This is a genomic window from Sphingomonas caeni, from assembly GCF_026013415.1.
In the GTDB taxonomy this organism is placed as follows: domain Bacteria; phylum Pseudomonadota; class Alphaproteobacteria; order Sphingomonadales; family Sphingomonadaceae; genus Sphingomonas; species Sphingomonas caeni.
In genome coordinates, this window is the sequence record NZ_JAPDOK010000002.1 from 723,739 (window position 1) to 777,852 (window position 54,114).

Genomic DNA, 54,114 nt, shown 5'->3' on the forward strand with positions numbered 1-54,114 from the left:
GTCGATGAAACCGAGCAGTGCCCCGCCATGGACATGGCCGCGCAGGTTCGAATGGATTTGGGTGGGCGCGAAGCGGACGCGGGCGATGCCGTCTTCGAGCTTGACCGAGAGCGGGCCGAAGATCGAGTTGAACCGGGTGGGGTCGCTGATCGTCCAGCGGCTCCAGCCGGGGAGGTCGGGATCGGGGCCGAAGGTGAAACTCGGGGCCGGCGCGTCGCTCATGCGGCGCAGTACTTGTTGAGCTTTCCGCTGCGGAGCAGTTCGCCATAATAATAGGCGTAGCCGGCGAAATCGGCGACTTCCTTCTCGCTCAGCCAGTGCCGCGCCGCCGCGAGCCAGCCGCCCGCGCAGGTCTCCATCGGCCGCTCGCCCCCGCTGCAGATCAGGAAATCCTCGAAGCCGTTCTTCCACCAGCGGAAATCCTCGTGGGTCATCACCGGGCCGTGACCCGGGACAAGCGTTTCGAAATCGAGCTTGTCGATCGTTGCGAGCGCGTCGGCCCAGCCTTCGGGGCAGGCGGTGTCGAGAAAGGGGGCGGGGAGGGTGACGAGGTCGCCCGCGAGTAGGCGCTTGGAGGCGGGATCGTAGAGCCACAGATCGGCGGCAGTGGCCGCGTGTAGCGACACGCCGAGCATGAAGTTGCGGCCCGCGAGCTTGAGCGTCTGGACGCCGCCGAGCTGGATATCGGGGCGGAGTTCGTTGCCGCGATCGATCGTCAGCAGATCGGCGCGGACATCCTCGGCGATGCTGGGGGAGAGCTTGCCCGAGGCGAGCGCCTGGCGGCCCTGCGCCGCGCTCGTCTTGAGGAAGCCGGTGAGCGCCCCGTCGATCGCGCCGGTGCCATAGACGCGCAGGCCGGGGAAGAGCGGCCTGAGACGCAGGTTGCCGCTGACATGATCGAGGTGCCAATGGCTGTTGACGATCGCGACGATGCGGCGATCGCCCGTCGCGGCAAGGATCGCGTCGCTATGCGTCTTGTGGCGGCCAGTGTCGAACACGACCAGCCCGTCGGGTCCTTCGAGGAGGATGCTGTTGCCGTCGGGCTGCCGGCCGGGGGTGATGCCGCCGGGGACGAGGATGGTGTGATCGTCGAGCCGCTGTGCTTGCGCGGGAGCGGCGAAGGCGAGCGCCGCGGCGATCAGGGCCCCCGCCAGCTGCATCAGGCGACCCGCTCGGCCTCGAGCTTCTTGACCTCCGCGATCGCCTTGGCGGGGCTCAGGCCCTTGGGGCAGACATTCGCGCAGTTCATGATCGTGTGGCAGCGATACAAGGTGAAGGGATCCTCGAGCGCGTCGAGCCGCTCGGTATCCGCCTGGTCGCGGCTGTCGGCGAGCCAGCGATAGGCCTGGAGCAGGATGGCGGGGCCCAGGAACTTGTCCGAATTCCACCAATAGCTGGGGCAGCTGGTCGAGCAGCAGGCGCACAGGATGCACTCGTACAGCCCGTCCAACTCCTCGCGCTGCTTGGGGCTCTGGAGCCGTTCCTTGCCGTCGGCAGGGATATCGCCCGCTTCGAGCCACGGTTTGATCGACGCGTATTGCTGATAGAAATGGGTGAAATCGGGGACGAGGTCCTTGATCACGTCCATGTGCGGCAGGGGCGTGATGCGAATCTCGCCCTTGATGTCCTCGATCGCGGTGGTGCAGGCGAGGCCGTTGCGGCCGTCGAGGTTCATCGAGCAGGAGCCGCAAATCCCCTCGCGGCACGAGCGGCGGAAGGTGAGGCTCGGGTCCTGCTCCGACTTGATCTTGATCAGCGCGTCGAGGACCATCGGGCCGCACGCGTCGAGATCGACCTCGAAATTGTCGTAGCGCGGATTGGCGCCGCTATCGGGATCGTAGCGGTAGATCTTGAACTTCTTGACGCGCTTGCCCCCGGCGGCGGGGAAGGTCTTGCCCGGCTTGACGACGCTGTTCTTGGGCAGGCTGAATTCGGCCATCGTGCTTCCCGTGTGTGGCGGCTTGCAATTGTCTCGCGCGGGCTATGCCTTTCGCACCTGCGGCGCAACCCTATAGGTGACGCGGACGCCGCTGGCGGTGTTCAATCGGTGCGGTTGGCCAGCACTGTGGCGAGCAGGCCCGGGAAGCGCGCCTCAAAGGCGTCGCGGCGCAAATGGCTGATCATCTCGCGGCCCTCGGCGCGGGTTTCGACCAGCCCGGCGGCTCGCAGCACCTTGAAATGGTTCGAGAGCGTGCTCTTCGGGATCGGCTGTTCGGGGCAGGTGGCCGAGCAGTTGAGCGATCCGACCTCGGCCAGCTTCGCGATCATCGCGAGCCGCACCGGATCGGCGAGCGCATGGAGTGCGACCGGAAGGCCGACTTGCTTGAGATCGGGGTGCACGAAGCGCGACATGACTCACATATAGGAAAGCTTCGCCAGTTTAATAGTTCGGGAATATTGAACTATCCAGACGGCACCCCATCTCCCGCTCCGTCCCGGCTGCAGGCGGTCTTGCCGGCGGGGGACCGGAGTATCGAAATGAGCAGGAAACTGGCAGGCAAGCGCGCATTGGTGACCGGCGGGTCGCGCGGCATCGGCGCGGCGATCGCGAAGCGGCTGGCCGAGGACGGGGCGGACGTGATCATCACCTATGCCGGCAACCACGATGCAGCCAAGACGACCGTCGCGGCGATCGAGGCTGCGGGCGGCAAGGGCCGCGCGATCCAGGCCGATGCCGCGGATTCAGCGGCGGTGACCGATGCGGTCGATGCTGCTGCGGCCGAGCTGGGCGGGATCGATATCCTCGTCCACAATGCCGGGGTCAGCCATTTCGGCGGCGTGCATGAGGACAGCATCGAGGATTATCGCCGCGTGCTCGGCGTCAATGTCGATGGCGTGGTTGCTGGAACCCTCGCTGCGGTGCCCTATCTCGCCGACGGTGGACGCGTGCTGATCGTCGGCAGCGTGATGGGCGAGACATCGATGATGCCGGGCGCTGCGGCCTATAGCGCGAGCAAGTTCGCGGTGCAGGGGCTGGCGCGCGGCTGGGCGCGCGACCTGGCGCCGCGCGGCGTGCTGGTCAACGTCATCCAGCCGGGGCCGATCGATACCGACATGAACCCCGCGGACGGCGAACTGGCCGCTCAGCTCAAGTCGATCGTCCCGCTCGGCCGCTATGGCCGTGCCGACGAGGTGGCGGCGCTGGCGTCGTTCCTCGCGAGCGAGGATGCGTCGTACATTACCGGCACGACGATCAATATCGATGGGGGTACGCTGGCTTAGATCACGTCCGCGACGAGGCCGAGGGAGCGGGCTTCCTCGGCGTCGATATACCAGTCGTTGGGCGCGCGCTGGCGGAGTTCCTCGAACGTGACCCTGGAGCCCGCGACCAGATCGCGGAAGCTCTCCTCCTCGACCTTGAGCGCATGCTCGACCTCGCCCAGATGCGAGCGCATCGTCTCGGTCAGCGTGCGTAGCGAGCCGTTGAGACAAAAGCTCATGATCCGCTCATGGATCAGCAGCCGCGAGCCGCGCGTGAGATAGCGGCGGTCGGCGGGGAAGGCGGCCATCAGCACCGCGCCCGCCGAATAGACCGAGACCTTGCCGAGGAAGACCATGTCGCGCCGGTGATAATCGCGCAGCAGCCGGATCTCGTCGCCCATCAGCCGCGCAACCTCGGGATCGCCACCAAGGGTGGAGATCGCCACGACCAGAGGGCCTTCGGGCGGTGCGAGCGCGAGCTGGTGGCTGAAGCTGGCGTACATCGCCTGATCGACCTGACCCGACAGGCTGATGTGCGGGCGGCCGAGCATCGGATAGGCGAGGCCGGTATCGATCGGGACCGGCGCTGCGGCGGCGGGCGCGGCCTGCGGCGCGCGGGCGGCCGACTCGCGCTGCGGCGGCGCGATGGTCCGCGGGGCGGGCCGGGGGGCAAGCGCGCGCTGCTTCGCCTCGCGCGCCTCGAGCATCCGCTTGACCACGAAGGAGAGGCCGAAGGTAACGAGGATCCCCAGTCCCCATTGGATCAGCCGGTTGCGCAGGCCCCCGGGTAGCGCCTTCTGGATCACCGGCATGGCGGCGGGCAACGCGGCGGGAAGCACCGTGCCCGCCAGTTTCGACAGGTCGTTGGGGATGAGCTTTCCCAAGGGATTATCGGGCGAGCTCATCCGTTGCCCTTAGTGCCGGACCCGGTCGAGGATATCGGTCGCGGGACGGCCGGCGGGCTGGGTCGCGACCTTGGGGCTCCGCGCCTCGAGCGGGGTCAGCCAGGTGCCGACGCTCGCGCCGATGCTCACCTGCGGGTTCGAGGGGGTGACGCCGCCCTTGGTCTCCCACTGGGTGATCAGCCCGCGCGCTTCGTCCGACGCGGCCTTGAGCGTCTGCGGCTTGCGCAGCGCGTGATTGATCATCGCGTCGCCGAAAAACGTCCAGTCATTGTCCGACGCGCAGCCGAACGAGGTGCGGCTGTCCGACGCGGCGGTGAAGAGCGCGGTGGTGGGGCTGGCCAGTGCGGGGACGAACACGCCCGAATAGCAGGCCGACAGGATCAGCAGCCGGTTCCTGATGCCGAGATCGCCGAGCACCCCCGCGAGCCGCTTGGGGCTCAGCACGCCGAAGCCTTGGTCTGCGTCGTGATAGACGATCCCCAGCGGCGCGCCGTGGCTGGTTGAATAGAGGATCAGGACATCCTCCTTCGGATCCATCAGCTCGGAGATGCGCGCGAGCGCGAGGGTCAGGTTTGTGATGCTGCCATTGGGAAGCGCGCTGGGGCCGCTGCCGTCGGTGCCCGCGAGCGTGATGGTGCGCCCGGCGCCGCCGTAGCGCCACGAGAGGACCTTCCCCGCCTCGCGCGCCTCGCGCCCGAACACCGGATCGCTGTCGAGCCCGACCGAGACGATATAGACATCGACCACGCCCTTGCGCTGCGGCTGGAGGGCGGCGAGCGCCTTGTCCATGCGCCGGTAGTCGGCGAGCATCCAGCGCGGCGAACGCCCGCGGTCGAGCTCGGGGCCGAGATCGAGGCTCGCCGCCATCTCGCCCTGCGTCTCCCCGCTCGCCATGCCGGGAAAGCCCGAGACATGCTCGGGCGCCTTGTAGGGCACGACCTGCGCCGCGGCGGGCAGCGCCAGCACGCCCGCGAGGAAAGCGATCAGCGCACGCGGAACGAAGAAACGCATTTCGGGACAGCTCCCCGGATGACGAATTAACCATCGCCAGTGTCGCCGGGGCGCGCGCGGAGTCAAGGCGGCAGCGCGCCACTGCATCCGATTGCGGGACGCGGGGCGTAGCTGCGGCGACGGCTTTGGTCACGCCGAAAGCGACGACCGCCGGCAACAGAACAAGACATTGCGGAAAAAAGGAATAATCGATGCTGGGACGCCGCGAGTTTCTGGGAACGACGGGTCTTGCGATGCTTGCATTGCCCGCTTCTCGGCTAGCCGCGGCCTCGATCGTGGTGAGCCCCGCCGGCCTGATTTTCCTGACGATCGAGGCCAATGGCCGCAGCGCCAAGGCGCTGGTGGACACCGGCGCGATCCGCGGACTGCAGCTTGCCGAGGCATTCGCACGGACGCTCGGCCTCGCGCTTGCCGACACGGGGCAGCAGACGCAGCGATACCAGGGCGGCCCGCGAGCCGTGCTCGGTGCCAGCCTCGACACGCTCGCGTTCGGAGGCGCGACGTACCGCGGCGTCGAGGCTTTGGTGAGCCCGGGCGATATCGAGGCGATCGCCGCGCAGATCGGCGAGCCTTTCGACGCGATCCTCGGCTGGCCGATGCTTTCGAAGGCTGGTTTCGTGATCGATTATGCCGCGAAGGACCTGACCGTGCGCGACGGACCGGGGGCGGGGCTCGTCCTTCCGCTCGCGGCCACGCCCTTGCCGGTCACCGCCGGGACGCTCAACGGCGAAGCGGTCACCTTCCTGATCGATACCGGCGCACCTTGGTGCAACGTTGATGCCGCGCTCGCCGGCGGCGCCGCGGCGAACAGCCGACTCGAGCTGCCGTTCGAGATTGGCGGCAAGGCGTTCAGCACGCAGTTTCGCGTCAAGGATCTGACCGCGATGACTCGCGGCATCGGTGCGCGCGCCGTGATCGGGCACCGATTCCTCGAGCGGTTCAAGCTCATGTGGAACCCGGGCGAGCACATGATCCGGCTCGCATAGGGCTGATCGTCGCGGCTGGCAGAGCGGCTCTTCAGTACACCCGCTTCTTCGGCTCGATATACTGGACCTCGTCGGTCAGCGTATATTCGTGCACCGGGCGGTAATCGATCGCCGTCGTGCCGCCCTTGCCGCCCCAGCCCTCGAACGTCGCGATGGTGTGTTTCATCCATTCGTCGTCGTGGCGGTCGGGGAAGTCCTCGTGCATGTGGGCGCCGCGGCTTTCCTTGCGGTTGACCGCCGAACGGATCGTCACCAGCGCCTGCCCGAGCAGATTGTCGAGCTCGAGCGTCTCGACCAGATCGGTGTTCCAGATCAGCGAGCGGTCGGTGACGTTCACGTCCTGGAAGCCGGCATAGACCTGCTCCATATGGGTCACGCCCTCGCGCATCAGCTCGTCGGTGCGGAACACGGCGCAGTGGCGCTGCATCGTCTTCTGCATATCGGCGCGGATCTTCGCGGTCGGCGTGCTGCCATTGGCGTTGCGGAAATGATCGAGGCGGCCGAGCGACAGTTCCTCCGAACCCGCGGGGAGCGGGTTGTGCGGCGTGTTCGGCTTGATCGTCTCGGCGATGCGCATGCCGGTGGCGCGGCCGAACACGACGAGGTCGATCAGCGAGTTGGAGCCGAGACGGTTGGCGCCATGGACCGAGACGCACGCCGCTTCGCCGACCGCGTAGAGGCCGGGCACCACGGCGTCGGGATCGGCCTTCGCCTTGCCCTTGCCCTTCTTCAGATAGACGACCTCGCCGTGATAATTGGTCGGGATGCCGCCCATATTGTAATGGACCGTGGGTGCCACCGGCAGCGGCTGACGGGTCAGGTCGACGCCCGCAAAGACCTTGCCGGTCTCGGTGATGCCCGGGAGCCGCTCGTGCAGGATCTTGGGGTCGATATGGTTGAGGTGAAGGTAGATATGGTCCTTCTCCGCGCCCACGCCGCGGCCCTCGCGGATCTCCATCGCCATCGAGCGTGACACGACGTCGCGCGAGGCGAGATCCTTGGCCGAGGGGGCGTAGCGCTCCATGAAGCGCTCGCCCTCGGAATTGGTGAGGTAGCCGCCCTCGCCGCGCGCGCCCTCGGTGATCAGCACGCCAGGGCCGTAGATGCCGGTCGGGTGGAACTGGACGAATTCCATGTCCTGCAGCGGCAGCCCCGCGCGCAGCACCATCGCATTGCCGTCGCCGGTGCAGGTATGGGCCGAGGTCGCCACCTGATAGACGCGGCCATAGCCGCCGGTCGCGAGCACCACCGCATGGCTGCGGAAGCGGTGGATCGAGCCGTCTTCCATGCACAAGGCGATCACGCCGCGGCACACCGGGCCGCCCGGCGTATCCTCCATGATCAAGTCGAGCGCGAAATATTCGATGTAGAAGTCCGCGTCATACTTCAGGCTCTGCTGGTAGAGCGTGTGGAGCATGGCGTGGCCGGTGCGGTCCGCCGCGGCGCAGGTGCGCTGTGCGGGCGGGCCGGCGCCCATATTCTGCATCATGCCGCCGAAGGGGCGCTGATAGATGCGCCCATCCTCGCGCCGGCTGAACGGCATGCCGGCATGTTCGAGTTCGTAGACCGCCGCAGGCGCCTCGCGCACCAGATATTCGATCGCATCCTGGTCGCCCAGCCAGTCCGACCCCTTGACGGTGTCGTACATGTGCCAGGTCCAGTGATCCGCGCCCATATTGCCGAGCGACGCGGCGATGCCGCCCTGCGCCGCGACCGTGTGGCTGCGGGTCGGGAAGACCTTGGTGATGCACGCGGTCTTCAGGCCCGCGCCGGCAACGCCCATCGTGGCGCGGAGACCGGCGCCGCCGGCCCCCACGATCACGGCATCATAGGTGTGATCGATGATCTTGTACGCGGCGGGCATCCGGCCCTCTCCCTCAGGCTGCGGCGCCGAGCGCCAGCTTCAGGATCGAGAGGACCGCCCAGATCGCGACGGTGAAGGCGAAGAAGTTGAGCACCACCAGCCACACGGCACGGCCGGCGCCCTTGGCATAATCCTCGATCAGCACCTGAAGGCCGAGGCGGAAATGATAGACGGTCGCGCCGACCAGCAGGAGCAGCGGGATCACCACCATGGTCTGCGCGGCCCAGCCGGTCAGCGTCTTGGTGTCGAACCCGGCCTGGGTGCCGAGCAGCAGCATCGACAGGGCGAACCAGAGCAGCAAGAGCAGATTGGCGCCGGCGGTCAGGCGCTGGTGCCACCAATGCTGGGTGGCTTCGGGCGATGCGTCGGCGGGCAGGGCTTTAAACATGAGGTGTCTCCAGGAGCAGGGCCGTCCAGAAGGCCGCGGTTGCGACGATCGCAAATCCGAAGGTCAGCCAGGCGGTGGTCTTGTTGGCGCGGAGCTCGAAATTGTCGCCCGCGTCCATGAACAGGTGGCGCACGCCGCTCGCCATATGCTGGAAGAGCGTGAGGGTGAGCCCCACGCCGACGATCCAGCCGATCACGTTGAGCTTGCCCGATTGATAGGTAAAGACATCGAGGAACGCGGCATAGCCGGCGGGCCCGGAAGCGAGCGCGCCGAGCCACCAGCAGAAGAAGAGCATGCCGATGGTGAGGCCGGTGCCGGTCGCGCGGTGGACGATCGACACCGTCATCGCCGGACCCCATTTCCAGATACCGATATGCGGCGACAATGGTCGCGCTTTGTTCGGGGTCTCTGTCAACGGGCGGGTCCTTAGCGGTGGTGGGGCCTAATGACGCGCGGGCGGCGGGGATGCAAGCCGCAACGAATACGGTACCGCGCGAAGGCCTTGGCTAACCGGGAATTAACTCCTGAGGGAATAGGTCTGGGGACGGCCGAGCGCAGTTTCGCGCAAGGCCTGACCAGGGGATCCCATGTCTGCATCGACCGCGCCCACGGCGAACAACCTGCCCGAACCGGGCGCCATGGCTCGCAAGATCGACGTCCGCGCGCGGCTGCGCGTGTTCGACTTCGACGGTTCGCTGATGAGCTCGAGCCGCGAGGTCTGGGCCGCACTGGAACCGGAAATCACTTCGATCTCAGATGCTTACTGGCAGCAATGGCTGCGCTGCTTCGCTGATGAGCGCAACTGGGCGCTCCACGAATCGGAGAAGATCATCGAGGTCGGCGTCATCTTCCTGCGCAACCGTTTCCTCGATACCGCGGGCAGCGCGTGGATCGAATCGATCGAGCGTTCGGTCGCCGCCGCCTATGCCGCGGACGTGCCGCCGATGGCGCTGCTGTCGATGATCAGCGCGAGCGACCGCGCCGCGCTCGAGGTGCTGATTCGCCGCAGCGGGGTGGACAACGCCAAGCTTCCGATGCTGATCGACACGCTGATGCGGCTTTCCGCGCTCGAAGGCGACATCACCGTCGAGCTCTACAATCTCTATCGCGAATATGCCGCGCAGGCCGGCCGCGACAAGCTCGCCGCCGAATTCCGCGACTCGATCGGCGCGACCGTCGAGCGGGCGTCGCGCGAGGGCGATGCGCTGCGCATCCAGGCGGTGCACACCTCGTCTTCGGCGCGCGGCATGCTGGGCAAGGCCAGCGAAGTCGCCGCCGCGGCCGAACAGTCGGCGGTGGCGATGCGCGAGGCGGCGCAGACCGCTGCGGGCCTGATCCGCGCCATTGAAGACGCCCGCAACGAGGTCGAGGCTGCCGCGGACATCGCGACCAGGGCCTCGGGCCAGGCGGGCGCGGCGGTAGGGATGAGCGAGATGCTCTCCGATCACGCCAAGTCGATCGAATCGATCCTCGGCCTCATCCGCGACATTGCCGGCCAGACCAATTTGCTCGCGCTCAACGCCACCATCGAGGCCGCGCGTGCGGGCGATGCGGGCCGCGGCTTCGCGGTCGTCGCGCAGGAGGTGAAGAGCCTCGCCAACCAGACCGCGCGCGCGACCGACGACATCGCCGCCAAGATCGCCTCGATCCAGTCGGCGACCAAATCGACCGTCGAGACCAACGCCTCGATCCGCGAGACCGTCGCGGAGGTCCAGGAAAGCGCCAACCGCATCCGCGCCGCGATGGAAGTCCAGGCGCAGACCGTCACCGCGATCACCGCGGCGGTCGACGAGACCGCGCTCGCCGCCGATTCGATGTCGGCGACGATCGGCGCGATCCGCGAGGATACCGAAACCGTGGCTTCCGAGATCGACCGGGTCGGGCAGGGCTTTTCCGCGCTCGACGGTCAGCTCGGAAGCCTCAAGAACAGCGCCAGCGAGTTCGTGGCGAAAGTCGCGGCGTAGGAGAGAATGATGACGAAGAAGCGCGATTTGGGCCGGTGGAGCGGCGGCGGCCGTTCAGTTGCCCAGCATCTCGGCGAATATGACTGGGACGGCCAGATCGGGCCGGCCTGCGCAGAGATCCACGCGCTGATCGGTGGCCACTATCGAGAGATCGGCCAATCCTTCTGGGATCACTATTTCACGCTGCCCGAGACGCAGGGCGTCCGCGAATGGTTCGCCGATCCGGTGCGCTTCGAGGAGCAGCTCCGGCAGAGCGCGCACTACACCCAGGTCAAATATAGCAGCCCGCTCGACGAAGAGTGGGTGCAGATGGCGCTGCAGCATGCCGCGAACGTCGATGCCTCCAAGGTTCCGCTCACCGCGACCTTCGCCGCGCTTGCCTATGCACATTCGGTGACGATGCGGGTGATCGCAGAGAAGGTCGGCGACGACACGGCGCGCCTGCTGCGGCTGTGCGACATCGTCCAGCGGCTCTCGATGGTCGAGGCCGATCTGATGGCGACCCATCTCGGCGCGCGCGACGCCGCCGATGCGGGTGAGGAACGCCGCGAGCGCTCGATGCAGTTCCGCGCGAGCATCGCCGAATCGATCGAGGGCGCGACCATGCTTGGCAACCGCATCCGGATGCAGGCGGCGGGGGCCTCGACCTCGGCGCGGGGCATGCTCGGCAAGGCGAGTGAAGTCGCCGCGGCCGCCGAACAATCGGCGGTGGCGATGCGCGAGGCGGCGCAGACCGCCGCGGGGCTGATCCGCGCGATCGAGGATGCGCGCACCGAAGTCGAATCGGCGGCAGATATCGCCACCCGGGCCTCGGGCCAGGCGGGCGCGGCGGTCGGCATGTCCGAGACTTTGTCCGAACATGCCAAGTCGATCGAATCGATTCTCGGCCTGATCCGCGACATTGCCGGGCAGACCAATTTGCTCGCCCTGAACGCGACCATCGAAGCGGCCCGTGCGGGCGATGCGGGCCGTGGCTTCGCGGTCGTCGCGCAGGAAGTGAAATCGCTCGCCAACCAGACCGCGCGCGCGACCGACGACATCGCCTCGAAGATCGCGGCGATCCAGTCGGCCACCAAGAGCACCGTCGAGACCAATGCCTCGATCCGCTCGACCGTCAGCGAAGTCCAGGAATCGGCGCAGCGAATCCGCGCGGCGATGGAGGTCCAGGCGCAGACGGTGACCGCGATCACCGCCGCGGTCGACGAGACGGCGCTCGCCGCCGATTCGATGTCCGCGACGATCGGCGCGATCCGCGAGGACACCAAGACCGTCACCAGCGACATCGACACGCTCCAGCGCGACGTGGCCGAGGTCGACGACCGGCTCCACCAGCTGCGCGACGCGGCGGAGAATTTCTCCTCCTCGGTGGCGGCGTAAACGATCACCCGCTAGGGGAGGCCGATGGCCTCCCCTAATATCCTGCTCACCGGAAGCAGCCGCGGCATCGGCGCCGCGACCTTCGACGCGCTGAACGCGGCGGGTGCCCGCACGATCGGGCACGGCACGCAGAGCGGCATCCCCGCGGACTTCACCGATCCCGCAGCGCCGCGGGCCCTGTGGGACAAGGCGCTCGAGGCGCTCGACGGGCGGATCGATGCGCTCGTCAACAATGCCGGCATCTTCGAAGCCGCGCCGCTCGACCTGGACCATGACGATTGGGTCGCGGCGTGGGAGAAGACGATGCGGGTCAATCTGACCGCCAGCGCCGAGCTGTGCCGCCTCGCCATCCGCCATTGGCAGCAACGCGGTGAGGGCGGCCGGATCGTCAACATCGCCAGCCGCGCTGCCTATCGCGGCGACAGCCCCGCCCACTGGCATTATGCCGCGTCCAAGGCCGGGATGGTCGCCATGACCAAGTCGATCGCACGCGGCTATGCGCGCGAGGGCATCCTCGCCTTCGCGATCTGCCCGGGCTTCACCATGACCGGCATGGCCGAGGATTATCTCGCCAGCCGCGGCGGCGACAAATTGCTCGCCGATATCCCGCTCGGCCGCGTCGCCGGCACCGAAGAGGTCGCGATCCTGGCGAAATTCTGCGCGCTCGAAGCGCCGCCCTCGATGACCGGCGCGGTGCTCGACGTGAACGGCGCGAGCTATGTGCGCTGATGGCTAGCTGGAAGCTCATCTTGCCTTGCACCCGCGACGAGGCCGAGGCGCTCGAGGTCGATGCGACCGGGCTCGATCCCGCGCCGGTGCTGCTCACCAGCGAACTGGTCGAGGACGATCCGATGCAATGGCAGCTCGAAGCCTATTTCAACGGCAAGCCCAACAGCGCGGCGCTGGCTGCTGTGCAGGCGCTGGTGCCGAGTGCGGCGGGGGTGAAGCCGGTCGCGCACAAGATCCGCGACGCGGACTGGGTCACGCTAAGCCAGGCCGGGATCGAGCCGGTCCATGCCGGGCGCTTCTATGTGCATACCGAAACCAACAAGCGCGCGATCCCGCCGGGCGCGGTGGCGTTCCGGATCGACGCCGGACTCGCCTTCGGCACGGGGGCGCACGAGACGACCAGCGGGTGCCTCGAGATGCTCGGGGCGCTCAAGGATCGCGGGCTGGTCGTGCGCAACCTGCTCGATCTGGGGACCGGCACCGGGCTGCTCGCCTTTGCCGCGATGCATCTCTGGCCGCGCGCGCATGCGACCGCATCGGACATCGATCCGCGCTCGATCGACGTGACCGCGGAGAATGCCGCGATCAACCGCGTGCCGCTCGGCGGCGGGCAGGGCGAGCTGGCGCTGGCGGCGGCATCGGGCCTCGAACACCCGCTGCTGATCGGCCGCGCGCCCTATGATCTCATCATCGCGAACATCCTGGCCGGCCCCCTGGTCGAGCTGGCTGCGACCGTCGGTGCGGCGCTGGCCGAGGGCGGGACGCTGATCGTCGCGGGGCTGCTCGAGGGCCAGGCCGAGACGGTCGCGCGCGCCTATCGCCAGCAGGGGCTGCGGCTCACGGGGCGCATCGACAATGGCCATTGGCCGACGCTGCGGCTGGTCAAGCGGGCCCGCCATGGGCGCGAGCGGGTGACGCGGCTGCCCCGCGGCAAGGGCGAGGCGCCTGGGTTCGGGAGCTGGTGAGGGGGACGGGGGTCATGCGGATGGGATTGGCGATCGCGGCGCTGCTGGTGCTGCAGGGGTGCGGCGGCGGCGGCGGCGGCGCGGCGGATGGAAACAGCGCATCGGGCAGCAGCTTCGCGCAGGGCTTCGACGACGGGTTCAAAAAGTCGTTCCGCCAGAAATTCGTCGAGCAATGCGTTTCGACCGCGAGCCAGTCCGGCAAGGCGGTGGACTTCACGCCGATCTGCAGCTGCGTTGCCGACGGGGTGATGAAGGGCAAGACGGTGCGCCAGCTGATGGACGGCCCCAGCGACGCCGAGCAGGAGGCGGTGCTGAAGGCGTGCCAGGCGAAGCACCCGGTCACATAGGAGTCACCCCTTCGACCTCGCATAATCCTGCGTCCCCGCCGTGATCACCTCGTCCCCCGGCAATATCGCCGCGATCGGGATGTCTGGCAGGGCGTGGATCTCGGCGTAGAGCGGCGCGAAGTCGGTCTCGACCGTCGCCTTCAGCAGCGCGTCGAAGCTCGGGATGACGAAATAATTCTGCTGGAAATCGTCGATCCGGTAGTCCGTCCGCATCACCCGCTTCAAATCGAAGCCGATGCGATTGGGGCTCTCGCTCTCGAGCGCGAACACGCTCTCGGCGAAGCTCGAGACGATGCCCGAGCCATAGATGCGCAGATCGCCATCCTCGCGGATCAGTCCGAACTCGACCGTGTACCAGTAGAGCCGGCCGAGATTCTTGAGCGCGCCGAGTTCGAGCGCGCGCTGGCCGCCCCGCCCATAGGCCTCGAGATAATCGGCGAAGATCGGGTCGGCGAGCATCGGGACGTGGCCGAACACGTCGTGGAAGACGTCGGGCTCCTGGATATAATCGAGCTGGTCCGCCCGGCGGATGAAATTGCCCGCGACGAAGCGGCGGTTCGCCATATGATCGAAGAAGACGTCGTCGGGCACGAGGCCGGGGACCGCCACCACCTGCCACCCGGTCAGCTTCATCAGCCGCTCGGACAGTTCCTCGAAATTGGGGATCCCCCCGTTCGAGAGTTTGAGCGCGTCGAGGCCGTTCAGATACGCCTGGCTCGCGCGGCCGGGGAGCAATTTCGCCTGACGGGCGAAGAGGGTGTCCCAGGTGCGATGTTCTTCGGGCGTATAATGCTGCCAGTTCTGCGGTATCGTCCAATCCGCCGAAGCGCCCTCCGGGGGGCGCTCCAGCACATGCGTGTCCTTTGCCATGGCGTTGCCATAGCATGGGGCGGGCGGCCACGAAACGGGAGCGCATATGCGGGGATTGGCGAAGTTCGTGGGGCGGCTGCTGGCGACTTTTGCCGGGATCATCGTCGGATATGCCCTGGCGGCGCTCGCGGGCGGGGCGATTCCGGTCAATTCGGGATGGACCCAGCCCGGGTCTGGCGTGCGCATCTATGTGATCGATAACGGCGTCCACACCGATCTGGTGCTGCCCATGGTGGCGCAAGGGGTGGACTGGCGCGATCTGGTCAAGCCGGGCGATCTCGCCGATCCGAAGCAGGCGGGGCACCCCTATCTCTCATTCGGCTGGGGCGACCGCGATTTCTATCTCAACACGCCGAGCTGGTCGCAGGTGAGCCCGGTGCGCGTCGCGAGCGCGCTGGCCGGGATGGGGCGGACGGTGCTCCATGTCGCGCATCTACCGGCACCCGAGGCCGGCCCCCATATGCGAAGCGTGATCCTGCGCCCCGACGAGTATCGCCGCCTCGCCGCCTATGTCCGCGGCACGTTCGGCGACGGTCCGAGCGTGCACGGCTATGGGAATAACGACGCCTTCTATGAGGCCAAAGGCGGGTACAGCGCGATCCGCACGTGCAACCAATGGACCGGCGGTGCGCTACGCGAGGCGGGCGTGAAGATGGGGTGGTGGACCCCATTCCCCTTCGCGGTGATGATATGGTTGTAGAGCCCCCCGGCAAATTGGCGTTCGCGGCCGAGCTACCGCGCGCTGCGTGGAGCGTGATGTCGCACGCGCTCTACCGCGAGCAACTGCGTGACGCCCCGCGCGGCGACGGGCGGCCGATCATGGTGCTGCCGGGGCTGGTCAATTCGGACCTGTCGAACATGGTGATGCGGCGCTTCCTCAACCGGCTCGGCTATCATGCGGTCGGATGGGGGCTGGGGCGCAATTTCGGCGTGCGCGCGGTCGGGCCCGAGGCCGAACGGCTGATCGCGAAGGTGGAGAAGCTGTACGCCGAGACGGGCGAGAAGGTGACGCTGATCGGCGTCTCGCTCGGCGGGATCATGGCGCGGATCGTCGCGCACCGGCGGCCCGATCTGGTGCGCGAGGTGATCACCGTCAGCGCGCCCTATGCCGGCCCGCCCACCGCGACCAATGTGTGGATGGCGTTCGAGCTGCTCACCGGGGAGAAGATCGGCGACGCGACGGTCAAGGCGAACGCCGCGGAGGCGGCGGCGCCGCCGCTTGTGCCCACCACCGCGATCTGGAGCCGCAGCGACGGGCTGGTCAACGGCTTGATCTGCCATGACGAACATTGCCGCTCGGTCGAGATCCAGAGCAGCCATTTGGGCGTGCAGTTGAAGCCCGCGACGCTGCTGGCAATCGCGGATGTGCTGGCGGGTTAGCGCGGCCGATTGCCGCCCGGCTGGGCGACGAAGCCTTCGTACGGCCCGCAATTGTCGGGATCGCGCCGGCAGCGCTTGTCGTACGCCTTGCGCTCGCGGCCCTCGCGTTCCTCGGCCTCGCGCAAGCGCTTGCCATAGTTGCGGTCGGCCTCCGACTGGCTCGTCGTGGCCCAATCGACCGCCTGCGATCCCGCCTTGACCGGCAGGGTAACGACATCGAACGCCGTCTTGGCGATGCAGCCGCCGGTCAGCAGCGGCAAGGCGGCGACCGCCGTGATCAGAATCTTTCGCATCATCAGCCCCTCAACGCGCGGGCGAGCCCCAGGTCGCACGTGCCTGGGCACCGATATAGGGATAATCCGTGAAGAAACCGTCCACATCAAGCCCAAGAAAATATTCGATTTCTCCTGCCAGATCGCCATGATCGGCGGGATTGGCGCCCTTGCGGAATTGCGGCCAGAGGAAGAAATTCTCGGCCCGGAAGGTCCAGGGATGGACCTTGAGCCCCGCCGCATGCGCATCGGCGACGAGCGTGGTGGGCGTGCCGCCCAGGGGCAGGATCATCGCCTTTTCGGGGCCGATCCCATAGGCATAGGCCGCCACTTTACGCAGCCCCTCGGGCGTGGCCATCGCCTCGTAGCTGGGGAAGGCGCCGTCGGCGGGCGCGGCCTTGGGCTTCATCAGCTGGATCAGCCGGACCGGGGTGATCCTGTGAAGCGCGCGGAGATTGTCGACCTCGAACGATTGGATGAAGACCGGCGCGTCGGCGCGGTTCCAGCCCGCGGCCTTGAGCGCGGCAATCAGCCGGGGCTCGATCGGAAGGCCCAGCGCGGCGAAATAGCCGGGGTGCTTGGTTTCCGGATAGATGCCGATGGTGCGCCCGGTCTCGCGCGATGCCTTCTTGGCCAGCCCGATGATCTCGTCGAGGGTCGGGATCAGCGCCTGGCCGTCATAGGCGGTGTTGCCCGGGCGGAACTGGGGCAGCCGCTCCCTGGCGCGGAGCGTGCGCAGCTCGGCGAGGGTGAAATCCTCGGTGAACCAGCCGGTGACGCTGACGCCGTCGATCGTCTTGGTCGTCTTGCGCGCGGCGAATTCGGGATGTTTGGCGACGTCGGTGGTCTCGGAAATGTCGTTCTCGTGCCGCGCGACGAGCACGCCGTCCTTGGTCGGGACCAGATCGGGCTCGATGAAATCGGCGCCCTGGTCGATCGCGAGCTGGTATGACAGCAGCGTATGTTCGGGCCGCTCGCCGCTGGCGCCGCGATGGGCGATGACGATGACAGGGTGCTTGTTCACCGCGCCGCTGTGCACCGGCGCGCAGCCGGTTGCCAGCAGCAAGACCATCAGGACCAGCGCTCTCGCCATCTGTCTCTCCTCAAGCTAGCAGCTAGCCGATGGATGTGACGGAGGCGAGGCCAGGTGCGTGATGGGGGCGGATAACGACAGCGTGCTCGCCGCCGCGCGCGCATGGACGGGCGCGCGCATGGCGCTGGCGACCGTCGTCTCGACCTGGGGCTCGGCCCCGCGGCCGCGCGGTTCGCACATGATCGTGCATGAGGATGGCCGGTTCGAGGGATCGGTCTCGGGCGGGTGCGTCGAGAGCGACATCCTCGTCACCGCCGCGGAGGTGATCGCCGGGGCGCCCGCGATCCTCAAAGCCTATGGCGTGGCGGATGCGGCGGCGTGGGAGGTCGGGCTGCCATGCGGCGGCCAGGTCGAGGTGCTGGTGCAGCCGGTGTCGCAAGCGGGTTTCCCACCCGAACTTTTCGGCGCGATCGAGGCCGCGCGTGCCGAGGGCAAGGCGTTCGACGTGGCGACCGATCTGGCGACGGGGCGCAGCGGCGAGGGCGCGTTCGTCAACCGCTACGATCCGCCGCGCCGGCTGCTGATTATCGGCGCGGTGCAGATCGCGCAGGTGCTGGCCGGCCTGGCACGCGAGCTCGGCATTTCGTGCACGGTGATCGATCCCAGGGCACGATTCCTGACCGAGGCGCGTTTCCCCGCCACCATGCTCGACGACCACTGGCCCGACGAGGCCGTTACCGCGCTCCGCCCCGATCCCGCCACCGCGGTGGTGACGCTGAGCCATGATCCCAAGATCGATGATCCCGCGCTGATCGCCGCGCTCGCCGCGCCCACCGGCTATGTCGCCGCGCTGGGCTCGCGAAAGAGCCACGCCGCGCGGCTCGAACGGCTCGCGGCGGCGGGTGTCGCGCCTGCCGATCTCGCACGGATCCAGGGGCCCGCCGGACTCGATCTCGGCGCGGTCGGCCCGGCCGAGATCGCGCTCTCGATCGCGGCGGCGATGGTTAAGACGTTTCACGAGATTGGCCATGATCGCGCCTGACAAGGTCGCCCTGGTCCTGCTCGCCGCGGGCCGCTCGCGTCGCTTCGAAGACGGCGATAAGCTCGCCGAGCGCTTCCTCGACAAGCCGCTCGCCTTCCATGTCGTCACCGCGCTCGAAGCGGTCCCGTTCCTCGCCCGCATCGCCGTGGTCTCGCAGACCAGGCTCGATTTCGTCGCGCTCGGCTATGAAGTGGTCGAGAATCCCGATCCCGCGCATGGCCAGGCGCGGTCGCTCGGCTATGGCGTCGAAGCGGCACGGCGCGCCGGCGCGGAGGCGGTGCTGGTCGCGCTCGCCGATATGCCGCGCGTCACCGCGGGCCATGTCTGGCGGCTGTTCGATGCCTTTGACGGCCCGATGGCAATCGTCGCGTCGAGCGACGGCGTCCAGCCGATGCCGCCGGCGCTGTTCGGCAAGGACCGCTTCGCCCAGCTGGTGAGGATCGAGGGCGAGCAGGGCGCGCGCGAGCTGATCAAGGGCGGGCACCATGTCGTCGCGGGCCCGGGCGAGCTGGTCGATATCGACACGCAAGAGGATCTGCGCGCGCTGCGCGAGCTTTACGGGCTGCCGAGCGACGGCGAGCCTATTCGTGACGAAGCGCGTCGATCGGGTTGAGGCTCGCGGCGCGCTGGGCGGGGAAATAGCCGAACACGATCCCGATCAGCGCCGAGATCGCGAAGGCGACCATGTTGATCTGCGGATCGAACAGATAATCGACCTGCATCAGGGGCCCCAGCCCGAGCACCACGCCCTGCGCGACCAATAGCCCGATCAGCCCGCCGAGCATCGACAGCACCACCGCCTCGACGAGGAACTGCATCAGCACCTCGCTCGCCACCGCGCCGATCGCGAGACGGATGCCGATCTCGCGCGTGCGTTCGGTCACCGAGACGAGCATGATGTTCATGATCCCGATGCCCCCGACGACGAGGCTGATACCGGCGACCGCGGTGACGATCGAGGTGAGCAAGGTCGTGACGCCGGTCACCGCCGCGCTGATCTGGGCGGTATCGAAGATGTTGAAATCGTCTGCCTTGCCGCCCTCGATATGCCGCCGCTCGCGCAGCACCTGGGTGATCGAGGCCTGGATCTGCGCGCTCTCATAGGCCGGATCGGTGCCGACCAGCATCAGCCGGATCTCGCGATTGCCGGTGAAGCGGCGCTGGACCTGCTTGATCGGCATGATCACGACATCGTCCTGATCGCCGAACCCGCCCTGGCCGCGCGTCGAGAGCACGCCGATCACGTCGCACGAAATGCCGTTGACGCGCATCCGCGTGCCCACCGGATCGCCGCCGCGATAGAGGTTGGTGCGCACGGTGTTGCCGATGATGCACACCGCCTTGCCCGCCTGCTCCTCGGCGCGCGTCCATTGCCGGCCGAGCACCAGCGGCCAGGGCTGGACCCGGAAGAAGCTGGCGGTGGTGCCGTTGATCGTCGTCGACCAGTTGGCGCCCTGATAGATGACGGTCGCGGTCGATTGCGCCTGCGGGGCGACCGCGGTGACCCCTTCCACCTGGTCGCGGATCGCATCGACATCGGCCTCCTCGAAATCGGGCGGGCGCGGACCCCCGCCGCCGCGGCCGAAGCCCTGGCCCGGGCGGACCTGGAGGATGTTGGTGCCAAGGCTGGCGATCTGTTTCTGCGCCGCCGCGGTGGTGGCCTTGCCGAGCGTCACCATCGCGACGACCGCCGCGACGCCGATGATGATGCCGAGCGTGGTGAGGAACGAGCGCAGCTTGTGCCGCGAGATCGAGCGCACCGCGAGGATGAGGATGGTGCCGAACATCAGGCGGGCACCTTGCGCTTGTCCTCGATCCGCTCGACCAGCCCATCCTTGAAATGCACGATGGTGCGCGCGAAGGCGGCCATGTCCGCCTCGTGGGTGACCATCAGGACGGTGATGCCGCTGGCCTCGTTGAGACCCTTGAGCAATTCCATGATCTCGCGCGAACGCTCCGAATCGAGATTGCCGGTGGGCTCGTCGGCGAGGAGCACATCGGGATTGGTGACGATCGCGCGGGCGATCGCGACGCGCTGCTGCTGGCCGCCGGAGAGTTCGGCGGGGGTATGGTCCCACCATTGCTTGAGCCCGACCTTGTCGAGCGCGGCCATCGCGGTGTCGCGGCGCTGGCCCTTGGGGTCGCCGCGATAGAGCAGGGGCAGCTCGACATTCTCGAGCGCCGAGGTGCGCGCGAGCAGGTTGAAGCCCTGGAACACGAAGCCGAGATATTTGCGGCGGAGCAGCGCGCGCTGGTCGCGGTCGAGCGACTCGACGTGGAAGCCCTTGAAGCGGAACTCGCCGGCCGAAGGCACGTCGAGGCAGCCGAGGATGTTCATCGTCGTCGACTTGCCCGAGCCGGAGGGGCCCATCACCGCGACGAAATCGCCCGCCTGGATGTCGAGATCGATGCCCTTGAGCGCCTGGAACGCGGTCGGGCCCTCGCCATAGGTCTTGGTGACGTTCCTGAGGCGGATCAGGGGATCAGCCGCCGGGTCCACGCTGGCCTCCGCCGCCTTGGCCGCCGCCCTGACGGCGTTGCCCGCCGCCGCTGCCGCGCCGTTCGCTCGTCGATCCGCTCGCCAGCTGGCCGGTGACGACCTTCATGCCGGGCTTGAGGTCGCCCCCGATGATCTCGGTGACGGTGCCGTTGGTCTCGCCGGTCGAGACCTTGACCGGCTGCGGCTTGTTGTCGGCGCCCAGCACATAGACGGTCTGCTGCCCGGTCCGCGCGCCGCCCGCTTCCTTCTCGGCATTGCCGCGCCGGTTGGGCCTGCGCGGCACGAGCGCGCTCGCGATCCCGCCGCTCGGGCTCGCCGCCGTTTCGGGGGTGGCGGGCGTGAAGCGCAGCGCCGCGTTGGGCACCAGCAGCACGTCCGGCTTCGACATGGTCGTGATCTCTGCGGTTGCGGTCATGCCCGGGCGGAGCTTGAGGTCGGGGTTCGCCACGCTCAGCGTCGCCGCATAGGAGACGACGGTATTGGCGGTGCTCGCCGTGCTCGTGGTCGATTGCGCCGACAGGTTCGAGCCCAGATCGACTCGGGTGATGCTCGCGGGGAAGGTGCGCCCCGGAAAGGCATCGACGGTGAAGGTCGCGGCCTGGCCCTGCTGGACCTGCCCGACATCGGCCTCGTCGATCGAGACCTGCAGCTCCATCTGCGACAGATCCTCGGCGATCACGAACAGGGTCGGCGTGTTGAAGCTGGCGGCGACGGTCGCGCCCGGCTCGATTTGGCGCGCGAGCACCACGCCGGTGACCGGCGAGCGGATCACCGCCTTTTGCCGCTGGGTCTGGTTCGAGGAGAGGGCGGCGCGCGCCGAGACAACGTTCGCCTGCGCCGCCCTTGTATTGGCGATCGCGCGGGCGAGCGCGGCCTGCGCCTGCTCCATCTCGACCTTGGCGGGAACGCGCCCGCCCGAAATCCGGTACACTTCCTGCAGCCGCGAAAGCTGCGCTTGCGCCTCGGCCACGGTTGCCTGATTCTGTGCGACGGTCGCCTGCGCGGCATTGAGCGCCGCGGCGCTCTGGGTGATCGTATCGTCGAGCCGCGACGTATCGAGCACGGCGAGCGCCTGCCCCTTCACGACGCGGTCGTTGACATCGACCAGCACCGTCTCGACCAGCCCCGAAAGCTCCGAACCGATCGCCACCTGGTTGGTCGGCGCGAGCTTGCCCGTCGCGGAAACGGTGACGGTCAGGTTGCCGCGCTGCACCTCCTGGGTGGCGTATTGGGTCTCGCCCGCGCCGCCGAACACGCAGCGCGACAGCAGGAACAGGACGAGCAGCAATGCGCCGCCGCCGATGATCCATTTGAGGTAGCGCCGCCAGATGGGGACGGGCTTCTCGCCCAGGAATTCGGCCAGCTTGGGGTCAGTTGCCATTCGTCGCCTCGGGGGTCGTATTGCTGTCCCAGCCGCCGCCCAGCGCCAGATAGAGCGCGATCAGCGCGGTCGCCTGATCGGCTTGCGCCTGCGCCTGGCCGTTGCGGGCGGAGAGCAGGCTGCTCTCGGCCTGGTTGAGCGTGGTGAAATCGGTGAGCCCCGAGCGGTACTGCATCCGCGCGAGGATCGCGCTGTTGTTCGCGGCGTCCCAGGCGATCGCGAACTGGCGAGCGCGCTCCTGCGCGGCGGCGAGCGCGACGATCGCATTCTCGACATCCTCGAGCCCGGTGAGGACGGTCTGCTTGTACGAGAGGAACGCGCCTTCCGCGGCGGCCTCATTGGCGCGGACCTGGCTGCGCGTGCGCCCGCCGTCGAAGATCGTCTGCGCGATATTGGCGAAGAGCCGGCCCGAGATCGTGTCGAACAGCGCGCCGATCGCGCCGCCGCCCGAGCCCAGGCTGCCGCCGATCGAGAGCTGGGGATAGAGCTGCGATTGCGCGACTCCGATCCGCGCGGTGGCGGCGGCGAGGTTGCGCTCGGCCGAGCGGACATCGGGGCGCTGGCGCAGCGTCTCGGCGGGAATGCCCACCGCGACCTTGGCCGGGCCGACCGGGATCGGCCTGGGGGCCTCCATCGCCGCCTTGAGCGCCCCGGGCGCCTGCCCGGTGAGCACGCCGAGACGCGAGACGAAGCCGTTATAATTGGCTTCGATCGAGGGAATCGACGCGACGGTCTGTGCACGCGCCGCGCGCGCCTGTTCGGCGTCGATCGACGAGACGAGCCCGGCCTGCACCCGCCACTCGGCGATCTGGAGGTTGTCGTCCTGGATCGCGAGGCTCGCGCGCGCATAGGCGAGCTGGGTCTGCGCCAGCCGGGCGAGGACATAGTTGCGCGCGATCTCGGCCTGGACCGAGATCAGCACCGCGGCATAGTCGAACCCCGAGGCCTGGTACGCGGCGCCCGCCGCCTCGACCCCGCGCCGGTTTCCGCCGAACAGATCGACCTGGTAGCTGGCGTCGCCGCCGATCGAGAAGCTGTTGCCCGAGCCCCCGGGGCCGCTCACCTGCTGGTTGCGCGACGCGCCCGCCGAGGCGCCGACCGTCGGCAGCAGCGTCGAGCGCGCCTGCACCAGCGATTCGCGTGCCTGGCGCAGCCGCGTCACCGCCTGCGCGACGTCGAGATTGGCGGTGCGCCCCTGCTCGACCAGCTGCACCAGCATCGGATCGTCGAAGTTGGACCACCAGTGCGTCAGGTCCTCGGCGCCCGCCTGATCCGCCGGCACCGAATAGCCCGAAGGCACGCCCAGCTCGGCCGCGGTGCGCGGGCGATAGTCCGGGCCGGCGTTGCACGCGGTCAGCGGCAGCGCGACGCTCAGCAAAAGGGCGATCGGACGTGGGGCCATGGGGTGCTAGATGGTTGCGGCGGGGAAAGTGTTCCATCGAATCTTTGTCGCACTTTGTCGCAAACATTGCTGATGCCGGGGATCGGAGCGGCGACGTAACGGAAATCAGCCGCTTGCGTGTGTCTGCTGGGCTTGCGAAGGAAGCGGCGAAGACCCGCTAGAGAGGATTCCATGAGCGAGAGCGTTTATCCCGTCCCCGAGGAATGGGCGAAGCGCGCGCGCGTCGATGCCGCGGGATATGACAAGCTCTACGGGCGCAGCATCGCGGATCCCGGCAGCTTCTGGCTCGAACAGGCGCGGCGGCTCGACTGGATCAAGCGGCCCGAGCTGGCGGGCGACTGGTCGTTCGACGAGAAGGACTTCCATATCAGCTGGTTCGCCGACGGCAGGCTCAATGTCGCGGCCAATTGCGTCGACCGGCACCTCGCCAAGCGCGGCGATCAGACCGCGATCATCTGGGAACCCGACGCGCCGGACGAGGCGCCGCGCAAGTTCACCTATCGCGAGCTACATGCCGAGGTCTGCCGCTTCGCCAATGTGCTGAAGGCGGAGGGCGTCAGGAAGGGCGACCGCGTCACCGTCTACATGCCGATGATCCCCGAGGCCGCCTTCGCGATCCTGGCGTGCGCGCGGATCGGGGCGATCCATTCGGTGGTGTTCGGCGGCTTTTCGCCGGAAGCCCTGGCGGGCCGTATCACCGATTGCGACAGCGCCTTCTGCATCACCGCCGACGAGGGGCGGCGCGGGGGCAAGAAGGTGCCCTTGAAGGCGAATGTCGATGCCGCCGCGGCCCATGCGCCGGTGCTGGCGAAGGTGATCGTGGTAAAGGCGACGGGCGGCGATGTCGCGATGCAGCCCGGCCGCGACATCTGGTATCACGAGGCCGCGGCGAACGCCCCCGCCGAGTGCCCGCCCGAACCGATGGGGGCCGAGGACCCGCTCTTCATCCTCTACACCTCGGGCTCGACCGGCAAGCCCAAGGGCGTGCTCCATACGAGCGGCGGCTATCTGCTCTGGGCGAGCCTCACCCACGAACTCGTCTTCGACTACCGCCCCGGCCAGATCTACTGGTGCGCGGCGGATATCGGCTGGGTCACCGGGCATTCGTACATCGTCTATGGCCCGCTTTCGAACGGCGCGACCACGCTGATGTACGAAGGCGTCCCCAACTGGCCCGATGCGAGCCGCATCTGGCAGGTCGCCGACCGGCACAAGGTCGAGATCCTCTACACCGCCCCCACGGCGCTGCGCGCGCTGATGCGCGAGGGCGACCAGTATGTCGCCGCCACCTCGCGCAAGTCGATCCGGCTGCTCGGTACCGTCGGCGAGCCGATCAATCCCGAGGCGTGGCGCTGGTATCACGAGGTGGTGGGCGAGGGCCGCTGCCCGATCGTCGATACCTGGTGGCAGACCGAGACCGGCGGCGCGATGATCGCGCCGCTCCCCGGCGCCACCGACCTGAAGCCCGGCTCGGCGACCAAGCCGATGCCCGGGGTCGATCCCCAGATCGTCGATGGCGAAGGCACGGTGCTCCACGGCCCGACCGAGGGCAATCTGTGCATCGCGCGCAGCTGGCCGGGGCAGATGCGCACCGTCTGGGGCGACCATGCGCGCTTCTTCCAGACCTATTTCACCACCTATCCCGGCAAATATTTCACCGGCGACGGCTGCCGCCGCGATGCGGACGGCTATTACTGGATCACCGGGCGGGTGGACGATGTGATCAACGTCAGCGGCCACCGCATGGGCACCGCCGAGGTCGAGTCCGCGCTGGTGCTCCACGGCAAGGTGGCCGAGGCCGCGGTGGTCGGCATGCCGCACGACATCAAGGGGCAGGGCATCTATGCCTATGTGACGCTCAACGCGGGCTGCGAAGCGAGCGACGCGCTCCGCAAGGAACTGCGCGACTGGGTCCGCAAGGAGATCGGGCCGATCGCCACCCCCGACGCGCTCCAGTTCGCGCCCGGCCTGCCCAAGACGCGCTCGGGCAAGATCATGCGCCGCATCCTGCGCAAGATCGCGGAAGGCGATGTCTCCTCGCTCGGCGACACCTCGACGCTCGCCGATCCCGCGGTCGTGGACGATCTCGTCGCGAACCGGGTCAAGTCGAGCTGAGGCTCGCTTCCGAAACGGCGGCAATAAAACATCCGCAAGCGTAACAAATACGCTATATCCGAAGGCCGATCGCCAAGAGGGGAGCGGCCGCCATGTCGAATATGTACGCCAGGATGCGGCGGGATTTCGCCCAGGACCCTGACGGTGCCAGGCAATGCGCGCAGCGGCTGATCGATATCCGCAAGCGCCAGACGCCGCTCAGGACGCGCAAATGTGATTCATCCTTGCTGCTCGCGACCTGGAATCTTCGCGACTTCGATTCGAACAAGTTCGGCTATGGTCCGCGCCGCACCGAGAGCCTCTATTACATCGCCGAGATGCTCTCCTGCTTCGATCTGATTGCGGTGCAGGAAATCAACCGCGATCTCACCGCCTGGGAAAAGGTGATGGCGATCCTCTGCCGCGAATGGGACTATATCGCCACCGACACCACCAAGGGCGCGGGCGGAAACGACGAGCGGATGGTGTTCGTCTACAACACCGAGAAGATCTGGTTCCGCAAGATCGCCGGCGAAATCGTGCTGCCCAAGGACGAGCTGATCAAGGCGGAGAAGGCGTCGAAGAAGAGCGTCACCATTCCGGAGAACGCCACCGGCACGGGGGTGCCGCTCGCCAATGTGTTCGAGGAGGTCCAGTTCGCGCGCTCGCCCTTCATGGTGGCGTTCCAATCGGGCTGGTTCCGCTTCAGCCTGTGCACCGCGCATCTCTATTACGGCGCCGCCTCGGGGCCCAAGCTCCAGCAGCGCATCGCCGAGATCCAGGCGCTGGTGAAATTCTTCGCGGACCGCCAGGATAAGGTCAGCAAGCAGGAGCGCGACCGGCACGGGCAGGTCGAGAATTACATCATCCTCGGCGATTTCAACGTGGTGAAGCCCGATCACGATACGATGCGCGCGCTCAAGTCGAACGGCTTCGTCGTTCCCGACGCGATCGATGGCGACAAGGTTCGCAAGGAAGGCAATCACTATTATGATCAGATCGCGGTGCGCGTGAAGGATCCCCGCTTCAAGGTGCTCGGCGGCGGCATGCTGCAAATGTATGAGGACGTGTTCCGCGACGAGGATTTCGCGCTCTACAAGGATGCGCTCCCCAAGGCCGACCCCGAGGGCGAGGGCGAGTTCAACGCCAAAACGCCCGAGGCGATCTACAAGAAATGGCGGACCTGGCAGATGTCGGACCATCATCCGCTGTGGATCGAGATCGCCACCGATTTCAGCGATCAATATCTGAGCGACGTCGCCGCTGGGAAGCTGTTCGCCGGTTGACGCGCGCCGGGCCGGGCCGGATGGTCCGGCCATGGCCGGAGCCGAACGATCCGATCCCCGCATCCGCGCGATGCAGGCCGATATCACCACCCTGGCGGTCGATGCGATCGTCAACGCCGCCAACTCGTCGCTGCTCGGCGGCGGGGGCGTGGACGGGGCGATCCATCGTGCGGCGGGGCCGGGGCTACTCGAAGAATGCCGCAAGCTCCGCAGCCTGGGCGGCTGCAAGACCGGCGATGCCAAGCTCACCGGCGGCTACAACCTCCCCGCCGCCCATGTGATCCACACCGTCGGGCCGGTCTGGCAGGGCGGCGGCAAGGGCGAAGCCGAGTTGCTCGCCAGCTGCTATCGCCGCTGTTTCGAAATCGCCGATGCACAGGGCTTCACCACGCTCGCCTTTCCGGCGATCAGCACCGGCGTCTATGGCTATCCCTGGGAGCCGGCGGCGGAAATCGCGGTGGCCGAGACGCGCGCGGCGCTCGAACGCCATGCCGGGATCGCATGCGTCACCTTCACCCTGTTCGGCGAGGACATGCTCATAATCTACCGGCGGCTGCTCGGGGAAATCTAGGCCCCCACAAAGCGCTGTCCTACACGCCTCCAATCTGCAAGCGTTCGGCCATGCGCCAGCCGACCGCCACTTCCGAACGCCTGCCGAAGCATCCGGGCACGCCTGTGCCTGCCGGACCAGGCCGCCGCGGAAAGGCCGGTCAGGCGCGCACGCGTAGTGACCGCGACTCTTGTGACTCTTCGGGCTTGCCCGGGCCGTCACGGAAGGCAGATCGCGCGCGTGCGCGTAGAGACCGTGACTCTTGTGACTCTTCGCGCCCAGCCGCTCCAAACCGTCACACCCCCGTAATAATGCGATTCGCAGCTTGCCGACTCGGGGGCTCGGCGATATATCTCGCTAATACAGCTTTATTCGGGGGTGTTTTCACCATGAAAATCAACAAGTTCGCCCGCCTCGCCGTGGGTGTGGCCCTTCTCGCCGTCGCCGCGCCGGCGCTGACCCAGTCGGCGACCCATGCGCCGCGTTACGGGACGTTCGGCGTCGATCTCACCACGATCGACAAGAATGTGAAACCCGGCGACGACTTCTGGACCTATGTCAATGGCGGCTGGGATGCGCGTACCCAGATCGCGGCCGACCGCGCCAGCGCCGGTTACGGCGTCAAGCTGACCGAGGAAGCCGAGGCCAATGTCCGCGCGATCCTCGACGACATGGCGAAGAACCCCGGCCAGTTCGGCGCCAAGGGCAAGCAGATCGGCGACTTCTACTATAGCTGGATGGACGAGGCCGGGATCGAGGCGCGCGGTACCGCGCCGCTCAAGCCCTATCTCGACAAAATCTATGGCGCGAACGACAAGCAGGCGATCCAGGTCCTGTTCGCGAGCACCGGCTACACCGCGCCGGTGGGCGTGGGCATCATCCCCGATCTCGCCGATCCGACGCATTACACCGCGGTCGCGGGCCAGGGCGGCCTCGGCATGCCGCAGGATTATTACCTGCTCGAAGGCGCGAAGTATGACGGCTTCCGCACCGCCTATCGCGCCTATATCGAGCAGATGCTGACGCTCGGCGGCGTCGCCGATGCGGGCGCCAAGGCGCAGGCGATCTACGATCTCGAAGTCTCGCTCGCCAAGGTCCAGTGGACCCCGGTCCAGAGCCGCGACATCGCCAAGCTCAACGATCCGCAGACGCTCGCCGGGCTCGAGGCCAAGGCGCCCGACTGGGATTGGGAGCTGATGCTCAAGACCGCGGGCATCGCCTCGTCGCCGACGGTGCTGATGACCACCAACACCGCGCTGACCGCCGAGGGCAAGATCTTCACCGCGACCCCGGTGGGTGTGTGGCAGGACTATCTCGCCTTCCACTTCATCAGCGACAATGCGCTGTTCCTGCCCAAGCGCTTCGACGAGGCGCGCTTCAACTTCTATTCGAAGACGCTGTCCGGCGTGCAGACCCAGCGCCAGCGCTGGAAGCGCGGCATCCAGATCGTCAACGGCGCGCTCGGCGAGTCGGTCGGCGAAATCTATGTCGCGCGGCATTTCCCGCCCGCGGCCAAGGCGAAGATGACCGAGCTGATCGAGAATCTGCGCGGCGCCTATCAGGAGCGTATCTCGAAGGCGCCGTGGATGGACGAGCCGACCCGCAAGGCCGCGCTCGCCAAGCTCGCGGCGTTCGAACCGCGCATCGGCTATCCCGACAAATATATCGACTATTCGTCGATGATGGTCGATCGCAACGACGTGCTCGGCAATTCGATGCGCGCCGCCGAGTTCGATCACCAACTCGACCTGCAGCGCTTTCCCAAGCCGGTCGACCGCAGCCTGTGGAGCATGACCCCGCAGACGGTGAACGCCTATTACAACCCGCTGGGCAACCAGATCACCTTCCCGGCCGCGATCCTGCAGCCGCCCTATTTCGATCCGAACGCCGATGCGGCGGTCAATTACGGGGCGATCGGCGCGATCATCGGCCATGAAATGGGCCATGGCTTCGACGATCAGGGCAGCCAGTTCGGCCCGACCGGCAAGTTCGAGAATTGGTGGACCCCGGCGGCCAAGGAGGCCTTCAAGGCGCGCACCGCGGCGCTCGGCGCCCAGTATGACGCGTACGAGCCGATCCCCGGCACGCACATCAAGGGCGCGCTGACGATGGGCGAGAATATCGGCGATTTGGGCGGCGTCGAGGCGGCCTATGGCGCGTTCCAGCGCTATCAGGCGGTCCATGGCAAGGCCAAGGTGATCGGTGGCCTGACCGGCGACCAGCGCTTCTTCCTGGCCTATGCGCAGGCATGGCAGGCCAAGGTGCGCGAGGATGCGCAGCGCGCGGCGTTGCTCACCGATCCGCACTCGCCGGCCAAGTTCCGCGTCAACGGCATCGTCCGCAACGTCGATGCCTGGTATGTCGCGTTCAACGTCAAGCCCGGCGACAAGCTGTACCTGCCGCCCGCGCAGCGCGTGCATATCTGGTAAGCTCGCTTGCCGGTGGTTTTGGGAGGGGCGTCGCACGCGGGTGCGGCGCCCTTCTGCTTTCCAGACTATTGACTCATAGGTTAGCCACAACTAACGGTTAGATGGCACTAACCCTTGGAGGCCGTCATGTTCGTGATCCATGGAATTCCCGGAAGCCCCTATGTCCGCTCGCCGCTGCTGGCGCTCGAAGAGAAGGGCGTGCCTTACACGCTCGCGGCGTTCGCGTTCGGCGGACAGCGTTCGCCCGAGCACACTGCGCGGCACCCGTTCCAGAAGATGCCAGCGCTCGAGCATGACGGCTTCGCGCTGTACGAGGCGCAGGCGATCCTGCGCTATATCGACCGGGTGGCGGGCGGACCTTCGCTGACGCCCTCGGACATCCGCCAGACGGCGCGGATGGATCAGCTGCTCAACATTGCCGACCATTATCTGGCGCCCCGGATCACCGGCCCGATGGCGTTCCAGCGGCTGGTCGCGCCGCGCTTCGGGATGCCGGTCGATGAAGCCAGGATCGAAGCGGCGATCCCGGACGGGGCGGTCGCGGTGGGCGAGGTCGCGCGGCTGCTGGACGATCAGCCCTTCATGGCGGGCGACGCGATCAGCCTCGCCGATTGCCACCTGATTTCGCAGCTGAGCTTCCTGCCGCACTTCGACGAGGGCCGCGCGCTGCTGGCCCCGCACGCCAATCTCTCGGCCTGGATCGCGCGGATGGAAGCACGGCCGAGCATGGCCGCGACGAGCTGGGAAAGGCTGATGGAGAAGCAGGGCCAGGCGCTGCCGCCCTTGCCCGAGGTGATGCTGGTCCAGGTCTGAACCGGGAGGGAGAGGGGGAGGGGCACGAACCCCTCCCCGATCCCATCACTTCACGCCGTGCATCCAGTATTTGAGCGGGAAGGACAGCAGGAACAGCACCAGCCCGGCCCCGATCGCGATCAGGCCGATGTTCCAGAACACCGCGACATAGGTCTGGAGCGCGACCGCCGGGTTGGTCACCTGGCCGCCCACCGTTTCGACGCTGGCGAACTGCGCGACCACGCCCGCCACATATTGCGCGCAGCTGATCGACAGGAACCACACGCCCATCATCATGCCGACGATCCGCGCGATCGAGAGCTTGGTGATCATCGAGAGACCGACCGGCGAGATGCACAGCTCGGCGACCGAATGGATCAGGTAGAGCCCCGCGAGCCACCAGATCCCGACCTTGAAGCCCGCGTCGGCGAATTGCGAACCCCAGACCAGGAACAGGAAGCCGAGGCCCACGCCCGCCAGCGCGATCGAGAATTTGACCGGAATGGTCGGCTCGATCCCGTTCTTGGCCATACTGGTCCACAGGATGCTCATCACCGGCGCCAGCGCGACGATGAAGAAGGCGTTGAAGAACTGGGTCTGCCCCGCGGTGATCGTGAACCAGCCGAACACCGAGAGGTCGGTGTTGCGGTCCGCGAACAAGGTCAGCGACGAGCCGGCCTGTTCGAACAGCGTCCAGAAGAAGACGTTGAACACGATCAGCACCATCGCCGCGAGCATCATCTGCAGCTCGGTCTTGGTGCCCACCATCGCCGACCAGATCAGGATCGCCGGGATGCCGATCAGGAAGGTGCCGAACAGCAATTTGCCCATCAGCGGCAGCGCGACGAGATAGGGGATAAAGCCGGCACCCTCGACCGGGGCAGGGGCATTCATCAGATTGTTGAAGAGGAACAGGATCACCGGCACGGCGACGAGCGCGCCGATATAGATGATCATCGACCGGTCGGGCTGGCCCGCCGGGGGCTCGCCATAGCCGTCGAGCCGGCCGCCATCGAACTGGATCAACGCCCAGGAGAAGAGCATGCCCGCCGCGGCCAGCCCGAAGCCAGCCCACCAGCCGACCGCTTCCTGAAGGAAGGGGCAGAGCAGCTGCGAGAAGAGCGAGCCGAGATTGATGCCCATATAGAAGATGGTGAAGCCCGCGTCGCGCCGCCGGTCGCCCTGAGCGTAGAGCGAACCGACCATGGTCGAGATGTTGGGCTTGAAGAAGCCGTTGCCCATGGTGACCATCGACAGGCCGACCAGCAGGATCATCGTGAACAGCGGGTTGCGCTCGCCGTCGAACTCGAGGACGCCCTTGGCCACCGTCTTGGCTATGCTGCCGTCGGCGGCGACGAGCTGGACGGTGCCGTCCTCCTGGCCCTTGATCGCGAGCCTGCTGGCGCCATCGACCAGATATTGCTGCTTGGTCGGGCTCGCCTTGTCGACGACCACCTCATAGCGCGTGCCCTCCATCGTCGCGAAGGGCTTGGCCTCCTGGCCCAGCCCCGCGCCGATCGACAGGGTCAGATAGCCGAGCGACATGATGATCGCGCCGAACTTCACCGATCGCTTCGACCCGAGATAGCGGTCCGCGAGCAAGCCGCCGACCAGCGGGGTGAGGTACACCAAAGCGGTGAAGCCGCCGTACAGGCCGTTGGTGGTGCGATCGCTGAACAGGAAATAATTGGCGAGATAGAGCGTCAGCAGCGCCCGCATTCCGTAATAGCCGAAGCGTTCCCACATCTCGGTGGTGAACAGACGCGCGAGCTGGCGCGGATGGCCGAACCAGGTCTTTTCGGACGCGGGGTTGATGTGGGTGATGTCCGGTTCTGCCGGGGAGTCGGCGGTTGGGGTGTCGACCATGCGGATTTGGTCCCTTTTATCTTTGTTTCCGGGCAGGCCCGGCGGATGGCGGGGGAGACTAAACGGAATGAGCCCGCTGTAAAGCATGGCGGTTGGCGTGCGCGCGGCGGCACCCTAGATGCCTCCCATGTTCAACGACCGCACCACCCCGCTGACGCTGCTGCGCACCCGCCGCTCGGGCAAGCCGCGCGACCTGATCGCGCCCGGGCCCGGCGAGGCCGAGCTGATGGCGATGATCGAGATCGCCGGGCGCACCCCCGATCACGGCAAGCTCTTCCCGTGGCGCTTCGTCGTGGTGCGCCCTGAGGACCGCGCCGCGCTGTCGGTCGCGCTCCAGCGGATCCAGGCGGCGGAGACGGAGGATTGCGGCCCCCGCGACCTCGAGGCGACCGAGCAGTTCGTGATGCAGGCACCCGCTTTGGTGGTCGTCCTGTCGAAGCCGGTGGTGCCGCACAAGATTCCCGTGTGGGAACAGGAACTCTCCGCTGGCGCGGCGTGCATGAACCTGCTCCACGCTGTCCACGCCTCGGGCTATGCCGGGGGCTGGCTCACCGGCTGGGCCGCCTATTCGGATGCGGTGCGCGATCTGTTCGGGGGCGAGGGCGAGAAGATCGCCGGATTCGTCTTCATCGGCACGCCGGGGCGCGCGCTCGAGGAACGGCCCCGGCCCACACTGTCCGAAATCGCACATTTCTGGTCGCCGGGGGCTGGACGCGAGGGCTGATTACTGTATTATAGCAGCATGACAGCGCTCGAGCACGACGACAGCCCCGTATATCTCAAGCTTCGCGCCAGCATCGCCGCGGCGATCCTGCGCGGACAGTATCGTGCGGGCGATCAGCTCCCCTCGGTGCGCGCGCTCGCGGCCGAGCATGGCGCCAACCCGCTGACCGTCGCCAAGGCCTATCAGAGCTTCCAGGACGACGGCTATGTCGAGGTCCGCCGCGGCGTCGGCATGTTCGTGCTCCCGGGCGCGGTCGAGCGGCTGCGCGTCGCCGAGCGCGAGCGTTTCCTGACCGGATACTGGCCGCGCGTGCGCGAGCATATCGCGCTGCTCGGGCTCGACGCACAGGATCTGCTGGACCGTGAACTCGCCTGACATCGACGGCGCGGGCGAGGCTGACGCTACGCCCGAATCCCCGCGCGAGAGCTGGACGCGCACGCTGATCGGTTTCGGCATGCTGATGCTCGGCGTCTTCGCCTTCCAGACCGCCGCGGCCAAGCGTTTCTATATCCCCTCCGATTCGATGATGCCGACCCTGCTCAAGGGCGATCAGCTGGTCGTGAGCAAATATCCCTATGGCTGGTCCTATGCCTCGCTGCCGGTGCACGGCGCCGATGTGGTCGAGGGCCGCTGGTTCGCGCGCCTGCCCGAGCGCGGCGACATCGTCACGGTGGCGCGGCGCGAGGACGGCAACGACCTGATCAAGCGCGTGATCGGCCTGCCCGGCGACACGATCGAGGTCAGCCACGGCGTGGTGATCCTCAACGGCACGCCCGTGAAGCGCGTGCCCCATGGCACCACCGAGATCCCGGTCGACGAGAACACGCCCTGCGACGGCGCGGTGCAGGCGGCCTTCCGCCAGACGGGCGCCGACGGGAAGCTCTATTGCCGCATGCCGCTCTATCGCGAGACGCTGCCGAACGGCGTCAGCTATGACACGATCGATCTGGGCGACGGCGATCTGCCCGGCGGCTATGTGAGCCCCGGCGACAATTTCGGGCCGGTCACCGTGCCCGCGGGTCACCTGTTCCTGATGGGCGACAATCGCGATCAATCCGCCGACAGCCGCTTCGGGCTCGACCGCAAGGGACTGGGCGGGCCGGTCCCTTTCGAGACGATCAGCGGCCGCGCCGAGGTCATCACCCATTCGCTCGACGGATCGGGAAGCTGGATCAATCCGATCAGCTGGTTCACCGCGCTGCGCGGCAATCGCGCGGGCACGAGCCTGCGTCCCGCGAAGAACTGAACGGGTAATGGGGGCCTGGCTGGCGGCGCTGATCGCGCTGGCGATCGTCGCATCGATCCCGTGGCTGGTCCGCTGGGGCAAGCGCAACGCGCGCGGCAGCCTGGGCGGCGCGGCGATGATGCTCGGCCTGGCGTTCGGTCATCTGTTCGACCCCGCGCGCGCCACCGCGACCGAAGCGTTGCTCAAGAAGCGCGAGAGCGGCGTCGAGGAGGATCAGGCCGGCGAGCGGCACCGGCCGGACATGCAGCCATGATCCTCATCGTCGGCACCTTCCGGGTCGATCCGGCCCGGCTCGATGCGGCACGCCCCGCCATGGCCGAGATGATCGAGCAATCGCGCGCCGAGACGGGCTGCATCGCGTATAGCTATGCCGAGGACCTGTTCGATCCCGGCCTGATCCATGTCACCGAACGCTGGCGCGACCGCGAGACGCTCGCCGGGCATTTCTGCGCGCCGCACCTGCTCGAATGGCGCGCCAAATGGCCGGCGCTGGGCCTGGGCGAGCGCGATCTCAAAATCTACCACATCGCACGGATCGAGGATTTCTAGGTCGCGAACGCCCCCGCATCGACCGCATAGAGCGCCGCAGCCTTCGCCATCGCGGCGGCCTTGAGCCCCATCGCCTCGGGGACGATCTGCTCGACATAGAAGCGCGCAGCGGCGTGCTTCATGTCGAGGAAGGGCGATTCGCCCCCGGTCCGCTCGGCGATGCGGCCCTGCAGCTCCATCAGCCAGCCGCACACCGCGACCGACAGCATCGTCAGGAAGGGATAGGAGGCCGCCAGCCGGTCGTCGGTATCGGCGGTGAGCAGGTAGCGCGTCACCTCGTCGCACGCCTCGATCAGCCGGGTCAGCTCGCGGTCCTCGGCATCGCCGCGCATCTCGTCGAGCAGCCCGAGCAAGGTCCCGCCATTGTCCATCGAGAGCTTGCGCCCGACCAGATCGGCGGCCTGGATGCCGTTGGTGCCCTCGTAGATCGGCGTGATGCGCGCGTCGCGGAAATGCTGGGCGGCGCCGGTCTCTTCGATATAGCCCATGCCCCCGTGAACCTGGATGCCGAGCGAGGCGACCTCGTTGCCCAGATCGGTGCCATGCGCCTTGGCGAGCGGCGTGAGCAGCTCGACCCGCGCCTTGGCCGCGGCGTCGCCGGCATGCGCGCGGTCGAGCTGGCCGAAGGCGTAATAGACGAGCGCGCGCGCCGCCTGGGTCTGCGCCTTCATGCGGAGCAGCATGCGGCGGACGTCCGGGTGCTCGATGATCGGCACGCTCTCGCGGCTGGGCGCCCCCGCGCGCGCCGACTGGATGCGCTCGCGGGCATAAGCGACCGCGCGCTGGGTGGCGCGCTCGGCCACCTGCACCCCCTGCAGCCCCACGTTCAGCCGCGCATTGTTCATCATCGTGAACATCGCGACGATTCCGCCCATCTCGTTCCCGATCAGCTCGCCGACGCAATCGTCATGGTCGCCGAAGGAAAGCACGCAGGTGGGCGAGGCATGCAGCCCCATCTTGTGTTCGATCGAGACCACGCGGACATCGTTGAACTCGCCGGGCGTGCCGTCTTCGTTGAGGCGATACTTCGGCACGAGGAACAGCGAGATGCCCTTGGTCCCGGCGGGCGCGCCTGGCGTCCGCGCGAGGACGAGGTGGACGATATTATCGGCCATGTCGTGATCGCCGAACGAAATGAAGATCTTGGTGCCTTTGATCAGGAAGGTCCCGTCGCCGCGCGGGGTGGCGGTGGTGCGCAGCGCGCCCACGTCCGATCCCGCCTGCGGCTCGGTCAGGTTCATCGTGCCGGTCCATTCGCCGGTCGCGAGCTTGGGCAGATACAGGTCCTGCTGTTTCTCGGTACCGTGATGGACGAGCGATTCGATCGCGCCGACGGTCAGGATCGGAGCGAGCGCGAAGCCCATGTTGGCGCTGCCCAGCGTCTCGAGCACCGCGATCGACAGGCTGACCGGCAGGCCCTGCCCGCCATAGGCGACGGGCGATCCGATCGTCCCCCAGCCGCCCTCGACATAGGCCCGGTACGCCGCGCCGAAGCCGGCGGGCATCTTCACGCCATCCTCGGTCCATCGGGGCCCATCGGTATCGCCCAGCCGTTCGAGCGGCGCCCATTCGCCCGCGGCAAAGGCGCCCGCACCCTCGAGCACCGCCTCGACCAGGTCGGGCGTCGCCTCCTCGGAGAGCTCGCCCAGCCGGACGATATGATCGAGAACGAAGCGTTGTTCGGCGGTGGCGGGCGTGAAGCTCATCTTGGTCTCTTGTCGCTATGTGCCGGGCGCTATAGCGCGCAGGGCGTGAGCCCGACAAATCCCCAGATCTTACCTTACGGCGAGGCCGCGATTGCGGATGCGGCGCGCGTGATCGCGGACGGCGGCTGTGTCGCGGTGCCGACCGAGACGGTCTACGGCCTCGCCGCCGACGCGACCGAGTCGCGCGCGGTGGCGGGGATCTACGCGGCCAAGGGACGGCCGAGCTTCAATCCGCTGATCGTGCACGTGCTGGACCTGGCGGCGGCCGAGCGGATCGCGGTGTTCGATGCGGATGCGCGGGCGCTTGCCGGGAGGTTCTGGCCGGGGCCGTTGACCCTGGTGCTGCCCTTGCGCGCCGATGCCGGGATCGCCGCGCTGGTCACAGCCGGCCTCTCGACCATCGCGATCCGCGTCCCCGCGCACCGCGCGATGCGCGCCTTGCTGGCGGCGACGGGCAAGCCGCTCGCCGCGCCCTCCGCCAATGCCAGCGGGGGAATCAGCGCGACGCGGGCGGAACATGTGGTGGCGAGCCTCGGCGACCGCATACCGCTGGTGATCGACGATGGCGCGACGCCCGGCGGGATCGAGTCGACGATCGTGCGGGGGCGGGAGGTGCTGCGTCCCGGGCCGCTGACCGAAGAGGAGCTGTTCCCCGACGAAGGGCGGGGCCCAGTTACGACGTTCTCCGATACCGGACCCCGGCCTTCGCCAGGGATCGTCGAGGCGCCAGGGCAGCTTGCGAGCCACTATGCGCCGTCCAAACCCGTCCGGCTCAATGCGACAATGGCGGGCGAGGAAGAATGGCTGATCGGTTTCGGCGCAGTGGCGGGCGACGAAAGCCTCTCCCTCACCGGCGATCTTACCGAAGCCGCAGCCAACCTCTTCGACGCCCTCCACCGCGCCGATGCAGCGCCCGCCACGGCCATTGCCGTCGCCCCGATCCCCAACACCGGCATCGGCATCGCCATCAACGACCGTCTTGCCCGCGCCGCCCATCCGCGTTGATCTGTCGCCAATCTTTACACGCGCCAGGCGAAGCCTAAGCTCCGCGCCATCCCGGGGGGTCGCGTCATGGGATCAACGGATACGGAGGGGCAATCATGACCAATGCGCAGCGTGGGCTTGCCGAGCTGATCGGCACTTTCTGGCTGGTGTTCGGCGGCTGCGGCAGCGCGGTGCTGGCCGCGGGGATCGCCGATGTGGGGATCGGCTTCGCGGGCGTCAGCCTCGCCTTCGGCCTCACCGTGCTCACCATGGCCTATACGATCGGGCATATTTCGGGGTGCCACCTCAATCCTGCGGTGACCGTCGGGCTCTGGGCCGGCGGACGCTTTCCCGCGAAGGACATCCCGCTCTACGTGGCGGCGCAGGTGATCGGGGCGATCATCGCCGCGGCCCTGCTCTACACTATCGCCAGCGGGGCAGCCGGTTACGATGGCGGGCTCGCGACCAACGGCTTTGGCGAGCTTTCGCCCGGCGGCTATGGGTTCGGCGCGGCGATGACGACCGAGGTGGTGCTCACCTTCATGTTCCTGCTCGTGATTCTCGGGTCGACCGATGCCCGCGCGCCCGCGGGTTTCGCGCCGATCGCGATCGGGCTGTGCCTGACCCTGATCCACCTGATCTCGATCCCCGTCACCAACACCTCGGTGAACCCCGCGCGCAGCACCGGCCCGGCGCTGATCGAGGCGTTGAACGGCAACATGGATGCCTTCTGGCAGCTCGGCTGGTTCTGGGTCGCGCCGGTCGTCGGCGCGCTGATCGCGGGCTATGTCTACAAGGCACTCGGTGCCGATACGGGATCGCGTCCCCCGGTCGAGGGCGAAAAGCTGCCCTGACAGCGCTTGCCAAGCGCGCATCCCCGCCTCAGAATTCGATCGTAACGATTTGGGGAGGGGATGCGTGGGAGCAAAGACTTGGCTTGGCGCACTGGCGCTGTTGACCACCGCGCTCGGCGGAGCGGCGGAGGCCAGGGACCGGTCGATCCGCATCGACCTCGCCGGCCCTTCCAAGCCGCGCGACCGGATGGCGGACCTGTCGATCGGGTCGGACTATCCCGGCACGCTCTACCGGCAGGACAGCCTGGCGCAGCTCGCGACCGTCCAGAAGGAGCTGCGCTTCCGCTACATCCGCTTCCACGCGATCTTCCACGACGTGCTCGGCACCTATACCGAGGTCGATGGCAAGCCGGTCTATGACTGGACCAAGATCGATCTCCTCTATGACGAGCTGCTCAAGCTCGGGCTCAAGCCGTTCGTCGAGCTGGGCTTCACGCCGTGGGCGATGAAGACGTCGGACAATCAGATCTTCTACTGGAAGGGCAATACCTCGCATCCCCAGCCCGAAAAATGGGACGCGCTGGTCGATGCCTTCATCCGCCACGAGATCGAGAAGCGCGGGCTGGACGAGGTCCGCAGCTGGTATTTCGAGGTGTGGAACGAGCCCAATCTCGCGGGCTTCTGGGAAAAGGCGGACAAGGCCGCCTATTTCGATCTCTACGCCCGCACCGCGCGCATCCTCAAGGCGGCCGATCCGCAGCTCCGCGTCGGGGGCCCTGCGACCGCGGGCGCGGCCTGGGTGCCCGATTTCCTCGCCTTCGCGCATGCGAACCAGCTGCCGGTCGATTTCGTCGCGACGCACACTTACGGCGTCAAGGGCGGCTTCCTCGACGCGAACGGCAAGGAGGACAACAAGCTCGATTCCTCGCCCGATTCGATCGTCGGCGACGTCGCGCGCGTCCGCAAGGAGATCGACGCGTCACCCTATCCGGGGATTCCGCTCTATTTCACCGAATGGAGCACGAGCTATTCCCCGCGCGATTCGATCCACGACTCCTATCTGAGCGCGGCCTTCATCCTCGACAAATTGCACCGGACCGAGGGGCTGGCCCAGGGCATGAGCTACTGGACCTTCAGCGACCTGTTCGAGGAGCCCGGCCCGCAGAACGCGCCGTTCGAGGGCGGCTTCGGACTGATGAACCCCCAAAGCGTCCGCAAGCCGGCCTGGTTCGCGTACAAATATCTGAACAGCCTGGGCGACAAGGAATATGCCACCGGCGACGCGCAGAGCATCGCCGCGATCAAGGACGGCAAGGTCCAGCTGCTCGCCTGGCACTATGCCAGCCCGGACCAGAAGGTGAGCAACCGCAGCTATTACACCAAGGTGCTGCCCGCGGCGGACCAGGGCCAGCTGACGATCAGCGTCGCGGGGCTGGAGCCGGGCGAGTACAAGGTGATGATCCGCCGCACCGGTTTCCGCAGCAACGACGCCTATACCGGCTTCATCGAGATGGGTTCGCCCCAGCTGATCCGGACCGACCAGGTCGATTTGCTCAACCAGATGACCGCCGACCGGCCGATCACCAATCCGCTCACCGTAAAGCGCAATGGGCGCGGCGAAGTGACCGTCCAGATGCGCAGCTATGACGTGGTGCTGGTGGAGCTGGTGAAGGTTTGATCCTCTAATCCTCCCCTCCGGGGGAGGATCTAAAACTAAGCCACCGCGCCCTTGGCCTTGTTCGCGAAGCTCTTGCGCAGCTTCTTGATCTTGGGCGGGATCACCGCGAGGCAATAGGGATTCCTTTGGCCCTCGCCGTCCCAATATTGCTGGTGATAATCCTCCGCGGGCCACCACGTCGCCATGGGCTCGATTGTGGTGACGATGGGGCTCGGCCAATCGGGCTGGGCGCGGGCGATCGCGGCCTTGGCCTCGGCTTCCTGTTCGGGTGAATGCGGGAAGATCGCCGAGCGATACTGAGTGCCTACATCGTTGCCCTGCCGATTCAACTGGGTCGGATCGTGCGTCGCGAGGAAAACGTCGAGCATCTCGCCATAGCTGATCTGGTCGGCATCGAACCGGATGCGGATCGCCTCGGCATGCCCGGTATCGCCGCCGCACACCTGCTTGTAGGTCGGGTTGTCGGTATGGCCGCCGATATAGCCGCTCTCGACCTTCTCCACCCCGATCACATCGTTGAACACCGCCTCGGTGCACCAGAAACACCCGCCAGCCAGCGTCGCGGTTTCGATCGCCATTCTTCACTCCTTGCTTATGCCGCCAAGATAGGATTGAGCGCGCGAACCACAATGCGGGGAATGCAATGAGCGACGGTGCGGTTCTGGTCACGGGCGGCGCGGGCTATATCGGGAGCCATGCGGTGCTGGCCTTGCTCGACGCGGGGCACCGCGTGGTGGTGGTCGACAATCTCTCGACGGGCTTCCCCTTCCTCGTCGATCCGCGCGCGACCCTGGTGCAGGGCGAGATCGAGGACGAGGCCCTGGTCCGCGGGGCGATGCGCGACCATGGCGTGATCGCGGTGATGCATTTCGCTGGCTCGATCATCGTGCCTGAGTCGGTCACCGATCCGCTCAAATATTACCGCAACAACACCGTCGCCAGCCGATCGCTGATCGGGAGCGCGGTGGCGTCGGGCGTCAGGCACTTCATCTTCTCCTCGACCGCCGCGACCTATGGCATGCCCGAAATCGTCCCGGTTTCGGAGGACAGCCCCAAGCTGCCGATCAACCCCTACGGCACCTCGAAGCTGATGACCGAGCTGATGCTGCGCGACGTCGCGGCGGCGCACGACTTCAACTATTGCGCGCTGCGCTATTTCAACGTCGCCGGCGCCGATCCGCAGGGCCGCACCGGCCAGTCGACCGCGGGCGCCACCCACCTGATCAAGATCGCGGTCGAGGCGGCGATCGGCAAGCGCGACCATGTGACCGTCTTCGGCACCGACTACGACACCGCCGACGGCACCGGGGTGCGCGACTATATCCATGTCAGCGACCTCGCCGCGGCGCATGTCGACGCGCTCGGCCTGCTGATCGCGCGCCCGGGCGAGAGCCACACGCTCAACTGCGGCTATGGCCGCGGCTATTCGGTCAACGAAGTGCTCGACGCGGTCGACCGGGTGACCAATCTCAAGATCGAACGCCGCTACGCCGAGCGCCGGCTGGGTGATGCGGGCGAGCTGGTCGCGGACAACCGCCGCATCCTCGAAACTTTGCCCTGGCGCCCCAAGCGCGACGATCTCGACGGGATCGTCAAGGATGCGCTCGCCTGGGAACGCAAGCTGGCCGAGATTCGCGGCGAATAGAGACGCCGCGAACCCGCAGGGGTCGCAAGCGAAAATGGTGGGCTCGCCGGGATTCGAACCCGGGACCTACAGATTAAAAGTCCGTTGCTCTACCGACTGAGCTACGAGCCCTCACCAAGGCGGCTGCCCTAGGCGGGGGGCGCTTGCGGGTCAACGCCCCCGCAGCCTCGCGCACAATTGGCGTACGGTTCGGCCGCTGAGCGGATCGCGCCAATCGGGCACGACGCGGACCAGCGGATCAAGCACGAAGCCGCGCCCGCGGAACTGCGGATGCGGAATGGTGAGACCGGGCCCGCTCCACGCCCCTTCGGACCAGAGGAGGATATCGAGATCGAGTACGCGGGCCCCCCAGCGCCGGCCGGGGCGACGGCCAAAGGCGCGCTCGATCCCCTTCAGCCGCGCGAGCAGGGCGGGCGGGTCCTCATCGGTCTCGATGATCGCGACCGCATTGGCATAGCGGCGGATCGAGGGGCCGAGCGGGGGCGTGTCGAGGATCGGCGAGGCGGCGACGGGGGCGAGCTCGGCCAGCGCCGCCATCAGCTCGCGCCGCGGCGGGCCGTGGCGGCCGGGACGGTTCGATCCGAGCGCGATGGCGTAGCTTGTTATTCCCACAGGCAAGCGCCTATCGCCACGCCATGTCCCCGCCAAGTCTCGAACCGCCACGCGACTGCCCGCTCTGCCCGCGGCTGGTCGCGGTGCGCGAGGCGCTCCGGGCCGAACAGCCCGATTGGTGGAACGCGCCGGTCCCCGCGCTCGGCGATCCCGAGGCCTGGCTCGTCGTGATCGGCCTCGCCCCCGGAAGGACCGGCGCCAACCGCACGGGCCGTGCCTTCACCGGCGACGCCTCGGGCGACCTGCTGTTCGCGACGCTCGCCAGGCTCGGTCTGGCGGAAGATGGCGAGCCCAGGGGCGTGCTGATCCTCAACGCTGTGAAATGCCTGCCGCCGGGCAACAAGCCGGTCCCCGCCGAGATCCATAATTGCCGCCCCTTCCTAGCGAACCAGATCGCCGCGCTGCCGAACGCCCGCGTCTTCGTCGCGCTCGGCGAGATCGCGCATCAGTCCGCGGTCAAGGTGCTCGGCGGCAAGCTTCCCAAATGCCGCTTCGCCCATCTCGCCGAACACCGCCCGCCCTCCGGCGCGGTGCTGATCGACAGCTATCACTGCTCGCGGCTCAACCAGAATACCGGGCGGCTCACGCACGAGATGTTCGAGGCGGTGTTCGAACGCGCTATTGCTTTGGGGAAGCCGGAAGCCCGCTGATATCGAGCGCCCAGGGCAGGGCTGAAGCGCACCAGATCTGGCGCTGCGGCGGCAGCTCGGCGCGCTGATCGACGCTGCCGAGACGCAGGCTCACAATCTCCGGATCGGGCGGCGTGAAGGCGTAGAGCGACGAGCCGCAGTCGGGGCAGAAGGCCTGGCCGCGTTTCGTGCCGCTTTCGGCGGTCTTCACATAGACACGGGGCTCGCCGGTCAGCCGGAAATCCGCCGCCCGCGCACGCACGATGGGGCGCCAGGCCGATCCGCTGAACTTCTGGCAATCGCTGCAGTGGCAGATGGCCGAGGTTGCCGGATCGACTTCGGCCTCGTAGCGGATCGCGCCGCACTGGCAGCCGCCCTGGACACGCATCGGCCTAGCGCCGCCGCGCGCGCAGGTCGATGAAATCGGTCATCCGGTTCATCGAGCGGACCTGGCGAGCGAACAGATCGTGCGCCAGCCGCAGGATCGCGGGGTCGCTGATCCGCTGCCCCATCATCGCCATGATGCGCGGCGGCACCGGATCGGCGATGTCGGTGCGGCGGAACTGGTCATATTCCTGTTGAGTCAGCGTGGCGAAAGCATCGTCGATAATCTGTGTGTCGAGCCCCTTGCTCCGCGCGGCCGCGCGCTCGTCCAGGAACAGTGCGAAATCGTCGCCAATCTCGATCGCGAGCTTGGCTTCCTCGGCGTTCCAGCCATGGCGGGTGGTGCAGGTCTCGATCGCCGCCTTGCGGGCGAGGTGATTGGAATTGGTCTCGCGGACGACGCAGGTCGCCTCGGCATAGCCGGCGGTATAATCCTGTTGCGGCAGCGTTGCGGCCACCAGCGCAAGACCGAGAATCAGCATGCCGTCCCCCCGCCCGATGAATTGGCCCTAGTTTATGAGCGCGCCCGCCGCCGGTCCATTCAATTCGGCGCCGTCCCAGCATGTGAAAGTTGACACGAACTTGACACTGGCCGCGGCCTTTCGCTCGCGGATATTGCGAAACGGAAAGTAACACTAGCGTTACACTGGTCCGCATGTTTTTCGGCGCGCAGTCGCCGGGCGGATGCCCTTTGTTGGCTTCGTGAAGATCGACGGATTCAAAGAGCGGCCGGAGCGACCGGCACGCCGAGTCAAGCAGGCGAAATCCTACATTGCAAGCGCCGGTAAGGCACTGATTTCAAACGTCTTCTACCAATCGACCGTAAAGCTCGGGCCGGCGGTCGCGGAAGAAGCCGAAGCCGGCGCGGTGGCGGCGGGCGCGGCCGAGATCGAGGGTCGCGGTGATCACCCCGGTCTCGTCGCGGCCGAGCTCGGCGACGACATCGCCCCATTCGTCGGCGATGAAGCTGGTGCCGTAGAAACGCTGGTCGCCTTCTCTGCCGATCCGGTTGGCCGCCACGACGGGGACGATATTCGAAACCGCATGGCCGATCATCGCGCGGCGCCACAGCCGTGCCGTGTCGAGGCCCTCGTCATAGGGCTCGGAGCCGATCGCGGTGGGATAGAAGAGGATCTCCGCCCCCATCAGCATCATCGCGCGCGCGGTTTCGGGATACCATTGGTCCCAGCAGATGCCGACGCCCAGCGGCGCGCCGGGCCCATCCCAGACCCTGAAGCCGGTATTGCCGGGCCGGAAATAATATTTCTCTTCATAGCCGGGCCCGTCCGGGATGTGGCTCTTGCGATAGACGCCCGCGACCTTCCCATCCGGTCCGATCATCGCGAGGCTGTTGTAATGGTGCGGCCCGTCGCGCTCGAAGAAGCTGGTCGGGATGGCGATCCCCAGCTCGGCGGCGAGCGCCTGCATCGCCAGCACCGCCTTGTGCTCGCCCACCGGCCTGGCCCTGGCGAACAGGGCCTCATCCTCGACGCGGCAGAAATATTCGCCCTCGAACAGCTCGGGCGGCAGCGCCACCTGCGCGCCCTTGCCCGCCGCCTCCCGGACGAGTTCGGACACGTTCGCGATATTCGCGTCGATATCGTCGGTGAAGGCAAGCTGGAGCGCGGCGACTGTGATCTGGGTCATGCGCGCGCATGTAATGCGGATTGCGTTATCGCGCACCCCTTGGCTTAGTCGCGTGCATGAGCAGTTTCGAATTCGCCTTTTCGCTGTTCGGGCTGCTGCTCGGGCTTTCGGTCGCCGAGATCATGGGCGGGTTCGCGCGGGTGATGCGCGGGCGGACGGCGATCCGGCTCGGCTGGCTGACCCCGCTGCTCGGCATGCTGCTGCTCGTCGATCTGGTGACCTTCTGGTCGAACGCCTGGGACATGCGCGACGCGATCCCGCCCAGCTTCGGGGCGTTGCTCTACGGGACGGTCATCGCGGCGGTCTATTATCTCTCGGCGTCGCTCGTCTTCCCGGTCGCCATCTCCGAATGGCCCGATCTCGACACCTATTTCCTGCGGCACAAGGCGCAGGTGATGATCGGCGTGATCGCCGCCAATCTGCTGGTGATCGTCGCGCGGGTGATCCTGTTCGGCAATATCTTCACCAGCTGGCAGGCGGTGGTCGCGCCGCTCGTGTTCGTGAGCCTGGGGCTGGTGCTGATCCTCACCCGGAACAAGCGCGTCAGCGGCGCGGTGCTCTGCGTCCTGCTGCTGCTCTACGGGGCCTTCCGCTTCCTGTTCTAGGCGGAGGTGGAAAGCAGCTGTGGGGCCGCTTCAGCGTTGCGGCCACTCAAAGCCTTCATGGAAAAGCGAAAGCGGTTCTGTCGCCGGCAGGTGGTACATCTCGGTCACAATGCTGGCCGTGAATCTTACTAGGTCCGCTCGCTCGACGCGGAGATAGGATACGCCGTTCATGGAACGGCTGACGGGCTCGGAGCCACGCGCCCGCGCAAATGCCTTGAATTTCTCCTGGTCCTCAATGTTTCGCGGCCCCAAGAGAACCCAGTCAAATCCCACCTTGCCGTTCTCGACAGTCAGATTGAGGTTCAACGCATCGTCATTGGACGGCCGGTCCGGCGTGCCGAAGGTCAGTGCGGCAAATCGAGTTTTTGATGATCCGCGGGATAGTGCTTCAACGATGGCGGGCAAGTCGTCGAGCCGGACTTCGACAGGCGTCATCACTCGCGGAATTCCGACCTTGTCTCGATCCCAGGCAATTGCGGCGCCGGGCCGACTTGATAAGACAAACACAGCAACAAAGATCGCAACGGCAAGACCCAGGACAATCAGGCCGGTCAAGCGCGCCACCCTCAGGCCGGAATCTGCTGGCTGATGCAGTGGAAGCTGCCGCCGCCGGTCAGGATCGCATCGGCGCGGATGCCCGTCACCTCGCGGCCCGGGAAGAGCGCGGCGATCGCCGCGAGCGCTTCGTCGTCGTTCGCCTGGCCATAGAGCGGCACCACCACCGCGGCATTGCCGATATAGAAGTTCATATAGCTGGCCGGCACCACCTGCTCGTCGCGGTCGAGCACGCGGCCGGGGGAGGGGATGCGGACGACCTCGAGCCCATTTGCCTTGGCCGCGGTCACGGCCTCGACATAGACCAGCCAGTTCGGGTCGTTGTCGGCGGGTTCGGGCACGCACAGCACCCCCGGCGCCACGAAGCGGGCGAGATTGTCGACATGGCCGTCGGTATGATCGTTGACCAGCCCGTTCCCCAGCCACACGATCCGCGTATAGCCGAGATCCTCGTAGAGCCGCTGCTGCACCTCGAAGCGGCTCATCCCCGGATTGCGGTTGCGGTTGAGCAGGCATTGCTCGGTGGTGACGGCGAGCCCCGTGCCGTCGCCGTCGATCGCGCCGCCCTCGAGCACCCAGTCATGCTCCTCGACATGGAAATGCTGGCGGCGGGCGAGGCGGATGCCGGCATCGTCATCGCCCTCATAGTCATATTTCCCGCCCCAGCCGTTGAAGGCGAAGATATTGGCGATGCGGTGGCCGTCCTGCGTCCGGCCGATGATCGCCCCGGTATCGCGCAGCCAGATATCGCCGAACGGCTCGACGACGATCCGCGCCTCGTTCGCATGGAGCAGTTTCTTCGCCGCCGCGGCCGCCTCGTCGTCGGCGCAGACCAGGATCACCTTCTCGCCGCGGCCGTCGCAATGCACCGCGCGCGCGAACGCGGCGACCTCGGCGCGTGCATCGGCCAGATCCTCCCACAGCTCGGGATGGCTCGGAAAGCCGATCCACACCGCTTCGTGCGGTTCCCATTCGGCGCGGGGCGGGGGCGGGATCACCTTGTCCATTCGGCCCTCCCTATAGCCCCTCCCCGGTAAAGGGGAGAGGCGATAGGTTCACTTCCCGGCTCGGCTCTTGTCGCGGATGCCGCGGAACTCGGCGTCCTTGTACCAATTGGGCCACATGTCCCCGTCGGCAAGCTGGCGGCCGAGCAGGAAATAGAGCTGGAGGTCCTCCAGCGCGCCGGACCAATCCCACTTCGGATCATATTGATCCTGCGGCTTGTGGTAGCGGTTGGTGACATAGTCTTCGGACGCCTTGTGGCCGGCTTCCCTGCCACCCGTCACCAGATCCTCGCCGCTCTCGCCGTCGAACATCGGCACGCCCAGCCGCGCGAAGCTGAAATGGTCGGAGCGGTAATAATAGCCCTTCTCCGGGTTCGGCTCGAGCGAGATGGTGCGGCCCTGCGCCGCGACCAGCGGCTTCATCAGGTCCTCGAGTTCGGACTTGCCCGCGCCGATGAACACGAAGTCCTTGGCGCGGCCGACCAGGTTGAGCCCGTCCATATTCACCCCGCCCACGGTCTGGGCGAGCGGATAGACCGGGTTCTCGGCATAATATTTGGAGCCGAGCAGCCCCGATTCCTCGGCGGTGACCGCGAGGAACACCATGCTGCGCTTGGCGGGGCCCTTCTTCGCCTGCGCCTCGGCCAGCGCGATCAGCGCCGCCGAGCCCGAGGCGTTGTCGAGCGCGCCGTTGCAGATATCGTCGCCATTGACCGCGTCGCAGCGGCCCAGATGATCCCAATGCGCCGAATAAAGGACATATTCGTCCTTCTTCTCGCTGCCCGGCAGGATGCCGATGACATTCTTCGAGGCCTGGCGGCGAATGTCGTTATCCCAGGAGACATTGGCCTTCACGCCGAGCTGCACCGCCTTGAAGCCCTTGTGCTTCGCGGCATCGACCAGCTGGATATAGTCCTTGCCCGCATCGGCGAAGATCATCTGCGCCGCCGCCTTCTGCACCCATCCGATCGCCTTGGACTGGTCCATATGGTCGCCCTTGGCGTCGGGCTCGAGCTGCGGCCCGGTCCAGCTCGACTGGACGACGCCCCAGCCATAGGCGGCGGGCTCTTCGTTATGGATGATGAGCGCGGCGGCGGCGCCGTGGCGCGCGGCTTCCTCATATTTGTAGGTCCAGCGGCCATAATAGGTCATCGCCCGGCCGCCGAAATCGCCGGTCAGCTCCTTGGTCTCCCAATCGGGATCGTTGATCAGGATGAGGACGGTCTTCCCCTTGACGTCGACGCCGGCATAGTCGTCCCAGCCCTTTTCGGGCGCGGTGATGCCATAGCCGACGAAGACGATCTCGCTGTCCTTCAGCTCGATCTTGGGGGTCACCTGATAGGTGCCGATCACCATGTCGGTGCGGTAGTTGAGGCTGATCCGGTCCTTGCCGCCGGTGATGTTGAGCGGGGTGACATTCTTCGCGGTCAGCTCGACCAACGGCACATCCTGCACCCAGCTGCCATGATTGCCCGGCTGGAGCCCCGCCGCCTTCATCCGCTCGATCAGATAGGCGACGGTCTTCTCCTCGCCAGGGGTCGCGGGGGCGCGGCCCTCGAATTCGTCGGAGGAGAGCTTCTCGGTCACCTGCTTGAGCGTGTCGACCGAGATGTCGGTCTTCACCGGGCCGGCGGCCGGCCCCTTGCCGCACGCTGCGAGCGGCAGCAGCAGGGCGGCGAACATCAATGCGCGCATGGAAACTCCTTGGGATCGCTGGGCGAATGGCGCGACATTGGCAGCGCACCCGCGCGCCCGCAAGCGGGACCGAATTGGCATTGCGCACGGGCCCGCTCTCAAGCAACATCGCCAAGGGGCAAATCAATCCAGAGGGATGGGGAAATGCTGAGGCAGATTGCGGCGCTTGCCGCGGCGGCGGCGCTCGCGCTGGCTGCGGGGGGAACCGCCTGGGCGCAGAGTGATCTCGCCAAGCGCTTCGGCGAGCGCGAGGGGGTCGAACAGATCAGCCTCTCGCCCGACGGCAACCGGGTGATCTTCCTCGCGCCCGGGCCCGGCCCCAGCACCGTCGCCTATGTCGCCACGGTCGGCGACGAGGGTGCGGTTCCCAAGGAAGTGATCTCGTCCGACGGCAAGCCCGAACGGCTGACCTGGTGCCGCTGGTCGGCGCTCCAGCGCGCGGTGTGCCAGGTCTATATCATCAACGCTTCGCCCGAACTGTCGAGCATCACGCGCCTCATCTCGATCGGCACCGACGGGACCGGCATCAAGATGCTCTCGGCCCCCGAAAGCTCGCGCGCGCTCGGCTTCGCCTATGGCGGCGGCAACATCATCGACTGGCTGCCCGAATCGGATGGCGACATCCTGATGAGCCGCTGGTTCATCCCCGAACGCACGATCGGTAGCCACACCGCCGATGAGCGCCAGGGCTATGGCGTCGACCGCGTCGATACGCGCACGCTCAGGCGGTCGACCGTCGAACAGCCGGTGCTCGAGGCCGGCTATTATCTGACCGACGGCCACGGCACGATCCGCGTCATGGCGAGTATGCGCGAGCGCAATTACTATCTCACCGGCGAGACGCGCTATTTCTACCGCACGCCGGACAGCCGCGAATGGAAGCTGCTGAGCATCGTCAATGAAAAGACCAATACCGGCTTCACGCCGCTCGCGGTCGATCGCGACCTCAACGTCGCCTATGGCCTGGAAAAGGCCGAGGGGCGCTATGCGCTGTTCAAGATCGCGCTCGACGGATCGGGCACCAAGGCGCTCGTCTATCGCCATGACCGGGTCGATGTCGACGGGCTGGTCCGGGTCGGGCGGCACCGGCGCGTGGTCGGCGTCAGCTTCGCGACCGACCGGCGCCAGTCGGTGATCTTCGATCCCGCGTTCAAGGCGATCGCGACCTCGCTCAGCAAGGCGCTCCCCGGGCTGCCTTTGGTCCAGGTCATCGACGCCAGCGCCGACGAGAATAGGCTGCTGCTCTGGGCGGGCAGCGACGTCGATCCGGGCCGCTATTATGTGTTCGACCGCAAGGCGCGCAAGCTGATGGAGATCATGCTGTCGCGCCCGTCGCTCGAGGGGATGACGCTCGCCGAGGTCAAGCCGGTCACCTACAAGGCGGCGGACGGTGCGGAGGTTCCCGCCTATCTGACATTGCCGCCCGGCTCGACGGGCAAGAAGCTGCCCACCATCGTGATGCCGCATGGCGGACCCGGCGCGCGCGACGAATGGGGGTTCGATTGGCTCGCGCAATTCTTCGCCGCGCGCGGTTATGCGGTGCTCCAGCCCAATTTCCGGGGCTCGACGGGCTATGGCGACAGCTGGTTCGTCGAGAATGGCTTCAAATCGTGGCGGCTCGCGATCGGCGACGTCAATGACGGCGGCCGCTGGCTGATCGAGCAGGGCATCGCCGATCCGAACAGGATCGCGATCGTCGGCTGGTCCTATGGCGGCTATGCCGCGCTGCAATCGGCGGTGCTCGATCCGACCCTGTTCAAGGCGGTCGTTGCGATCGCGCCGGTCACCGATCTCGGCCTGCTCAAGAGCGATGCCAGCGACTATGCCGATGCCGGCATCGTCCGCGACTTCATCGGATCGGGGCCGCATGTCCAGGAGGGCTCGCCCGCGCAGAATGCGAAGCGGATCACCGCGCCGGTGCTGATGTTCCAGGGCGATCTCGATCTCAACGTCAACATCAACCAGCCGCGCGCGATGGAGCGCGAGCTGCGCGCCGCGGGCAAGCGCGTCGAGCTGCGCATCTTCCCGGGGCTCGACCACCAGCTCGTCGACGGCAATGTCCGCGCGCAGATGCTCGATCAGAGCGACGTGTTCCTCAGGTCGGCGCTCCATATGTGACGTTGCGCGCCTCCCGTGCCGGTGCCATGATGGTAGCGATAACATGGGAGGCGGGGATGCGGGTTGCGGCTGCTGTATGCGCGGCGATTCTGATGCTTGGCGCGGGGTCCGCGCTGGCGCAGCAGCCCGATTATACCAAGGCCAATGCCGACCGGCAGGCGATGCTCGACCGGCTCGGCATCCCCGCATCGAGCCTGCGCCCCGGCGCCGACGGCTTCAACCGCCAGGCGCCCAACGCCGCCAATTACGACGAAGCCAAGGCCGGCGACGCCGAGCTGCCGGGCCTGCTTTTCGTGGCGACCGGCGACAGGGTCACCAGCCCGCGCATGTGGTGGCGCGTGCGGCGGCCGGAGATTGTCGAGGCGTTCGACCGCGAAATCTATGGCCGCGTTCCCGCGACCGCGCCCGTCATCCGCTGGAAGCTGGTCAAGGAGGAGCGCGCCAGCGAGGCGGGCATGCCCGTGATCAAGCGCTGGTACGAAGGCACTGCCGACAACCGCGCCTGGCCGCAGGCGAAGGCGGTGATCCAGCTGCGCTACACGGTCCCCGCGGGTGCCAGGGGCAAGGTCCCGCTGATCCTCTCCTTCGGCTTCCCGGAGGGCTTCCGCTTCCCGGGACCGCCGCGCCCGCCCGAGCCCGGCCCGGCCGCTCCCGAGCAGCTGCTGGCGGGTGGCTTCGGCTATGGCGTGGTGGTCGCCAATTCGATCCAGGCCGATAATGGCGGAGGGCTCGACGACGGGGTGATCGGCATCTCACTCAGGGGCAAGCTGCGGAGTCCCGAGGATTGGGGCGTGCTGCGCGCTTGGGCCTGGGGTGCCGCGCGCGCGTTCGACGCGCTGGCGAAGGATCCCCGGATCGATGCCCGGCGGATCGGGATCGAGGGCCTGTCGCGCTACGGCAAGGCGGCGCTGGTGACGATGGCCTATGACCAGCGCTTCGCGATCGGCTTTATCGGATCGTCGGGGGCGGGCGGCGCCGCGCTCTATCGCCGCAATTTCGGCGAACGGATGGGCAATTTGTGCGCAGGCGGCGAATATCACTGGTTCGCGGGCAATTTCCTCAAATATTGCGCCAAGCTCAGCGAGGCCGACCTGCCGGTCGATTCGCACCAGCTGATCGCGCTGGTCGCCCCGCGCCCGATCTTCATCGGCGCCGGCACGGTCGAGACCGGGGACGGCTGGGTCGATCCCAAGGGCAGCTTCCTCGCCGCGCGGGCGGCGGCTCCGGTCTGGGAGCTGCTCGGCAAGCCGGGCCTCGGCACCCGCGAATTCCCGCCCGTGCTCACCCCGGTGATCGAGGGGACGATCGGCTTCCGCCAGCATCAGGGCGGGCACAATAATCACGACAATTGGCCGACCTTCATCCGTTTCGCGCGGTCGAAGCTGGGCGTGCGGTAATATCAGCGGGCCAGGCTCGCGTCCGCAGGGCACCGGGAGGGCGAATGAACAAGCTCGGCATGGCTGGCGTCGGCCTGCTCCTGTTCCTGATCAGCTGGCGCCAGGACGCGCTGGCGCTGCTCGCCGTCGCCGCGGTGCTGTTGGTGGGCGCCGCGATCGCGCTCCAGCTGCGGCCGTCGCTCGCCGATATCGTCACCGAGCGGCGCGCGCCGACCGGGCCCGAGTTCGGCGCGGCGCTGGGCGGGCTCCTGCTCGCTTATGTCGCGTTCGGCGCACTCGACGGGCTGCTGATGGCGTATCGTACGGCGAGCCTCCCGCATGTTTCGTGCACCGACACCGCCGCGCGGCGCGCGAACGATCTGGTCTGGATGCTGATCGCGGTCGCCTGGACGCTGATCGCGGTCGCGCCGGGCCTGCGGTCGATGCTTGGGCGCCCGGCGGGAGGGGAGGCGACCTTGTGGCCGATCCCGATCGGGATGCTGGCCTCCGCGCCGATCGCGTTCGGGCTGTACATGCTCTGGTTGCCGGTCAGCGACGCGCTGCGGAACGGCGCGCCGCTGGCGAACATCGTCGCGCTCGCCATGGGCCTGCCGGTGCTGGCGCTGCTGCTCGGGCCGGGCGGGTTCCTGTGGCTCGGGGCCTGGCGCGCGGCGCCGGGCTCGCGCTTCGATCCGGCGGGGGTGCTGGGCGCGACGATCCGGCCGTTCGCGCTCGCCTGGGCGATGACGGGGGCGGTGGGGGTCTATGGCTTCGTGACCGCGCTGGGGGGCGAATGGACCACCGATGCGAAAGCGGTCACCGCGCTGATCCTCGCGGCGATCGCGGCGGCCTGGGTCGCCGGACTGTGGCGGCTGAGGGGCCCCGAACGCTGCGGATGGGCGCGCGCCGGGGCCGGCTGGATCGCGCTCGCGACCGGCAATCTGTTCACCGTCGCGCTCCCCGCGCAGATGATCGGCACCGGCGGCTGGGCCACGCTGATGCTCCTGCTCGGCCTGCCCTTGCTGATCGGCGCGATCCTGATCGCGGCGTTGCTGGTCCCCTGGATCCTGCGCCGCCTGATCCGGGAGGCGACCTAGGGTCCATACGCCATTCGCTTTGGCTTCAGCGCATCGGACCCCAAGCCCTTGCAATGTAGGATTTCGCCTGCTTGGCTCGCGCAGCGCTCCGGCCGCTCTTTGACCCTTTCGATCCGCACCCGGTGAACCAGGCCTTTCCCCCCCGGGAACCGCGCAACGCAAAACATGCGCGATAGTGTGAAGCTAGTGTCAACTTTCACATGCTGGGACGGCACGAGCCCTGTGCGCCGCTAGGGTCCCGGACCCTAGCCGTGCCGCAGCGGCCCAGCATCTCGCCGGCGATGGATCGGGCGTCGATGGGTCTGGCTTCGGCGGTCATGCCGGCGCCATAGCAAAAAGGCGGCCCCGAAGGACCGCCTTTATGTCTCTGCACCGAAAACCCCTGGGATCAGCGCGAATAGAATTCGACAACCAGGTTCGGTTCCATCTTCA

At 67.2% G+C, this 54,114-nt stretch carries 57 protein-coding genes and 1 tRNA gene (2 of these 58 cut by a window edge); 30 read left to right on the forward strand and 28 right to left on the reverse strand.

Annotated elements, in window-relative coordinates; all coding sequences use genetic code 11:
• From OF829_RS08245 to OF829_RS08260, 4 genes are all read right to left on the reverse strand, one after another.
• Positions 1-222: the 5' end (the start) of a PaaI family thioesterase gene (locus OF829_RS08245; RefSeq protein ID WP_264939504.1), read on the reverse strand. 237 nt of this gene lie to the left of the window's left edge; only the first 222 of its 459 coding nucleotides appear in the window; the start codon lies at positions 220-222; its stop codon lies beyond the left edge, outside the window.
• Positions 219-1,160, reverse strand: coding sequence for an MBL fold metallo-hydrolase (locus tag OF829_RS08250; protein ID WP_264939505.1), 942 nt, complete (start codon positions 1,158-1,160; stop codon positions 219-221). Before OF829_RS08250 ends, OF829_RS08245 begins: the two co-directional genes overlap by 4 nt.
• Positions 1,160-1,939: a succinate dehydrogenase iron-sulfur subunit gene (locus tag OF829_RS08255; protein WP_264939506.1), complete on the reverse strand. Its 780-nt coding sequence runs from the start codon at positions 1,937-1,939 to the stop codon at positions 1,160-1,162. The genes OF829_RS08250 and OF829_RS08255 overlap by 1 nt, the downstream gene beginning before the upstream one ends.
• A 101-nt stretch (positions 1,940-2,040) precedes the next feature.
• A complete protein-coding gene (locus OF829_RS08260) occupies positions 2,041-2,352 on the reverse strand; it encodes an ArsR/SmtB family transcription factor (protein WP_264939507.1) in 312 nt (103 codons plus the stop codon).
• Positions 2,353-2,478: 126 nt separating this feature from the next.
• On the opposite strand from OF829_RS08260, the gene OF829_RS08265 reads away from it, so the two are divergent.
• On the forward strand, positions 2,479-3,222 hold the full coding sequence (locus OF829_RS08265) for an SDR family NAD(P)-dependent oxidoreductase (protein WP_264939508.1): 744 nt from the start codon (positions 2,479-2,481) through the stop codon (positions 3,220-3,222).
• Here OF829_RS08265 and OF829_RS20575 read toward each other — a convergent pair.
• Positions 3,219-4,106 (reverse strand): ATP-dependent Clp protease proteolytic subunit, encoded by an 888-nt coding sequence (locus OF829_RS20575; RefSeq protein WP_319951539.1) that lies wholly within the window; start codon positions 4,104-4,106, stop codon positions 3,219-3,221. The genes OF829_RS08265 and OF829_RS20575 overlap by 4 nt on opposite strands.
• A gap of 9 nt (positions 4,107-4,115) precedes the next feature.
• The gene (locus OF829_RS08275; RefSeq protein WP_264939509.1) at positions 4,116-5,117 is read right to left on the reverse strand and encodes a C13 family peptidase; all 1,002 of its coding nucleotides are present in this window, start codon (positions 5,115-5,117) and stop codon (positions 4,116-4,118) included.
• 191 nt (positions 5,118-5,308) lie between these two features.
• Here OF829_RS08275 and OF829_RS08280 point away from each other — a divergent pair, with 191 nt between their 5' ends.
• On the forward strand, positions 5,309-6,103 hold the full coding sequence (locus OF829_RS08280; protein ID WP_264939510.1) for a retropepsin-like aspartic protease: 795 nt from the start codon (positions 5,309-5,311) through the stop codon (positions 6,101-6,103).
• A gap of 31 nt (positions 6,104-6,134) precedes the next feature.
• Here the strand turns inward: OF829_RS08280 and sdhA are convergent, their stop codons facing one another.
• From sdhA to sdhC, 3 genes are read right to left on the reverse strand one after another with little or no spacing between them, the layout of a single operon-like run.
• Complete coding sequence (gene sdhA / locus OF829_RS08285; RefSeq protein ID WP_264939511.1) at positions 6,135-7,967, reverse strand: succinate dehydrogenase flavoprotein subunit; 1,833 nt, start codon at positions 7,965-7,967, stop codon at positions 6,135-6,137.
• A gap of 13 nt (positions 7,968-7,980) precedes the next feature.
• Positions 7,981-8,355, reverse strand: a complete 375-nt coding sequence (sdhD, locus tag OF829_RS08290; RefSeq protein ID WP_264939512.1) for a succinate dehydrogenase, hydrophobic membrane anchor protein — start codon at positions 8,353-8,355, stop codon at positions 7,981-7,983.
• A complete protein-coding gene (gene sdhC, locus OF829_RS08295) occupies positions 8,348-8,770 on the reverse strand; it encodes a succinate dehydrogenase, cytochrome b556 subunit (RefSeq protein WP_264939513.1) in 423 nt (140 codons plus the stop codon). Before sdhC ends, sdhD begins: the two co-directional genes overlap by 8 nt.
• 172 nt (positions 8,771-8,942) lie before the next feature.
• Between sdhC and OF829_RS08300 the strand changes: the two genes are divergently transcribed.
• Genes OF829_RS08300 through OF829_RS08320 form a run of 5 tightly spaced genes read left to right on the forward strand, consistent with a single transcriptional unit; the run spans position 8,943 to position 13,737 of the window.
• Positions 8,943-10,319 (forward strand): methyl-accepting chemotaxis protein, encoded by a 1,377-nt coding sequence (locus tag OF829_RS08300; RefSeq protein WP_264939514.1) that lies wholly within the window; start codon positions 8,943-8,945, stop codon positions 10,317-10,319.
• 9 nt (positions 10,320-10,328) lie between these two features.
• Positions 10,329-11,696 (forward strand): methyl-accepting chemotaxis protein, encoded by a 1,368-nt coding sequence (locus OF829_RS08305; RefSeq protein ID WP_264939515.1) that lies wholly within the window; start codon positions 10,329-10,331, stop codon positions 11,694-11,696.
• A 24-nt stretch (positions 11,697-11,720) separates the two neighbouring features.
• Positions 11,721-12,425 carry an SDR family NAD(P)-dependent oxidoreductase gene (locus OF829_RS08310; protein WP_264939516.1) on the forward strand — a complete coding sequence of 235 codons (705 nt, stop codon included), beginning with the start codon at positions 11,721-11,723 and terminating at the stop codon, positions 12,423-12,425.
• The gene (locus tag OF829_RS08315) at positions 12,425-13,390 is read left to right on the forward strand and encodes a 50S ribosomal protein L11 methyltransferase (RefSeq protein WP_264939517.1); all 966 of its coding nucleotides are present in this window, start codon (positions 12,425-12,427) and stop codon (positions 13,388-13,390) included. Before OF829_RS08310 ends, OF829_RS08315 begins: the two co-directional genes overlap by 1 nt.
• Positions 13,391-13,404: 14 nt before the next feature.
• On the forward strand, positions 13,405-13,737 hold the full coding sequence (locus tag OF829_RS08320) for a hypothetical protein (protein WP_264939518.1): 333 nt from the start codon (positions 13,405-13,407) through the stop codon (positions 13,735-13,737).
• A gap of 3 nt (positions 13,738-13,740) precedes the next feature.
• Here the strand turns inward: OF829_RS08320 and phhA are convergent, their stop codons facing one another.
• On the reverse strand, positions 13,741-14,607 hold the full coding sequence (gene phhA, locus OF829_RS08325; RefSeq protein WP_264939519.1) for a phenylalanine 4-monooxygenase: 867 nt from the start codon (positions 14,605-14,607) through the stop codon (positions 13,741-13,743).
• A 46-nt stretch (positions 14,608-14,653) separates the two neighbouring features.
• On the opposite strand from phhA, the gene OF829_RS08330 reads away from it, so the two are divergent.
• Positions 14,654-15,307, forward strand: a complete 654-nt coding sequence (locus OF829_RS08330; RefSeq protein WP_264939520.1) for a TIGR02117 family protein — start codon at positions 14,654-14,656, stop codon at positions 15,305-15,307.
• 56 nt (positions 15,308-15,363) lie between these two features.
• Positions 15,364-15,987, forward strand: coding sequence for an esterase/lipase family protein (locus tag OF829_RS08335; RefSeq protein WP_264939521.1), 624 nt, complete (start codon positions 15,364-15,366; stop codon positions 15,985-15,987).
• Here OF829_RS08335 and OF829_RS08340 read toward each other — a convergent pair.
• Together OF829_RS08340 and OF829_RS08345 are read right to left on the reverse strand one after the other, a co-directional pair.
• Complete coding sequence (locus OF829_RS08340; protein WP_406701411.1) at positions 15,984-16,283, reverse strand: hypothetical protein; 300 nt, start codon at positions 16,281-16,283, stop codon at positions 15,984-15,986. The two genes, OF829_RS08335 and OF829_RS08340, sit on opposite strands and share 4 nt — an antisense overlap.
• A 7-nt stretch (positions 16,284-16,290) precedes the next feature.
• The gene (locus tag OF829_RS08345; protein ID WP_264939522.1) at positions 16,291-17,352 is read right to left on the reverse strand and encodes a glycerophosphodiester phosphodiesterase; all 1,062 of its coding nucleotides are present in this window, start codon (positions 17,350-17,352) and stop codon (positions 16,291-16,293) included.
• Between the two features lie 61 nt (positions 17,353-17,413).
• Between OF829_RS08345 and OF829_RS08350 the strand changes: the two genes are divergently transcribed.
• Entirely contained in the window at positions 17,414-18,334 is a 921-nt protein-coding gene (locus tag OF829_RS08350; protein ID WP_264939602.1) for an XdhC family protein, read from the forward strand.
• Entirely contained in the window at positions 18,321-18,947 is a 627-nt protein-coding gene (locus tag OF829_RS08355) for a nucleotidyltransferase family protein (protein ID WP_264939523.1), read from the forward strand. Before OF829_RS08350 ends, OF829_RS08355 begins: the two co-directional genes overlap by 14 nt.
• Here the strand turns inward: OF829_RS08355 and OF829_RS08360 are convergent.
• From OF829_RS08360 to OF829_RS08375, 4 genes are read right to left on the reverse strand one after another with little or no spacing between them, the layout of a single operon-like run.
• Positions 18,916-20,121 (reverse strand): ABC transporter permease, encoded by a 1,206-nt coding sequence (locus OF829_RS08360; protein ID WP_264939524.1) that lies wholly within the window; start codon positions 20,119-20,121, stop codon positions 18,916-18,918. The genes OF829_RS08355 and OF829_RS08360 overlap by 32 nt on opposite strands.
• A complete protein-coding gene (locus tag OF829_RS08365) occupies positions 20,121-20,834 on the reverse strand; it encodes an ABC transporter ATP-binding protein (protein ID WP_264939525.1) in 714 nt (237 codons plus the stop codon). Before OF829_RS08365 ends, OF829_RS08360 begins: the two co-directional genes overlap by 1 nt.
• On the reverse strand, positions 20,818-22,215 hold the full coding sequence (locus tag OF829_RS08370) for an efflux RND transporter periplasmic adaptor subunit (protein WP_264939526.1): 1,398 nt from the start codon (positions 22,213-22,215) through the stop codon (positions 20,818-20,820). The genes OF829_RS08365 and OF829_RS08370 overlap by 17 nt, the downstream gene beginning before the upstream one ends.
• Positions 22,205-23,617 carry an efflux transporter outer membrane subunit gene (locus OF829_RS08375; protein ID WP_264939527.1) on the reverse strand — a complete coding sequence of 471 codons (1,413 nt, stop codon included), beginning with the start codon at positions 23,615-23,617 and terminating at the stop codon, positions 22,205-22,207. The genes OF829_RS08370 and OF829_RS08375 overlap by 11 nt, the downstream gene beginning before the upstream one ends.
• A gap of 171 nt (positions 23,618-23,788) precedes the next feature.
• Between OF829_RS08375 and acs the strand changes: the two genes are divergently transcribed.
• The 5 genes from acs to OF829_RS08400 all read left to right on the forward strand — a co-directional run bounded on the left by acs (position 23,789) and on the right by OF829_RS08400 (position 30,789).
• Positions 23,789-25,732, forward strand: coding sequence for an acetate--CoA ligase (acs, locus tag OF829_RS08380; RefSeq protein WP_264939528.1), 1,944 nt, complete (start codon positions 23,789-23,791; stop codon positions 25,730-25,732).
• A gap of 92 nt (positions 25,733-25,824) precedes the next feature.
• Positions 25,825-26,997, forward strand: a complete 1,173-nt coding sequence (locus OF829_RS08385) for an endonuclease/exonuclease/phosphatase family protein (RefSeq protein ID WP_264939529.1) — start codon at positions 25,825-25,827, stop codon at positions 26,995-26,997.
• A 31-nt stretch (positions 26,998-27,028) separates the two neighbouring features.
• Positions 27,029-27,568, forward strand: a complete 540-nt coding sequence (locus tag OF829_RS08390) for an O-acetyl-ADP-ribose deacetylase (protein ID WP_264939530.1) — start codon at positions 27,029-27,031, stop codon at positions 27,566-27,568.
• A 368-nt stretch (positions 27,569-27,936) separates the two neighbouring features.
• Positions 27,937-29,976: a M13 family metallopeptidase gene (locus OF829_RS08395; protein WP_264939531.1), complete on the forward strand. Its 2,040-nt coding sequence runs from the start codon at positions 27,937-27,939 to the stop codon at positions 29,974-29,976.
• 126 nt (positions 29,977-30,102) lie between these two features.
• Positions 30,103-30,789, forward strand: coding sequence for a glutathione S-transferase family protein (locus OF829_RS08400; protein ID WP_264939532.1), 687 nt, complete (start codon positions 30,103-30,105; stop codon positions 30,787-30,789).
• A gap of 45 nt (positions 30,790-30,834) precedes the next feature.
• On the opposite strand, the gene OF829_RS08405 is transcribed toward OF829_RS08400, so the two are convergent.
• Positions 30,835-32,634, reverse strand: a complete 1,800-nt coding sequence (locus OF829_RS08405; RefSeq protein ID WP_264939533.1) for a peptide MFS transporter — start codon at positions 32,632-32,634, stop codon at positions 30,835-30,837.
• A 127-nt stretch (positions 32,635-32,761) separates the two neighbouring features.
• Here OF829_RS08405 and OF829_RS08410 point away from each other — a divergent pair, with 127 nt between their 5' ends.
• The 5 genes from OF829_RS08410 to OF829_RS08430 are packed head-to-tail and all read left to right on the forward strand — an operon-like array spanning position 32,762 to position 35,153.
• Positions 32,762-33,358 (forward strand): nitroreductase family protein, encoded by a 597-nt coding sequence (locus tag OF829_RS08410; RefSeq protein WP_264939534.1) that lies wholly within the window; start codon positions 32,762-32,764, stop codon positions 33,356-33,358.
• An 18-nt stretch (positions 33,359-33,376) separates the two neighbouring features.
• Positions 33,377-33,733: a GntR family transcriptional regulator gene (locus OF829_RS08415; RefSeq protein ID WP_264939535.1), complete on the forward strand. Its 357-nt coding sequence runs from the start codon at positions 33,377-33,379 to the stop codon at positions 33,731-33,733.
• Positions 33,720-34,604, forward strand: coding sequence for a signal peptidase I (gene lepB / locus OF829_RS08420; RefSeq protein ID WP_319951540.1), 885 nt, complete (start codon positions 33,720-33,722; stop codon positions 34,602-34,604). Before OF829_RS08415 ends, lepB begins: the two co-directional genes overlap by 14 nt.
• Positions 34,605-34,611: 7 nt before the next feature.
• Entirely contained in the window at positions 34,612-34,857 is a 246-nt protein-coding gene (locus OF829_RS08425) for a hypothetical protein (protein WP_264939536.1), read from the forward strand.
• Positions 34,854-35,153, forward strand: a complete 300-nt coding sequence (locus tag OF829_RS08430) for a putative quinol monooxygenase (RefSeq protein WP_264939537.1) — start codon at positions 34,854-34,856, stop codon at positions 35,151-35,153. Before OF829_RS08425 ends, OF829_RS08430 begins: the two co-directional genes overlap by 4 nt.
• Here the strand turns inward: OF829_RS08430 and OF829_RS08435 are convergent.
• Positions 35,150-36,859, reverse strand: a complete 1,710-nt coding sequence (locus OF829_RS08435) for an acyl-CoA dehydrogenase (protein WP_264939538.1) — start codon at positions 36,857-36,859, stop codon at positions 35,150-35,152. The genes OF829_RS08430 and OF829_RS08435 overlap by 4 nt on opposite strands.
• A gap of 45 nt (positions 36,860-36,904) precedes the next feature.
• Between OF829_RS08435 and OF829_RS08440 the strand changes: the two genes are divergently transcribed.
• The 3 genes from OF829_RS08440 (at position 36,905) to OF829_RS08450 (ending at position 40,315) form a co-directional block, all read left to right on the forward strand.
• Positions 36,905-37,864, forward strand: a complete 960-nt coding sequence (locus OF829_RS08440; RefSeq protein ID WP_264939539.1) for an L-threonylcarbamoyladenylate synthase — start codon at positions 36,905-36,907, stop codon at positions 37,862-37,864.
• Positions 37,865-37,959: 95 nt separating this feature from the next.
• On the forward strand, positions 37,960-38,697 hold the full coding sequence (gene aqpZ, locus OF829_RS08445) for an aquaporin Z (RefSeq protein ID WP_264939540.1): 738 nt from the start codon (positions 37,960-37,962) through the stop codon (positions 38,695-38,697).
• Between the two features lie 64 nt (positions 38,698-38,761).
• A complete protein-coding gene (locus tag OF829_RS08450; RefSeq protein WP_264939541.1) occupies positions 38,762-40,315 on the forward strand; it encodes a GH39 family glycosyl hydrolase in 1,554 nt (517 codons plus the stop codon).
• A gap of 35 nt (positions 40,316-40,350) precedes the next feature.
• On the opposite strand, the gene msrA is transcribed toward OF829_RS08450, so the two are convergent.
• Positions 40,351-40,893 carry a peptide-methionine (S)-S-oxide reductase MsrA gene (gene msrA, locus OF829_RS08455; protein WP_264939542.1) on the reverse strand — a complete coding sequence of 181 codons (543 nt, stop codon included), beginning with the start codon at positions 40,891-40,893 and terminating at the stop codon, positions 40,351-40,353.
• Between the two features lie 65 nt (positions 40,894-40,958).
• On the opposite strand from msrA, the gene galE reads away from it, so the two are divergent.
• The gene (gene galE / locus OF829_RS08460) at positions 40,959-41,960 is read left to right on the forward strand and encodes a UDP-glucose 4-epimerase GalE (protein WP_264939543.1); all 1,002 of its coding nucleotides are present in this window, start codon (positions 40,959-40,961) and stop codon (positions 41,958-41,960) included.
• A gap of 35 nt (positions 41,961-41,995) precedes the next feature.
• On the opposite strand, the gene OF829_RS08465 is transcribed toward galE, so the two are convergent.
• Positions 41,996-42,071 (reverse strand) — tRNA-Lys (locus OF829_RS08465).
• Positions 42,072-42,110: 39 nt separating this feature from the next.
• A complete protein-coding gene (folK, locus tag OF829_RS08470; RefSeq protein WP_264939544.1) occupies positions 42,111-42,572 on the reverse strand; it encodes a 2-amino-4-hydroxy-6-hydroxymethyldihydropteridine diphosphokinase in 462 nt (153 codons plus the stop codon).
• A gap of 23 nt (positions 42,573-42,595) precedes the next feature.
• Here folK and OF829_RS08475 point away from each other — a divergent pair, with 23 nt between their 5' ends.
• Positions 42,596-43,222, forward strand: a complete 627-nt coding sequence (locus tag OF829_RS08475) for a uracil-DNA glycosylase (RefSeq protein WP_264939545.1) — start codon at positions 42,596-42,598, stop codon at positions 43,220-43,222.
• Here OF829_RS08475 and OF829_RS08480 read toward each other — a convergent pair.
• The 3 genes from OF829_RS08480 to aguB all read right to left on the reverse strand — a co-directional run bounded on the left by OF829_RS08480 (position 43,191) and on the right by aguB (position 45,232).
• Entirely contained in the window at positions 43,191-43,589 is a 399-nt protein-coding gene (locus OF829_RS08480; RefSeq protein WP_264939546.1) for a GFA family protein, read from the reverse strand. The two genes, OF829_RS08475 and OF829_RS08480, sit on opposite strands and share 32 nt — an antisense overlap.
• Positions 43,590-43,593: 4 nt before the next feature.
• Positions 43,594-44,067, reverse strand: coding sequence for a hypothetical protein (locus tag OF829_RS08485; protein ID WP_264939547.1), 474 nt, complete (start codon positions 44,065-44,067; stop codon positions 43,594-43,596).
• A 316-nt stretch (positions 44,068-44,383) separates the two neighbouring features.
• A complete protein-coding gene (aguB, locus tag OF829_RS08490; protein ID WP_264939548.1) occupies positions 44,384-45,232 on the reverse strand; it encodes an N-carbamoylputrescine amidase in 849 nt (282 codons plus the stop codon).
• 56 nt (positions 45,233-45,288) lie between these two features.
• On the opposite strand from aguB, the gene OF829_RS08495 reads away from it, so the two are divergent.
• Positions 45,289-45,837: a hypothetical protein gene (locus OF829_RS08495; RefSeq protein ID WP_264939549.1), complete on the forward strand. Its 549-nt coding sequence runs from the start codon at positions 45,289-45,291 to the stop codon at positions 45,835-45,837.
• Positions 45,838-45,867: 30 nt separating this feature from the next.
• Here OF829_RS08495 and OF829_RS08500 read toward each other — a convergent pair whose 3' ends face one another.
• Genes OF829_RS08500 through OF829_RS08510 form a run of 3 tightly spaced genes read right to left on the reverse strand, consistent with a single transcriptional unit; the run spans position 45,868 to position 49,091 of the window.
• The gene (locus OF829_RS08500) at positions 45,868-46,392 is read right to left on the reverse strand and encodes a hypothetical protein (RefSeq protein ID WP_264939550.1); all 525 of its coding nucleotides are present in this window, start codon (positions 46,390-46,392) and stop codon (positions 45,868-45,870) included.
• An 11-nt stretch (positions 46,393-46,403) separates the two neighbouring features.
• Positions 46,404-47,399 carry an agmatine deiminase family protein gene (locus OF829_RS08505; RefSeq protein WP_264939551.1) on the reverse strand — a complete coding sequence of 332 codons (996 nt, stop codon included), beginning with the start codon at positions 47,397-47,399 and terminating at the stop codon, positions 46,404-46,406.
• 48 nt (positions 47,400-47,447) lie between these two features.
• Positions 47,448-49,091 (reverse strand): M28 family metallopeptidase, encoded by a 1,644-nt coding sequence (locus OF829_RS08510; protein WP_264939552.1) that lies wholly within the window; start codon positions 49,089-49,091, stop codon positions 47,448-47,450.
• A 144-nt stretch (positions 49,092-49,235) separates the two neighbouring features.
• Between OF829_RS08510 and OF829_RS08515 the strand changes: the two genes are divergently transcribed.
• The 3 genes from OF829_RS08515 to OF829_RS08525 all read left to right on the forward strand — a co-directional run bounded on the left by OF829_RS08515 (position 49,236) and on the right by OF829_RS08525 (position 53,682).
• Entirely contained in the window at positions 49,236-51,209 is a 1,974-nt protein-coding gene (locus OF829_RS08515) for an alpha/beta hydrolase family protein (RefSeq protein ID WP_264939553.1), read from the forward strand.
• Between the two features lie 92 nt (positions 51,210-51,301).
• Positions 51,302-52,606: a glucuronyl esterase domain-containing protein gene (locus tag OF829_RS08520; protein WP_264939554.1), complete on the forward strand. Its 1,305-nt coding sequence runs from the start codon at positions 51,302-51,304 to the stop codon at positions 52,604-52,606.
• Between the two features lie 44 nt (positions 52,607-52,650).
• Positions 52,651-53,682 carry a hypothetical protein gene (locus tag OF829_RS08525; protein ID WP_264939555.1) on the forward strand — a complete coding sequence of 344 codons (1,032 nt, stop codon included), beginning with the start codon at positions 52,651-52,653 and terminating at the stop codon, positions 53,680-53,682.
• Between the two features lie 388 nt (positions 53,683-54,070).
• Here OF829_RS08525 and rpsD read toward each other — a convergent pair whose 3' ends face one another.
• Positions 54,071-54,114 carry the end of a 30S ribosomal protein S4 gene (gene rpsD / locus OF829_RS08530; protein ID WP_264939556.1) on the reverse strand. Its footprint extends 571 nt past the window's final position, so the window shows 44 of its 615 coding nt (coding positions 572-615); its start codon lies off the right edge, out of view; it ends in the stop codon at positions 54,071-54,073.

Bases quoted from the DNA above. Each gene is read 5' to 3' on its own strand.
- OF829_RS08300 (WP_264939514.1), top strand. From the start codon at position 8,943: ATGTCTGCATCGACCGCGCCCACGGCGAACAACCTGCCCGAACCGGGC.
- OF829_RS08310 (WP_264939516.1), top strand. From the start codon at position 11,721: ATGGCCTCCCCTAATATCCTGCTCACCGGAAGCAGCCGCGGCATCGGC.
- OF829_RS08340 (WP_406701411.1), bottom strand. From the start codon at position 16,283: ATGATGCGAAAGATTCTGATCACGGCGGTCGCCGCCTTGCCGCTGCTG.
- OF829_RS08350 (WP_264939602.1), top strand. From the start codon at position 17,414: ATGGGGGCGGATAACGACAGCGTGCTCGCCGCCGCGCGCGCATGGACG.
- OF829_RS08335 (WP_264939521.1), top strand. From the start codon at position 15,364: ATGTCGCACGCGCTCTACCGCGAGCAACTGCGTGACGCCCCGCGCGGC.
- OF829_RS08390 (WP_264939530.1), top strand. From the start codon at position 27,029: ATGGCCGGAGCCGAACGATCCGATCCCCGCATCCGCGCGATGCAGGCC.
- aqpZ (WP_264939540.1), top strand. From the start codon at position 37,960: ATGACCAATGCGCAGCGTGGGCTTGCCGAGCTGATCGGCACTTTCTGG.
- OF829_RS08260 (WP_264939507.1), bottom strand. From the start codon at position 2,352: ATGTCGCGCTTCGTGCACCCCGATCTCAAGCAAGTCGGCCTTCCGGTC.
- OF829_RS08280 (WP_264939510.1), top strand. From the start codon at position 5,309: ATGCTGGGACGCCGCGAGTTTCTGGGAACGACGGGTCTTGCGATGCTT.
- OF829_RS08515 (WP_264939553.1), top strand. From the start codon at position 49,236: ATGCTGAGGCAGATTGCGGCGCTTGCCGCGGCGGCGGCGCTCGCGCTG.
- OF829_RS08275 (WP_264939509.1), bottom strand. From the start codon at position 5,117: ATGCGTTTCTTCGTTCCGCGTGCGCTGATCGCTTTCCTCGCGGGCGTG.
- OF829_RS08475 (WP_264939545.1), top strand. From the start codon at position 42,596: ATGTCCCCGCCAAGTCTCGAACCGCCACGCGACTGCCCGCTCTGCCCG.
- OF829_RS08385 (WP_264939529.1), top strand. From the start codon at position 25,825: ATGTCGAATATGTACGCCAGGATGCGGCGGGATTTCGCCCAGGACCCT.
- OF829_RS08485 (WP_264939547.1), bottom strand. From the start codon at position 44,067: ATGCTGATTCTCGGTCTTGCGCTGGTGGCCGCAACGCTGCCGCAACAG.
- OF829_RS08375 (WP_264939527.1), bottom strand. From the start codon at position 23,617: ATGGCCCCACGTCCGATCGCCCTTTTGCTGAGCGTCGCGCTGCCGCTG.
- OF829_RS08405 (WP_264939533.1), bottom strand. From the start codon at position 32,634: ATGGTCGACACCCCAACCGCCGACTCCCCGGCAGAACCGGACATCACC.
- OF829_RS08410 (WP_264939534.1), top strand. From the start codon at position 32,762: ATGTTCAACGACCGCACCACCCCGCTGACGCTGCTGCGCACCCGCCGC.
- OF829_RS08355 (WP_264939523.1), top strand. From the start codon at position 18,321: ATGATCGCGCCTGACAAGGTCGCCCTGGTCCTGCTCGCCGCGGGCCGC.
- OF829_RS08255 (WP_264939506.1), bottom strand. From the start codon at position 1,939: ATGGCCGAATTCAGCCTGCCCAAGAACAGCGTCGTCAAGCCGGGCAAG.
- OF829_RS08360 (WP_264939524.1), bottom strand. From the start codon at position 20,121: ATGTTCGGCACCATCCTCATCCTCGCGGTGCGCTCGATCTCGCGGCAC.
- OF829_RS08395 (WP_264939531.1), top strand. From the start codon at position 27,937: ATGAAAATCAACAAGTTCGCCCGCCTCGCCGTGGGTGTGGCCCTTCTC.
- msrA (WP_264939542.1), bottom strand. From the start codon at position 40,893: ATGGCGATCGAAACCGCGACGCTGGCTGGCGGGTGTTTCTGGTGCACC.
- galE (WP_264939543.1), top strand. From the start codon at position 40,959: ATGAGCGACGGTGCGGTTCTGGTCACGGGCGGCGCGGGCTATATCGGG.
- OF829_RS08330 (WP_264939520.1), top strand. From the start codon at position 14,654: ATGCGGGGATTGGCGAAGTTCGTGGGGCGGCTGCTGGCGACTTTTGCC.
- OF829_RS08415 (WP_264939535.1), top strand. From the start codon at position 33,377: ATGACAGCGCTCGAGCACGACGACAGCCCCGTATATCTCAAGCTTCGC.
- OF829_RS08495 (WP_264939549.1), top strand. From the start codon at position 45,289: ATGAGCAGTTTCGAATTCGCCTTTTCGCTGTTCGGGCTGCTGCTCGGG.
- OF829_RS08480 (WP_264939546.1), bottom strand. From the start codon at position 43,589: ATGCGTGTCCAGGGCGGCTGCCAGTGCGGCGCGATCCGCTACGAGGCC.
- sdhD (WP_264939512.1), bottom strand. From the start codon at position 8,355: ATGTTTAAAGCCCTGCCCGCCGACGCATCGCCCGAAGCCACCCAGCAT.
- OF829_RS08345 (WP_264939522.1), bottom strand. From the start codon at position 17,352: ATGGCGAGAGCGCTGGTCCTGATGGTCTTGCTGCTGGCAACCGGCTGC.
- OF829_RS08305 (WP_264939515.1), top strand. From the start codon at position 10,329: ATGACGAAGAAGCGCGATTTGGGCCGGTGGAGCGGCGGCGGCCGTTCA.
- OF829_RS08425 (WP_264939536.1), top strand. From the start codon at position 34,612: ATGGGGGCCTGGCTGGCGGCGCTGATCGCGCTGGCGATCGTCGCATCG.
- aguB (WP_264939548.1), bottom strand. From the start codon at position 45,232: ATGACCCAGATCACAGTCGCCGCGCTCCAGCTTGCCTTCACCGACGAT.
- OF829_RS08250 (WP_264939505.1), bottom strand. From the start codon at position 1,160: ATGCAGCTGGCGGGGGCCCTGATCGCCGCGGCGCTCGCCTTCGCCGCT.
- OF829_RS08370 (WP_264939526.1), bottom strand. From the start codon at position 22,215: ATGGCAACTGACCCCAAGCTGGCCGAATTCCTGGGCGAGAAGCCCGTC.
- OF829_RS08430 (WP_264939537.1), top strand. From the start codon at position 34,854: ATGATCCTCATCGTCGGCACCTTCCGGGTCGATCCGGCCCGGCTCGAT.
- OF829_RS08265 (WP_264939508.1), top strand. From the start codon at position 2,479: ATGAGCAGGAAACTGGCAGGCAAGCGCGCATTGGTGACCGGCGGGTCG.
- OF829_RS08520 (WP_264939554.1), top strand. From the start codon at position 51,302: ATGCTTGGCGCGGGGTCCGCGCTGGCGCAGCAGCCCGATTATACCAAG.
- OF829_RS20575 (WP_319951539.1), bottom strand. From the start codon at position 4,106: ATGAGCTCGCCCGATAATCCCTTGGGAAAGCTCATCCCCAACGACCTG.
- sdhA (WP_264939511.1), bottom strand. From the start codon at position 7,967: ATGCCCGCCGCGTACAAGATCATCGATCACACCTATGATGCCGTGATC.
- OF829_RS08400 (WP_264939532.1), top strand. From the start codon at position 30,103: ATGTTCGTGATCCATGGAATTCCCGGAAGCCCCTATGTCCGCTCGCCG.
- OF829_RS08320 (WP_264939518.1), top strand. From the start codon at position 13,405: ATGCGGATGGGATTGGCGATCGCGGCGCTGCTGGTGCTGCAGGGGTGC.
- acs (WP_264939528.1), top strand. From the start codon at position 23,789: ATGAGCGAGAGCGTTTATCCCGTCCCCGAGGAATGGGCGAAGCGCGCG.
- OF829_RS08510 (WP_264939552.1), bottom strand. From the start codon at position 49,091: ATGCGCGCATTGATGTTCGCCGCCCTGCTGCTGCCGCTCGCAGCGTGC.
- OF829_RS08525 (WP_264939555.1), top strand. From the start codon at position 52,651: ATGAACAAGCTCGGCATGGCTGGCGTCGGCCTGCTCCTGTTCCTGATC.
- OF829_RS08505 (WP_264939551.1), bottom strand. From the start codon at position 47,399: ATGGACAAGGTGATCCCGCCCCCGCCCCGCGCCGAATGGGAACCGCAC.
- OF829_RS08315 (WP_264939517.1), top strand. From the start codon at position 12,425: ATGGCTAGCTGGAAGCTCATCTTGCCTTGCACCCGCGACGAGGCCGAG.
- OF829_RS08435 (WP_264939538.1), bottom strand. From the start codon at position 36,859: ATGAGCTTCACGCCCGCCACCGCCGAACAACGCTTCGTTCTCGATCAT.
- phhA (WP_264939519.1), bottom strand. From the start codon at position 14,607: ATGGCAAAGGACACGCATGTGCTGGAGCGCCCCCCGGAGGGCGCTTCG.